Below are 56,265 nucleotides of genomic sequence, written 5' to 3'. Positions count from 1 at the left end.
GATGTGCGCGCATCACAGCGCGATGTTCCGCTTCGAGGACGGCATGTGCGTCGACGGTCCGTGTCTCGGCGCCGCGTTGACGCGCGTGCCCGTGCGCATCGAAGCGCGCATGGTCGTCGAGGAAGATGCGGACGACGGCGACGACGTTTGACAATCTAACGTCGATTCACCGCGCAACAGCGGCAGATTGAGCAGAGTAGCGGCGTTTCGCGGCGGCATCTGCTATCGTCGCGTCTATGCAGCCCATCATCTCGGTTTCGAATCTATCCAAGACATACGCATCGGGTTTTCAGGCCCTCAAGCGTATCGATCTCTCCATTCGCAAAGGCGAAATCTTTGCATTGCTCGGGCCGAACGGCGCGGGCAAGACCACGCTCATCAGCATCATCTGCGGGATCGTCAATGCGAGCGAGGGCAGCGTGACGGTCGACGGCCACGATATCCGCAGCGACTATCGCGCCGCGCGTTCGCTGATCGGCCTCGTGCCGCAAGAGCTGACCACGGATGCGTTCGAAACCGTCTGGGCAACCGTGTCGTTCAGCCGGGGCCTGTTCGGCAAGCCGAAGAACCCGGCGTACATCGAACGGGTCCTGCGCGATCTCTCGCTCTGGGAAAAGCGCAATAGCCGCATCATTCAACTGTCGGGTGGCATGAAGCGGCGCGTGCTGATCGCGAAGGCGCTGTCGCACGAGCCGCGCGTGCTGTTTCTCGACGAGCCGACGGCGGGCGTCGACGTCGAATTGCGCCGCGACATGTGGAAGCTCGTCCGGTCGCTGAGCGCAAGCGGCGTGACCATCATCCTGACCACGCACTATATCGACGAAGCCGAAGAGATGGCCGACCGCATCGGCGTGATCAACGGCGGACAGATCATGCTCGTCGAAGAAAAAGCGGAGCTGATGCGCAAGCTCGGCAAGAAGCAGCTGGCGCTGCAACTCGAAGCGCCGCTCGCGAGCGTGCCGGCCGCGCTCGCGCAGTACCAGCTGGAACTCGCGAACGACAACAGCGAGCTCATCTATACCTACGACGCCGAGCGCGAGAAGAGCAACAGCCTCGTCGCGCTGCTCAACGATCTCAGCGAAGCGGGCATCCGCTTCAAGGACCTGCACACGACGCAAAGCTCGCTCGAAGACATCTTCGTGAGTCTCGTGCACCGCAAACAGGAGGAGAACGCGTGATGAACCTCCATGCTATCCGCGCGATCTATCGCTTCGAAATGGCCCGCACGGGGCGCACGCTGATGCAGAGCGTGATCGCGCCCGTCATTTCCACGTCGCTCTATTTCATCGTGTTCGGCTCGGCGATCGGCTCGCGCATCCGCGAAGTAGAGGGCATCAGCTACGGCTCGTTCATCGTGCCGGGGCTCATCATGTTGTCGCTGCTGTCGCAGAGCATTTCGAATGCGTCGTTCGGCATCTATTTCCCGCGCTTTACAGGCACGATTTACGAATTGCTGTCGGCGCCCGTGTCGTATGTGGAGATCGTCATCAGCTACGTGGGCGCGGCCGCGACGAAGTCGATCGTGCTCGGCCTGATCATTCTCGCGACGGCGGGCCTCTTCGTGCCGCTACAGGTCCAGCATCCGTTCTGGATGGTTCTCTTTCTCGTGCTGACGGCCATCACGTTCAGTCTGCTCGGCTTCATCATCGGCATCTGGGCCGACAACTTCGAGAAGCTGCAACTCGTGCCGCTGCTCATCATCACGCCGCTGACGTTCCTCGGCGGCAGCTTCTATTCGGTCTCGATGCTGCCGCCCGGATGGAAAGTGGTGACGCTGCTGAACCCGATCGTCTATCTGGTGAGCGGCTTTCGTTGGAGCTTCTTCGGGCTTGCTGATGTGAGCGTCGGCATCAGCCTCGGCATGACGGCGATCTTTCTGTGCATCTTTCTTGTCGTGATCGCGTGGATCTTCAAAACGGGCTACCGGTTGAAGTCGTAGTACGATGACGGGCGTTGGCGTGAAGCCGACATGGGGGTTGCCCTGGCATCCGGTGGCATAGGGCGTGTGCCGGGCAGGCCGTTTGACATCGCATCACGATACTTTCGAGGCGCGACTGACACCCATGGCCACGACGCGATCACGACCGCTGCGTGCATTCGCCGATCACATCAGGCAAAACGAAGCCGTGCTCACCGAACGCTGGATGAACGCGGTGTTCACCGACGTCGAGCTGACGGAGTCCGATCGCCTGACTTACCAGCAGTTGTCGGACCAGATCCCCGACATGCTCGCGAGCATTTGCAGCGCGCTCGAAGCGCAGGATCTCGGCGAAGTCGAGCCGGAGATCGAGCGCAAGGCGAAGCTGCACGGCAAATTGCGCTGGAAACAGGGCTATCGGATCGACGAGCTCGTGCGCGAACTCGATCTGTTTCGCCAGGTGCTGATGGGCTCCGTCGTTCAGTACGCGGAATCGCATCCCATCTTCAGCCGGCGCTACGAAGAGCGCGCGCGCTATTTCATCGACGAGGCAGTGAGCTTCGTCACGCTCACGTCGATCCGCGAAGTCGTGACCGAGCGCGATCGCAAGATCGACGAATACACGGGGCGGCTCGAACGCGCGAATCACGAACTGGTGCTCAAGCAGCGGCTCGTCGGCCAGCTGTACGAGTCGCGCATGCAGATCACGCGCAGCGTCGTGCACGACCTGCGCAATTTCCTCAACGTGTTTGCGATGGCGCTGCAACTGGTCTCGCGCGCGCCGTCGAAAACGGAGGCGGCGCTCGCGCTCGCGAACCGGCAGGCCGCGGACATGAAAGTGCTCGTCGATGAACTGGTCGAGTACTCGGTCGTGCTCGGCGATACGACTCAACTGGTCATCGAGGACGTCGACCTGTGCGCACTGTTCGACGAACTCGTGGCGTCGTGCGATCCGGCCATTCGCGAGAAGGGGCTCAAGCTGAGCGCATCGATCGACGAGCAGCTGAAGTCCGTGCAGTCCAACCGGCTCAAGCTCAAGCAGATCGCGATCAACCTGCTGACGAACGCCGCGAAGTACACGAAAGTGGGCGAGGTCACGCTCGAACTGAGCGTGCGCGGCGCCGACACGTGGTGCATGCGGGTGTCGGATACGGGCGTGGGCATCGGCGCGTCGGATCGCGAGCGCGTGTTCAAGGAGTTCGAGCGCGCGAGCGACGCCGATGTGCCCGGCGCGGGACTGGGACTCGCGATCGTCAAGGAGCTGTGCCGCGTGCTCGACGGCGATCTGCGCTTCGATTCGCAGGAAGGCGTCGGGACGACCTTCGAGATCACGTTTCCATTGCTGCTGCGTCCGGGGGCGGCCTAGCTGATGCGCGGTGCGTGCATAGACGTTAAAAAGCCGGGCATTGCGTGTGCAATGCCCGGCTTTTCGTTTCGACCTGCGTGACAGGTGCGATCGGCTAAGGCGTCTAGCTGAAGAGCTTGATTGCCTGCAGCAACGTGTTCACCACGCCCCACGTCAGCGGAATCAGCACGTATAGCCAGAACACGGCGAGCAGCCCCTTGTTCGTCGGATGAGCGGTTTGCGTCGACATTGCGTTTCTCCGTTGTCTGGTTTCAGTTGCCGGCCGCGAGCTGCGCTTCCGTCATGTGATGCCTCTCGTTCACGTGCTTGACGAGGAGGTTGCAGATGAAGCCGATCACGAGCAGCACGGTCATGATGTGGACCGTCATCGTGTACGCATCTGCCTTCGCGACGCCATTCGCCACTTGATACGCGCGGATGTAGTTGACGAGCACGGGGCCCGCGACGCCAGCCGCCGCCCACGCCGTCAGCAGACGTCCGTGAATGCCGCCGACGAACGCCGTGCCGAACATGTCCGCGAGATACGCGGGCACCGTCGAGAAGCCGCCGCCGTACATCGACAGGATCACGCAGTAGCACAGCACGAAGAGGGCGATGTTGCCCGTCGATGCGAACGTCGGCACGAGCCAGTACAGCACGGCGCCCAGCGCGAAGAAGATGTAGTAGGTGTTCTTGCGGCCCACGTAATCCGATGCCGATGCCCACACGAAACGGCCGCCCATGTTGAAGAGCGACAGCAGGCCGACGAAGCCCGCGGCGGCGGCGGCGCTCACCGTGTTCTTGAAGCTCTCCTGGATCATCACCGACGCCTGGCCCAGAATGCCGATGCCCGCCGTCACGTTCAGGAACAGCACCAGCCAGATCAGATAGAACTGCGGCGTCTTCAGCGCCTGATCGATGTGCACGTGATTGCGCGTGATCATCTTCCGCTTCGTCTCGACGGGCGGGGTCCAGCCGGCCGGCTTCCAGTCGGCGGGCGGAATGCGGATCGCGAGCGCGCCGATCGACATCGAGATGAAGTACGCGATGCCGAGCACGACGAACGTTTCGGCCACGCCGACGCTCGTTGCGCTCTTGAAGTGGTTCATCAGCGCGACGGAGAGCGGGGCGGCGATCATCGCGCCGCCGCCGAAGCCCATGATCGCCATGCCCGTCGCCATGCCGCGGCGGTCGGGGAACCAGCGGATCAGCGTCGACACGGGCGACACGTAGCCAAGCCCCAGGCCAATCCCGCCGATCACGCCATAGCCGAGATAGAGCAGCACGATCTGGTGCGTCCACACGCCGATCGCCGACACGATGAAGCCGCCGCCGAAGCAGCACGCGGCCGTGAACATCGTGCGGCGCGGGCCCACTTTTTCGAGCCACTTGCCCGCGAAAGCCGCCGACAGGCCGAGAAACACGATCGCGAGCGAGAAGATCCAGCCGAGCGTGGTCAGCGACCAGTCATCGGGCGCGGACTGGCTGATGCCGATCACCTTGGTCAGCGGTCCGTTGAACACGGAGAACGCATAGGCCTGGCCGATGCACAGGTGCACGGCGAGGGCGGCAGGCGGCACCATCCAGCGGGAAAAGCCGGGTTGGGCGATCGTTGCCTGCTTTGAAAAGAAGGACGGCGAGCGGGCGTTGCCGCCCGGCTCAGTAATGCTGCTCATGGTCGGTCTCCGATCAGGCTGAACGTACGTAGTTATCGGTTGCAATTGCCGAAACTGGAGCGGTGCCCGTTCAAACGGATATGCTGGCCTGCAACATATTTGACAATGCGCCGCTTGTCAGGCGAGTTCGGCAATTGGCGAGACGATAGGCGGGCCGATGCGGCTTGGCAATATGAGAATTGAATGCATATAGAAATCGCTGGCGGCGTTGTGCGAAGCGGGATGCAGCGATTGAAAGCGGCATGAGGCCACAGGCGACAGCCTGACGCACCGGTTGCGTGCATCGGCCTTGCGGAAGATGAGGCGGCGACATGATTCTTGCTGCGATTGCACATGAAAGGCGAGGGCGCGTGGTTTTTCAAAGCGTCGTCGCGTGGCCGTTTTTATTTGAAGTACGCCTCCACAGGTACAGTTTGCCGATCTCGCGCGAAGCACAGTATTCGTCCCAAGCTTTATCCCATTTGGGTTTGCAGTTGCCATGCTACGTTTGGACTGTTGCGGCTTCTGAACAACAGTATTTGGTATATCACATACAAGATACTTGATTTTTGTCGCGACGCAGCATATAATTGAGTCATCCAATCACTCAATGACCGGAGCAACACATGGATTTCGTCTCGCTCGCTTTCTTTGCCGTCGCTGTCGTGGGCCTGGGTTCGGCCGCAACCGTCCTGCTGACTCGCTGGGTGCCGCAGCATGTGGCCGAGCTCGCGTCGAAGCACGGCCGTTATGTCGGTCTCGAGGCCGCTACCGTTCGCGAAGCCACGCCGTACCGTGCGCGCGTCGAAGCGGCGATGAACGCGGTCGGCTCGTCGAACTAAGCTGTGGCTACACCTGCACTGAACCTGCCCCTGGCGTTGCAGCCCATCGGCCACAACGCCAGCCTCCGCGATCAGGCCTACGCGATGTTGCGTCAGGCCATCGCGGATGCGGACATTTACGCGTCGCGCGAAGAGATCCGTCTCGACGAGCGCGTGCTGAGCGAGACGCTAGGCGTGAGCCGCACGCCCGTGCGCGAGGCGATGACGCTGCTGGAGCAGGAAGGTTTTCTGCGGATGGTGCCGCGCCGCGGCATCTACATCGTGCGCAAGAGCAAGCGCGAGATCGTCGAGATGATCCAGATGTGGGCCGCGCTTGAAAGCATGGCCGCGCGTCTCGCGACACTGCATGCGACGGACGAAGAGATCGCGCGGCTGCGTCACATGTTCGACCAGTTCCGCGATTCGACGCCCGCCGAACATATCGCCGAGTACTCGAATGCGAACATCGCGTTCCATCAGGCGATCGTCGAGCTGTCGAAGTCGCAGATCATTCTGGACACGATCAAGAACATCTTCATTCACGTGCGCGCGATTCGCAGGCTGACGATTTCGCAGAGCGACCGCGCGTCGCGCTCGATCGTCGATCATCTGCGCATTATCGAAGCACTCGAAAAACGCGACACCGAACTTGCTGAGCGCCTGGTGCGCGACCACTCGCTGGGGCTCGCGGCGTTTGTCGAAGCGAATTGCGATTTTCTCGACTGAGCTGAGCGCGGGTGAAATGCGTTGAGCCGGAAGGCCAGCGGACCTGAGAGTCCGCTGGCCTTTTTTCATGGCACGGCGCGTACTGTCAGCGCATCGCGTGCAGCATCGTCTCGCCGAGCGCCGCCGGCGATTGCGCGACATGAATCCCCGCCGAGCGCATCGCGTCGATCTTCGCGCCCGCCGTTCCCCTGCCGCCCGAAATGATCGCGCCCGCGTGACCCATTCGCCGTCCGGGCGGCGCGCTCGTTCCGGCGATGAATCCCACCACCGGCTTGCTCGTGCGCGCGTCCTTGAGGAATTGCGCCGCGTCTTCCTCGGCCGAGCCGCCGATTTCGCCGATCATGATGATGCCTTCCGTGTCGTCGTCGGCGAGAAACATTTCCAGGCAGTCGATGAAGTTCGTCCCGTTGACGGGGTCGCCGCCGATGCCGATGCACGTCGTCTGGCCGAGGCCCGCCGCCGTGGTCTGCGCGACGGCTTCATACGTCAGCGTGCCCGAGCGCGACACGACGCCGATCTTGCCCGGACGGTGAATGTGCCCCGGCATGATGCCGATCTTGCATTGCCCCGGCGTGATGACGCCCGGGCAGTTCGGCCCGATCAGGCGCGTCGCCGAGCCGGCCAGCGCGCGCTTGACGCGCACCATGTCGATGACGGGAATGCCCTCGGTGATGCAGACAACCAGCGGAATTTCCGCATCGACGGCTTCGAGAATCGCGTCGGCGGCCATCGGCGGCGGCACGTAGATCACGGACGCGTTCGCGCCCGTCGCATCGACGGCATCGGCGACGGTATCGAAGACGGGCAGTCCCAGATGCGTCGCACCGCCTTTGCCGGGCGTCACGCCGCCCACCATCTGCGTGCCGTAGGCGAGCGCCTGCTCGGAGTGAAACGTGCCTTGCGATCCCGTGAAGCCCTGGCAGATCAGCTTGGTATTGCGATCGATCAGAACGGCCATGTCAGTTCGCCTCCGATGTTGCAGCCACTTTGGCCTTGTTGTTGACTGCCGCGACGACCTTGCTGGCCGCATCGGCGAGATGATCGGCGGAGACGATGGGCAGTCCCGAATCGCGCAGAATCTGCTTGCCGAGTTCGACGTTCGTGCCTTCGAGCCGCACGACGAGCGGCACGCGCAAGTCCACTTCGCGCGCGGCGCTCACGACGCCTTCCGCAATCACGTCGCAGCGCATGATGCCGCCGAAGATGTTGACCAGAATCCCTTCGACTTTCGGATCGCGCAGGATCAGCCGGAATGCGGTCGCGACGCGCTCCTTGGTCGCGCCGCCGCCGACGTCCAGAAAGTTCGCCGGCTCGCCGCCATAGAGCTTGATGATGTCCATCGTCGCCATCGCGAGACCCGCGCCGTTCACCATGCAGCCGATGTTGCCGTCGAGCGTCACGTAGTTCAGGCCGTGCTTCGCGGCTTCGAGCTCGGCGGCGTCCTCTTCGGCTTCGTCGCGCAGCGCCTCGATCGCGGGATGGCGGAAGAGGGCGTTGTCGTCGAAGTTGATCTTCGCGTCGAGCGCGATCACGTCGCCTTGCTGCGTGACGACGAGCGGATTGATCTCGACGATCGACGCATCCAGTTCGACGAATGCGCGATACGCATTCGCGATGAACTGCGTCGCCGACTTGATCTGCTTGCCCGTCAGCCCGAGGCCGAACGCGATCTGGCGCGCGTGAAACGGCTGCAGGCCCGTCGCGGGATCGATCGCGACCTTGAGGATTTTCTCCGGCGTGCGCGCGGCCACTTCTTCGATCTCCATGCCGCCTTCCGTCGACGCCATCACCGTGATGCGCGACGTGCTGCGATCGATCAGCATGCCCAGATACAGCTCGCGTTCGATCGCGCAGCCTTCCTCGACATAGACGCGCTTCACTTCGCGGCCCGCCGGCCCCGTCTGCTTCGTGACGAGCACATGCGACAGCATCTGCGAAGCGTGCAGGCCGACATCGCCGACCGTCCTGACGACGCGCACGCCGCCCTTGCCGTCCGGATCGCTCGCGAAGCGGCCCGCGCCGCGCCCGCCGGCGTGAATCTGCGACTTGACGACCCACACCGCGCCGCCGAGCGCAAGCGCCGCGTCTTCCGCCTCCTGCGGCGTGAACGCGACGCGCCCGTTCGGCACGGCGACACCGTAGTCCCTCAGCAGTTCTTTCGCCTGATATTCGTGAATGTTCACCTGTCTCCTCGCTGGTTGAATTCGGCGCCTGACGGCGCAAAAGTGGGCGGTCGGCTCAGGGTTGAAATATGGTATGTGATATATCATAGATTCTCAAGCGGGCAAACTGATCGGGGTTTTCCCTTTATGAAACGTGCGCCGTTTTCGTCGTTCGCTCCGTAAGCCTTGTTTTTAAAGGCTTACAGCGTGTCTTCGGGATTATCCTTACGCGGCTGAAAGCGCTTGCGGCGTTTTGATATATCACATACCGTATTGAGCACGGACGAACAAAACCGGCCTTACAAGAGATAGTCAGGCGAATTGCTCGGAGGGGACGACATGGGCAAAGCACTCGACGGTGTGCGCATTCTCGATTTCACGCATGTGCAGTCGGGGCCGACGTGCACGCAGCTGCTGGCGTGGTTCGGCGCGGATGTGATCAAGGTGGAGCGTGCGGGCGCGGGCGACATCACGCGCGAGCAGCTGCGCGATGTGCCGGGCGCCGACAGCCTGTACTTCACGATGCTCAACCACAACAAGCGCTCGGTGACGATCGACACGAAGAATCCCGAAGGCAAGCTCGTGCTCGAAGCGCTGATCCAGAAGTGCGACGTGCTGGTGGAGAACTTCGCGCCGGGCGCGCTCGATCGCATGGGCTTCACGTGGGAGCGCATCCAGGAACTCAATCCGCGGATGATCGTCGCGTCGGTGAAGGGCTTCGGTCCGGGGCCGTACGAGGACTGCAAGGTCTACGAGAACGTCGCGCAGTGCGTGGGCGGCGCGGCGTCGACCACCGGCTTCGACGACGGCCCGCCCGTGGTGACGGGCGCGCAGATCGGCGACAGCGGCACGGGCCTGCATCTGGCGCTGGGCATCGTCACGGCGCTCTATCAGCGCACGATGACGGGCCGTGGCCAGAAGGTGCTCGCGGCGATGCAGGACGGCGTGCTGAACCTGTGCCGCGTGAAGCTGCGCGACCAGCAGCGTCTGGAGCGCACGGGCGTGATGAAGGAGTACCCGCAGTATCCGAACGGCACGTTCGGCGAGGCGGTGCCGCGCGCGGGCAATGCATCGGGCGGCGGCCAGCCGGGCTGGATTCTCAAGTGCAAGGGCTGGGAGCACGATCCGAACGCGTACATCTACTTCATTACCCAGGCGCCGGTGTGGGTAAAGATCTGCAACGTGATCGGCAGGGAAGAGTGGGCGACGCATCCGGACTATGCGACGCCGGACGCGCGCCTGCCGCGCCTGAAGGAAATCTTCGCGGAAGTCGAACGCTGGACGATGACGAAGACCAAGTTCGAGGCGATGGAAGTCCTCAACGAGCATGACATCCCGTGCGGCCCGATCCTGTCGATGAAAGAGATCGCCGAAGACGAGTCGCTGCGCAAGACGGGCACGGTCGTTGAAGTCGATCACCCGGTGCGCGGCAAGTATCTGACCGTGGGCAACCCGATCAAGCTGTCCGACAGCCCGACGGACGTCAAACGTTCACCCTTGCTCGGCGAGCACACGGACGAAGTGATGGCCGAGCTCGGCTATTCACGCGAGCAGATCGACGCGCTCAGAACGGCTGGTGCCATTTGAGCCAGGCCGTCCGAGCGGTTCGACAGGGTGACGGAACCAACGTCCGCGAATGTAACGAGCAGCAAAGAGCGCGGCAACGAGCGGCAACGAGCGGCAAAGAACGAGGAGATGACATGCCGGATTGTGCGAGCTTCATCGCGTGGTCGGGGCTGGAGCGCCTGGAACTGTATGTGTTCGCATTCTCGGGCGGGTTGCTCTTCGCGATAGCCGCGATGATGCTCGCCAACCGGATGATGCATGGCAGGCGAAGCATGCGGCAAGGCGCGGCGGGCGACAAGCTCGTCGATATGCTAGCGCTCGGATTGTGTATCTGGCTTGGTTACGCTTTTGTCAGCGAGCCTGCGCAGATGCCGGGAATCGCGGCGCTGTTTGCCGTCAGCCTGCTGGCCGCGGCGCTCGGCGCACACGTGATGCTGACGACGCACGAGCATCACGCGCGCACGCCCGCGCATTGCGGCTTCTCATCGCGGCGCGGCACGTCGTTGCGCTTCGCGTGGGACGGCGATCCTTCGCACGTGCAGCCCGCAGACGATTTCACGCAACGCTGGACCTGGGCGAGCAATCCGCGCCGCACGCAGGCGCGCTGCGCGTCGTCGGCGCGAAACATGCATCTGACGCACGCGGTGGTGCGCGTGCGCAGCCGGCAGCGCTACAAGGCGACGCGTCACTGACGAAAACACATGACGTCCGCCGCTTCGCCGAGTCGTGCAGAAAGCGTGCAACTTGCGAAGCGCGGACGTCAAAGAGAGTCACGATGAACTGCAACCCTGCGTCATTGAACGACGGACTCGCGATAGAACCGGTTCTTCCGGTCGAAGATCAGTTGCGCGAGAAAGTCGGCGTCGTACGCATTGAGCAGATGCGAATGAAAACGCTCGATGTACGCGGTGATGCGCGCAAGTTCATTGCTGACATCGTCGAAGAAATCCAGCGTGGCCTGGCTCCAGCGAAAGCGCAGGCCGAGTTCGCTGAACGCGGCGTTATAGGCGCTCAGCAGCGCTTCATTGTGCGGATCGGCAGGCTGATTCATTGCAATGCTCCCAGGCAGTCGAGTGATAAGAATCGACACAAGCATAGGAGCCGCAACGAATCCGCAATAGTTAAAGTTTTATTGGCAATCCATAGCGGCTCATTTATGGACCGCCAATTGATTCACACGCGTGATCTGTTCAATGAGATTCGCGCCTTCTTCCATCAGAAAGCGCTTGAACGCGACGGCAACGGGCGGCAGCCGCTTGTTCTTGCGATGCACGACATACCAGTTGAGCATCACCGGAAAGCCTTCGACGTCGAGCACAACGAGATGCCCGACCTGCAATTCGAGGCTGATCGTATGCGCGGACAGGAACGCGATGCCCATGCCCGCGATCACGGCCTGCTTGATCGTCTCCGTGCTCTTGATCTCCATCGCGATCTTGAGGTTCGTCAGACGTCCCGCAAAGCCTTCTTCCATCGAATTCCACGTATCCGAACCGCGCTCGCGCACGACGAATGCTTCGCTGGCAAGCTGGCTCATCTTGATGTTGCGCTTGCTGGCAAGGGGATGCGTCGGCGCGGCCACGATCACATACGGATGCGGCGCAAACGCTTCGTTGATCGCATCCAGTTCTTGCGGCGGACGCACCATCACCGCGAGATCGGTCTGGTTGGTCTGCAGTTGATGCAGCAGTTCTTCACGGTTGTGTACCGCAAGATTCAGTTCGACACCCGCATAGCGGCGCGTGAATTCCGCGAGCAGACGCGGGAAGAAGTAGTCGCCCGCGCTGATCACGGCGACGTTCAGCTTGCCTCCCGATACGCCCTTCAGCTGGCCCATCGCTTCATCGACTTCATGAAACTGCTGAATGATTGCGCGGCTGTAGTGAAGCATTTCGGTGCCCGCCGGCGTGAGGTAGATCTTCTTGCCGAGCTGTTCGAAAAGCGGCAAGCCGGCGTGCTCCTCGAGTTGCCTGACCTGGGTGGAAACGGCGGGCTGCGTGAGGTGCAGCTCTTCCGCCGCGCGGGAGAAGCTGAGATGCCGCGCCACCGTTTCGAATACTTTCAGCTGGCGCAGGGTCGCGTTACGCATTGTCATGGCAGATGTATAAGCGAAGATGAATCTTCATGGTAACAAACTTTAATTATCAGTAATTCAGCAATGACCCTAGCATGGATTCTGTAATGGATGATTCGAAGCTCAAACATCGGGTTAACGCCTAGAAACAAGGCCCGAAGCGACAAAGACAGGTATCAACGACCGGCTTCCCTCTAAAAGATCACATAAAGGAAGTGGTAAAGCGATTTAAAGGTTTTGATAGAAGAAGTACTGGAATTTGCATCAGGAAATACCCGAAACCGTTTTGGTCGGGACACAACTATAAGGCGGCATGGATAGAGACCGGCGCTTTAGCCGGTTGCCCTAAATAGATAGCGGAGACAGGCACATGAACAGCATTTCGCAGCAAGCTCCGGTTGCGTTTTGGCGCAACCGCTGGTGGCAACTGGCATTCGGCATTTTGTGCATGGCGCTCGTCGCCAACCTGCAATACGCATGGACGTTGTTCGTCGCACCGATGAGCGCAAAGCATCATTGGGGACGTGCCGAAGTTCAGCTCGCGTTCTCGATCTTCATTCTCACTGAAACATGGCTCGTGCCCATCGAAGGGTGGCTCGTCGACCGCTTCGGTCCGCGTCCCGTCGTGGCAGGCGGCGCGCTCTGCGCGGGCCTTGCATGGGTGCTGAATTCGTTCGCGACGTCGCTGCCGGAGCTGTACTTTGCGTCCGTCGTCGCCGGCATTGGCGCGGGCGGCGTGTACGGCACGTGCGTCGGCAATGCGCTCAAGTGGTTCCCGGACAAGCGCGGCCTCGCTGCGGGTCTGACGGCAGCCGGCTTCGGCGCGGGCGCGGCCGTCACGGTGATTCCCATCGCGAACATGATCACGGCCAAGGGCTACGAACAGACGTTCCTGTTCTTCGGCATCCTGCAAGGCGTGTGCATCTTCGTGCTCGCGATGCTGCTGCGCAAGCCCGACACTGCGAAGGCGCCGCCTGCGAAGCGCAAGTTCGCCGTGACCAAGGCCGATTACACGCCGGGTCAGATGATCAAGGCGCCCGTGTTCTGGGTGATCTATCTGTGTTTCGTCGCGGTTGCGGCGGGCGGCCTGATGGCGACCGCTCAGCTCGGTCCGATCGCGAAAGACTGGGGCCTCGCGAAGCTGCCGATGACGCTCTTCGGCGCCACGCTGCCGCTGCTCACGATGACGTTGTCGATCGACAACATCTGCAACGGCTTCACGCGTCCGCTGTGCGGCTTCATCTCCGACAAGATCGGCCGCGAGAACACGATGTTCGCGATCTTCATCGGCGAGGGTCTCGCGCTGCTCGGCCTGATGGAATACGGCCAGAACCCGTATGCGTTCATGACGTTCGCGGCGCTGATCTTCCTGTTCTGGGGCGAGATCTTCTCGATCTTCCCGGCGATCTGCGCGGATACGTTCGGCAGCAAGTACGCTGCGGCCAATGCCGGTACGCTCTACACGGCGAAGGGCACCGCGTCGCTGATCGTGCCGATCGCATCGGTGCTCGCGGCGACGGGCGGCTGGAACCTGGTGTTCATCGTATCGGCGGTGGTGACAATCGCGGCGGGCGTGTCGGCGAAATTCATCCTCGCACCGATGCGCGCGCGCTGGATCGCTTCATCGAACGAAACGTCGCGCGAACTCGAGCCTGAACTCGCGGCAAACGGACCGGGCCTGCGTCACTGGCCGGAACAGACGGGCGAATAACGTCCGGATCACTCCCTCTCTGGCGACTTGAACACATGAACGTATCGTTGCAGCAATTGAAGGTGTTCGTCGCCGTCGCGCGTCAGCGGAGCTTCACCCGCGCGGCGCGCGAGTTCGACCTGACACAATCGGCCGTGAGCCGGTGCGTGCGCGAACTCGAAGACGCGATCGCTCTGCGTCTCTTCGATCGCACGACGCGTCAGGTCGAGCTGACGACAGCGGGCTCGCGCCTCGAACGGCGCATCGCCCGTCTGATCGAAGAGATCGAGCTGACGCTGCGCGAAGAGCGCGCCGCGCACGAGGAGCACACGGGGATCGTGGTCGTCGCGTGCGATCCCGTGCTGTCGTCGGGCTGGTTGCCCGAGCGGCTCGCGCGCTGCGCTTCGGCCTTTCCCGATCTGATCGTCACTGCGAAGGAACAGCCTCAACATGCGGTGCTCGCCGCCATCGAGCAGGGCGAAGTCGATTTCGGCGTGCTGTGCGATGCGAACATCTCGGGCGCCGACGTCTTTCACGCACAACCGCTCGTCTCGTCGCCGCTGTGCGCGGTGCTGCCGCGCGCGCATCCGCTCGCATGCGGCGCCGCGCTGCGCTGGGAGGCGTTGCGCAATACAGAGCACGTCATGCAGCTCGTCACGCTCAACGCCGAGGCGGGCACGCGCAACGCGACGGAGCGCGCGCTCAACACGCATCGCATCGACACGCAGCGCGCGAACCAGTGCGGGCATGTGGCGGCTGCGCTGCGCATGGTCGAGCTGGGCCTCGGCGTCGGCGTGCTGCCCATCGACGCGCACGCGGCGACGCTGCCCGTCTCGCTCGTCGCGCGTCCGCTCGTGCCGGAAGTGTCGGTGACGACGATGCTCGTGCGCCGGCGCAATCGCTCGCTGCGTCCGAACGCCGACGCGGTGTGGTCGCTCTTTGCCGGCGCAGATTCGCCGACAACGAACGCCACGGCGCGCGCGAATCCACGCGTGAACACGCATGCAAGCCCAGGCGCAATATCTGCAACTCACACAACAATACAAGGAGCAACGGACGAACCGATACCGCTCGTCCCTGATGGCGAGGCGCTGATGAGAGCGTCGTAGTCGAAGGGAGGGGCGGTTCAGCCGACGGTTCGCGAATAGGCCATATCGCTAATCGCAAGGAGTACGAGATGGACACTGAAACCGACCTCAGACGCCATGACCTTCTCATTGATGGAAAACGGCTGCCACCCGGCACCGGCGAATATTCGACGAGTATCAACCCCGCGACGGAAGAGCCGATAGCGCTCGTCGCGCAAGGCAGCGCGCAGGACGTCGACACGGCCGTGAAGGCCGCGCGCGCCGCGCTCAAGATATGGAACGGCATGCGCGCCGCAGAGCGCGGCCGCATCCTGATGCGCTTCTCCGAACTCCTGCGCGAGCATGCGGACGAACTCGTCGCGCTCGAAAGCCTCGACGCGGGCAAACCGCTCGCGGCCGTCAAACGCCAGGACGTGCCCGCCGCAATCGACACGCTCGCGTACTACGCGGGCTGGTGCGACAAGATCAACGGACAGGTCGTGCCCGTGCGCCCCGACGCGCTGACGTACACGGTGCGCGAGCCCGTCGGCGTGGTCGGCGCAATCGTGCCGTGGAATTTCCCGCTGATGATCGGCATGTGGAAGATCGCGCCCGCGCTCGCGTGCGGCTGCACGATGATCGTGAAGCCCGCCGAAATCACGCCGCTGTCCGCGCTGCGCGTCGGCGAGCTTGCGCTCGAGGCGGGCGTGCCGCCCGGCGTGCTGAACATCGTGACGGGCAAGGGGCGCGTGGTCGGCGATGCGATCGTCGCGCATCCCGGCATCGACAAGGTGACGTTCACGGGCTCGCCATCGGTGGGGCGCGGCATTCTGCAAGGCGCGGCGGGCAACTTCAAGCGCGTGACGCTGGAGTTGGGCGGAAAGTCGGCGAACGTGATTTTCGCCGACGCGAATATCGACAACGCCGTGCGCGCGGCGGCATCCGGCGTCTTCTTCAACACGGGCCAGGTGTGCTCGGCGGGCTCGCGCATTCTCGCGCATCGCGACATCTACGACGACGTGGTCGAGCGGCTCGCGGCGCGCGCGCAGGCGATCAAGGTCGGCGATCCCGCCGAACGCGAGACGACGATGGGCCCGCTCGTGTCCGCTGCGCAGATGAAGACCGTGCTCGATTACGTCGACATCGGCAGGAACGAAGGCGCGTCGATCGTGACGGGCGGCGCGCGGATCGGGCAAAAAGGCTTCTTCGTCGAGCCGACGGTGTTCGCGAACGTCGAGCACGAAATGCGCATTTCGCAGGAGGAAATCTTCGGGCCTGTCGCGAGCGTCGTTCCGTTCGACGACGAAGAGGACGCCGTGCGCATCGCGAACGGCACCGCGTATAGCCTCGCGGCGGGCGTCTGGAGCGCGGATATCGGCCGCGTGCATCGGGTTGCGCATGCGCTGAAGGCGGGCACCGTGTGGATCAACACCTACGGCTATACGGACGTGCGCCTGCCGTGGGGCGGCGCCGGCGATTCGGGCTTCGGCCGCGAGCACGGCGATGTCGCGATCGAGAACTTCACGGAACCGAAGGCGATCTGGCTCGCGATCGAGCATTGACGTATCGACGTATCCACGCATCGACAGGGACGACGCTGCAAATGAAAAAGGACCGGGCGCACTATGCCCGGTCCTCCGCGTGCATCACGCCACATGCAGCTGATTCACTCTCCCTGTAGCGCCATCTTCTCGCGCAGCTTGATGAGCGCGAGCACGATATCGATCGCGGGCGTCTCTTCGCCGACGAGCCGGCCCATCTCCTGCACGACCGTCAAGAGCGGATCGATTTCCATCGGCCGGCGATGTTCGAGATCGACGAGCGTCGAGGTCTTGTGCGCGCCGACAGCGCCCGCGCCGTCGATGCGCTTCTCCACGTCGACGCGAGAATGCACGCCGAAATGATCGGCGATCCGCTTCGCTTCGAGCATCATCGTGCGCGAGACGGCGCGCGTGCCGGGGTCGCTCGTCAGCACGTCGAGCGTCGCGTGCGTGAGCGCGCTGATCGGGTTGAAGCACAGATTGCCCCACAGCTTCAGCCAGATTTCATCGCGGATGTTGTCGCGGATCGGCGCCTCGAAACCGGCCGCCTGCATCACGTCGTGAAACTGCTGGATGCGCGGCGTGCGTTCGCCATCCGGCTCGCCGATCGGGAATTTCTTGCCGTACACATGCTTGATGACACCCGGCTCGACGATTTCGGCGGCGGGATACAGCACGCAGCCGATCGCGCGCTCGGGGCCGAGCTTCGCCCATTGCGAGCCGTCGGGGTCGATGCTCGCGAGGCGCGTGCCCTCGAACCTGCCGCCGTGCTTGTAGAAATACCAGTAGGGGATGCCGTTGGTGCCCGTGACGATGGCCGTGTGCTTGCCGAGCAGCGGCTGCATCGAATCGACGACGCCCGGCAGCGAATGCGCCTTCAGCGTGACGATGACGATGTCCTGCACGCCGAGTTCGTTCGGGTCGGACGTGCAGCGCACGCGCGCCGACACCTCTTCGCCGTCGATGATGAGGCGCGCGCCGTGTTCGCGCATCGCCGCCAGATGCGGGCCACGCGCGATAAAGCCGACGTCCGCGCCCGCGCGCGCAAGCTGCACGCCCATCAAACCGCCGATCGCACCCGCGCCGAAGATACAGATCTTCATGGTTGTCGCCTCCTGACATTGGAATCGTTTTGCGCGCGCGTGCATGCGGGCGCCGCTTCCTGCCGGAAGTGCACGGCGAGCGTCCATAGGCTGCGCGGTGATGGCCTCAGCATACGGGCGCGCAACGATCAGCGGCAGTTAAAGTTTCTCTCCAACAGCATTCGCGATCGCTTATGGCCTTGCTTCGGCTGCTTTCTCCACAACGCAAAAAGCAGGCCATAAATTCACACCGTTCGCGTCACGCCGAGCGCCGCACCAGCAAAAAGCTCACGCCGATCGCGCCGAGAAACATCCCGCAGCAGCGGTTGAACCAGCGGCGCACTTTGGCACGCGTCAGCCACTTGCCGAGATGCATGCCCGCCCACGAATAAAGCGCGATCGCGAACCATTCGAGCACGAGGAAGCTCCCGCCGAGCACGGCGAACTGCGGCAGCATCGGCTTTGCGATATCGACGAATTGCGGCAGGAACGCGGTGAACACGAGAATCGCCTTCGGATTGCCCGCGGCCACGAAGCATTCCTGGCGCGCGATGCGCCACAGCGACGCGTCGTCCTGCTTGAGCGCGTCCATCGGGCCGGCGTCGCTGCGCCACAGCTGGATCGCGAGCCAGATCAGGTAGGCGGCGCCCGTCAGCTTGATCGCAAGGAAGAACAGCTCGGACGCGTGCAGCACGACGGCGAGGCCCGTCGCGGCCAGCACGATCATGCCCGCGAACGCGACGAGGCGCCCGCAGCCGGCGACGAACGCGGTCATGAAACCATGCCGCGCCGCGACGTTGATCGACAGAAGATTGTTGGGGCCCGGCGCCATGTTGATCGCGAAGCACGCGGGGAGAAAAAACAGCCAGGCGGTAAGAGACATGACGGCACGCTCGCGACGGGCCGCCGCGCTGCGCCCATCGGCATGGTGCGGCGCGGCAGCGAAATCAGGAAAGGAATGTTCGATTGTAGCGAAATGCCGGCGCGGCGCCGCCGTTAACGCAACGCCGACGTAGAGGGGAGGGCGCTTACTGGACCGGCTGCAGCGCGTCGCGAAACAACGGGTCTCTGACGAGCGCATCGACGCTGAGCTTCACGATGTCGTCGAGCGCGAAGGCGGGATTGGTGAACTTCTGCCGGTACATATGGACTGTCGTCGTCTTCACGTAGACGGTTTCTTTCGTCGATGCGTTGGTGACGCAGTAGCGCACGGCGATCGTCCAGATGGCGGGCGAGCGCACATCGTCCACGGACAGGGCTTCGATTCCGCCGCTCAGCACCAGCCTGTCGTGCGTTGTCACGGTGATACCCGACTTGCGCCACGCGGCGGCGACGGCCTCGCGCACAGTCGTTTCGACGCCTTTCTTCAGCAGGACGGCTGTGGTCGCCGTGTTGGCAATGCGGTCGGGCGTGATGCGGCCGCCGCGCGCGGGCATATACGGGAACTCGCGCGCGGCGGCGATGACGAGTGCGTTGTCGGCGTGCGTGACTTGCGACGAAGGCGCGCGAGGGACGAAGAATGAGCAGGCGGCCGTGAGGAGCGCGAAGCAGGCAATGCCGGATCGTTTGAGCAATAGCGGGTTCACGTCGATGACGCAGCAAGCGTGACGCTGCGGGAAGAAGTCGAAAGGCGACGAGTTTGTCGCCGGGGTGCATCGAAGGAAATGAGACCCGTCCTAAATTTGGACGTCGGTTATAGCATTAGGACCGTTTCCACAATGCTCAGATATTCAGCGATACTCATCGATTTTCTTTCGCCATCCCGTTTGCCGATTTCGGCGCTCGTCCGCAGGCGAAGCCCGGCGGATGGCTGACTCCGCACACGCACACTTCCATATGGAACGTCCAATGCTCGATACAACCGCGCTCAAATCGATGAAGCCTCTTTTCATGACCCCATGCTATGGCGGCAACGTCGCGGCGAACTTTGCGAACAGTCTGCTCGCGCTGAACAACGGCTTATGGCAAACGGGCATGCAGGGTGCGGTGCGAATCCGGTCGGGCGAGAGCCTGATCACCCGTGCGCGCAACGAGGCGGTCGCCGAGTTCCTGCTCGATCCGGGCTTCACGCACCTGTTCTGGATCGACGCGGACATTGGTTTTTCTATCGATCAGGTGTTCCGCCTGTTGCTTGCCGATCGCGATGTCGTGGCGGGCGTCTATCCGCTCAAGCGCTTCGACTGGCCAGCCGAGCTGCCCACGGGTCTCACGCAGCAAGGTTTTGCCGCGCGGTATCTGCGCTACCCGGTGAACGCGCACGAGGGCGTTTCATCCGAAGTCGATGACGACGGTTTTCTCGAAGTCAGCGAAGCGCCGACGGGTTTCATGTGCATCCGGCGCAACGTCATCGAGACGATGATCGCGCGCCTGCCCGAACTCAGCTATGTGCCGGACGGCCCGCCGGATTCGCCGTTTCGCAACCTGTGCTACCGCTTCTTCGACGTGATGGTCGAGCCGTCGACGCGACGCTACCTGTCGGAGGACTATGCGTTCTGCCGTCGCTGGCGCGACATCGGCGGGCGCGTATTCGTCGATACGCAATCGAAGCTGTCGCATCAGGGCATCTACACGTATCACGGCGACTTCGGCGCGTCGCTCGCCGCCAGTCCACATACGGCTGTCGGCGGCGCGTAGACTTGCGCGCCCGTGCGCCGCGAGATTTAATACAGTCCAGCGATGGACGTTTACGATCTGGCGGGGCAGCCGGTATCGACGGGAAGCCGCAGCGAGCGGAAACCAGCGGCACATGCCGGCCGCGCGCCGGCGCGTCGAACCAAACCGCACGAAACCGCACGAAACCGGACATAAACCGAACGTAAGTGAACGCATCAGAACAGAGCACAGCGCCGCTCGCCGCTGCTGTGCGGCGCAACAAGGAACGAGCGAACCACGGAGCGATTCACGCCAGCCCGAAGCGATCAAAAGTCACGATGCATCGTCGCAGCAAGCCGTTGCCGTGCGGCCTGATGCAGGCTGATTCACAAGAACGGAGAAAAGCATGAAGGCGAGCACCATCGCGGAACGGGAAGCCAGCGGGCGCGCGGCCCGCGAGCACGCAAAGCGCTCCAGCCACCGCGCGATCGGCCATATGCACCGCAATCCGATCGATCTGCTGCGTCAAAGCAGCGAAGGCCGCGTCGAGCGGCTCGTGCCGCTGCGCTATGGCCGCATGACGGTGTCGCCGTTCGCGTTCTTTCGTGGCAGCGCAATCGTGCAGGCGCACGACCTCAGCATGACGCCGCATACGACACTCACGCTGCCTGTCTGTGGCGATGCGCATCTGCTGAACTTCGGCGGCTTCGCGACGCCCGAGCGCCAGCTGATCTTCGATCTGAACGACTTCGACGAGGTGTCCGCCGCGCCTTTCGAATGGGACCTGAAGCGGCTTGCGGCGAGCTTCGTCGTCGCGGCGCGGCACATGCGGTTCAGCCGTGGCGCGGCCTATGACCTCGTGATGACGGCCGTCAACCAGTACCGCGACCGCATCGCGCAGTACGCGCAAAGCGGCGCGCTGGAACTGTGGTACGAGCGCATTACGTTCGATCGCATGGTGGACATGGCCGTGAACGCGGAGAATCGCCGGCTCATCCGGCGCGCGATGGAAAGGGCGAGCGGCCGCACGCACGAAAGCATGCTCGAAAAGATGGCGGAGCGCGACGGCGAGCGCTACGTGATCCGCGACGCGCCGCCCAGTCTCTTTCACGTGCACGGTTCGAACACGCTGTTCGATTCCGCGGACGACTGGTTCACGCTCGGCGACTGGCGCAAGCTGATTCACGGCATGTACGAAAACTACCTGAAGACGCTCTCCGACGACCGGCGCGAACTGCTCGGCAACTTCGCGCTGCACGATCTCGTGTTCAAGGTGGTGGGCGTCGGCAGCGTGGGCACGCGCTGCCTCGTGCTGCTCACGGGCGATCCGCACGGCAAGCCGCTGTTCCTGCAAGTCAAGGAGGCGCGGCGCTCGGTGATCGCGCAGCATTTCAAGCCGGGCTCGCGCAAGTCCGAGCCCAGGCATGAAGGCGAGCGCATCGTGCAGGGGCAGCGGATGCTGCAGGCGGCAAGCGATATTTTTCTGGGCTGGTCGACGGGGCCGACGGGCGGGCACTTTTACGTGCGTCAACTGCGCGACATGAAGCTGACGCCGAACGTCGACCTGCTCGATGCCGACCAGATGAACGGCTACGCGCGTCTGTGCGGCTGGGCGCTGGCGCGCGCGCACGCGAAGGCGAGCGGCAAGGCGATCGAGATCGGCGCGTATATTGGCCGCAGCGATCAGTTCGCGGAAGCGCTCGCCGAGTACGCGTCGGCGTATGCGGACCAGGCCGAGCGTGACTATGACGTGTTCATGAAGGCGTGCCGAAGCGGCGAGATCGAGGCGCGCACCGACGACGATATGTCCGCGGATTTCCGCATCTGATCGCCGCGTCAGGCGCTGTTCGCGCCGTGAGGCGAGCCATGTTGCGGTCGCGCCGCGATGGCGGCGCGCGCTACGCGGCATCGCGGCCCGATCCGTGTAATCCGCGTAATGCACGCGATGCCGTCATACAGAAGTGCAGGGCAGTCTGGCAGTATCGAGCAGTAGCAGTGCACCGTGGTGCCCACTTTCATCGGAGGTTCGCATGCTTTCTCTCATCGGTACGATAGTCGTCGGCTTGATCGTCGGTTTGATTGCGCGCGCGCTCAAGCCGGGCGACGACAGCATGGGTCTCATCATGACGATCATCATCGGCATTGCCGGCTCGCTGCTGGCGGGCTATGTCGGGCGCGCGCTCGGGTGGTATCAGCCTGGGCAGGCGGCGGGCTGGATCGCGTCGATCATCGGCGCGATCGTGCTGCTCGTGATCTACCATCTCGTCCGGCGCCGCGCCGCGTAGGGGCCGCTGCACAGGCGCCGCCGCATGGGCGCTCAGCCTGGCGCGATGCGGTGCGCGCCGCGCCGGGTCCGACACGCAAACATTCGCAAACACACGCAAGCCCACGCGAGGACACGCCGCGTGACGGCCCGCGTCACGCGCGCTCGTCGCGTAGTCACGCGACGCCACGCCTCACGCGCGCGCGTCGGCGGTCACGCGCCGCGCGCCTCGCGCAGCGTCACGAAACGCAAGCCGCGCGCGCGGACCGTTTCGATCAGGCGCGGCAGCACGTCCAGCACGACGGGCTCGCCCGACGCGTCGAGTGCCGCCGTCGCATCGTGCACGAGCAGGATGTCGCGTGCCGCGAGCCCGTCGACGAGCCGCTCCATCACGCGCTGCGGATTGCGCTCGCGGGTATCGAAGCCGCGGCGCGTCCACGCGGCGAGCCGCAAGTCGAGCTTTTGCAGCACTGGCTCGAGAAACACGTTGCGCAGGCCGGCGGGTGCGCGGAAGAACATCGGGCGCTCGCCCGTCAGCGATTCGAGCGTGCGCTGCGCGGCGTCGATTTCCCGCGTCAACCCGCGCGGCAGCGTGACCGAGAACGTATGCACGTGAACCTGCGAGTGGTTTTCGACGGCATGTCCGCGCGCGACGATCTCGCGCATCAGCGCCGGATGACGCTGCGCACGCGCGCCGATGCAGAAGAACGTCGCGCGCACGCCGTGCGCGTCGAGCAGGTCGAGCACCATGGGCGTGACGACGGGATCGGGGCCGTCGTCGATCGTGAGCGCGACGGCGTCCGCGTTGCGCGGCGTGTCGGGCAGGCGCGTCCAGTTGGCGCCGAGCAGCGACGAGCGCGGCCATAGCCCGATCGTCACGACGACCAGATGGCTCGCGAAGATGCCCGCGACCCACCAGGGCCAGGCGGACGGCGCGACTATCCAGCCGGCGAACATCAGCACATGCCACGCGATCGTGGCGTTGAACATCGGCGGATTGCCGGTGCGCGGCCAGCGGCGGACGGACTCTGCCGACCCGGCGGCGTGCGGCAGTGGCGGATTCGGTTGATTCATGAGGCGTTGCGCCTGCCGGCCTTTCGTTTCGCGAGGCCGACAGGCATCTCGTGATGCACGTCAAACGCGAACGATACCATTCGCGCGTGTCCTGTCATGATTTGGCGGGCCGTCGAAAGACAGTATGCTTGACCCCTTTCCACTCATCCGCTGACCTCCATCCCGCGCCATGCGTCTGCGCCACATCGAAGTCTTCCACGCCATCATGCGCACCGGCTCGCTGTCGAAGGCGGCCGAATTGCTGTGCGTTTCGCAGCCCGCCGTGAGCAAGGTGCTCGCGCATGCGGAGCGCAGCGCCGGCCTGACGCTCTTCAACCGCGTGCACGGCCGCCTGCAGCCGACGCGCGAAGCCGAACTGCTGTTCTCCGAAACGCAGAAGCTGCAGACGAGCCTCGACAGCATCCGCGATCTCGCGCGCAATCTGGCGCTGCAACCGGAAGGGCATCTGCGCATCGGCTGTCTGCCAAGTCTCGGCTTGAGCCTGATTCCGTCGACCGTCGAAGCGTTTCGGGCCGCGTATCCGCGCGTGTCGCTGAAGATCCAGACGCGGCACACGGAAGAGCTGCTGAACGCGCTGCTCACGCGCGATCTCGATCTCGCCGTCGCGCTGAATCCGCCGGCGCGGCCGGGCATCGCGTCAGTCGAGCTGGGGCGCACGCCCGTCGTATGCGTCGGCCCGCGCGACGACAACCCGGCAGCCGGGCCGCTGACACTGCAAACGTTCGTCGAAGGCGACTGGATCAGCATCGGCAACGTCGATCCGCTCGGCGAGCTGATCGGCAATGCGCTGCATGCGCTCGGCCTCCACGGGCATGTGCCGACCGTCGAGGCGCACACGTGGCACGTCGCGCGTGCGCTGGCCGCGCGCGGCATCGGCTATGCGCTGCTCGACGAACTGACCGCGAAGAGCGGCGCAGAAGCCGTGACCGTGCGACCGATCGCGCCGCCGTTGTCGGTCGGCGTGTACGCGCTGTGGCGCGACGGCGGCATCGCCTCGCAGGCGGGCAACGCATTCGTCGACGTGCTGCGCGCGCGCTTCGCGTAGGCGCGCCTAACTGACGCGATACCCTCTTACGCGACGTGAGGCGCTCCCGCAACGACTTAACCTCAGGTTATGCAACCGCGCTTTCCGTCATTTGATGCGGCAATTTCGGCGCGCGACACTCGCCTGCAATGAAAACGCAAGGGTAGTGAGCATTCATGCATGTGTGTGTCCTCGGAGCGGGCGTCGTCGGTCTGACGACGGCCTGGAGTCTGGCCCGCGACGGCCACGACGTGACGATCGTCGAAGCGCGCGACGGCGCGGCGCTCGAAGCGAGCTTCGCCAACGGCGGGCAATTGAGCTACAGCTATGTCGCGCCGCTCGCCGATCCCGCCGTGCTGCCGAAGCTGCCCGCGTGGCTCCTGAAGCGCGACTCGGCGCTGCGTTTCATTCCGCGTTTCGACGTCGATCAATGGCGCTGGTGTGTCGCGTTCCTGCTCGCGTGCCGAAGCCATCGCGCGCGGCAGACGGCGCTCGAACTGCTGAGCCTCGGCGCGCTCAGCAAGGCTGCGCTGCATGAGATCGTCGGGAGCGAGCCGCTCGTGTCCGGCTCGTTCGACTACGTGCGCAACGGCAAGCTCGTTGTCTATCGCGATGCGCACGAGTTCGAACGCGCGCGGCACAAGATGGAACTGCTCGTCGAGGCGGGCTCCGATCAGCGCGCGCTCGACGCGCGCCAATGCGCGGCGCTCGAACCGGCGCTCGCGCAAGCGCAGCCGCTGCTCGCGGGCGGCATCCATACGCCGTCGGAAGAGGCGGGCGACTGTCAGCGCTTCACCTCGGCGCTCGCGGATGTACTGCAACGGCGCAACGGCGTGACGATCCGCTACGAGACGCGCGTGCGAGAACTCGTGAGCGACGGCTCGCGCATCGTCGCGGCGCGGACGGACGACGGCGATATCGAAGCGGACGCATTCGTCGTCGCGCTCGGACTCGGCAGCGTGCCGTTGCTCGGCGCGCTCGGCGTGCGTCTGCCCGTCTATCCGCTGACGGGCTACAGCCTCACGATTCATGATGCCGATCCGCGCAACACGCCGGGCGTCAGCGTGACGGACCTGCATCGCAAGGTGGTGTATGCGCCGCTGGGCGGGCGTTTGCGGATTGCGGGCATGGTCGAGATCGCAGGCCTGAAGGACGCGCAGCGAGCGGGGCGCATTGCGCTGCTGAAACGCCACGCGCAGGAGATCTTTCCCGCTGCCGGCGATTATGCGAGCGCGCAGACCTGGTGCGGCCACCGTCCCGCGACGCCCGATTCGAAACCGTTGATCGGCAGGACGCCGTATCGCAACTTGTGGCTCAATACGGGCCACGGCGCGCTGGGCTTCACGCTCGCATGCGGCAGCGCTCGCGTGATCGCCGATGCGATCGCGGGACGCGAGCCATCCATCGACATTGCGGCCTATGCATACGACCGCTGAACCCGTTGCATCAACAACCGCCACATAACGACAGTCACATAACAACCGCTACACCACAGGAGATGACATGAAAACGACGACGATGACGAAAGCCGCGCTTGCCGCGCTGATGACGACGGCCTTCGCGTGCAGCCACGCGCAGGCGCAAGACGAGAGCGCGACGCTGAAGAAGATCCGCGAAACAGGGGCGATTTCGCTGGGCGTGCGCGAGTCGTCGGTGCCGTTCTCGTACTACGACGAGCAGCAGCACGTGATCGGCTATTCGCAGGCAATCGCGCTGAAGATCGTCGACGAGGTGAAGAAGGAACTCAACCTGCCCGATCTCAAGGTTCGCGAGATTCCCATCACGTCGCAGAACCGCATTCCGCTCGTGCAGAACGGCACGATCGACATCGAATGCGGCTCGACCACGCACACGAAGGAACGCGACAACCAGGTCGCGTTTTCGAACAGCTTCTTCCAGTACGGCGTGCGCATGATCGTGAAGAAGGAGTCGGGCGTGAAGGACTTCGGCGATCTCGCGAACAAGACGGTCGTGACGACGGCGGGCACGTCCGAAGAGCGTCTGCTGCGCCAGATGAACGCGGAGAAGTCGATGAACATGCGCCTCATCAGCGCGAAAGATCACGCCGAATCGTTCCTCAACGTGAAGACGGGGCGCGCCGTCGCGTTCGTGATGGACGATCCGCTGCTGTACGGCGCAAAGGCGAAAGAGGCGAACGCGGACGAGTATTTGATCACGGGCACGTCGCCGATGTCGGAAGTGTATGGCTGCATGTTCCGCAAGGACGACCCCGGCTTCAAGAAACTCGCCGACGGCGTGATCGCGCGCTTGCAAACTTCCGGCGAAGCGGCGAATCTCTATCAGAAGTGGTTCACGCAACCGATTCCGCCGAAGGGCATCAACCTGAAATATCCGTTGTCGGCGGAGATGAAGCAGCTGTTCGCGAAGCCGAACGACCGCGCGCTCGATTGATGCGCATGCGTCGCGGCGTGTCGCGGGCAGATCAACCTGGAGACATGTCGTGACGCAACAGTCGGAAGCACAATCGCAATCGCAAGCACAAGGACAGGCGGCGAAGAAAGTCGCGCTCGTGACGGGCGCGGGCAGCGGCATCGGCAAGGCGACGGCGCGCAAGCTGCTCGCGAACGGCTACAGCGTCGTGCTGACGGGACGCAGGCAGGCGCCGCTCGATGCGCTCGCCGACGAAGCCCGCGAGCGCGGCGAGGACGCGTTCGCGGTTGCATGTGACGTGACGGACGCGGCGAGCGTCGCGTCGCTCTTCGATGCGATCCGGCTGCGCTATGGCCGGCTCGACGTGCTGTTCAACAATGCGGGCCGCAATGCGCCGCCCGTCGAGATCGACCAGATCGAACTCGACGACTGGCGCTCCGTCGTCGATACGAATCTGACGGGCGTGTTTCTCTGCACGCGCGCGGCGTTCGCGATGATGAAGGCGCAGACGCCGCAGGGCGGCCGCATCATCAATAACGGCTCGATCTCCGCGCATGCGCCGCGGCCGTTGAGCATCGCCTATACGGCGACCAAGCACGCGGTCACGGGGCTCACGAAGTCGGTGTCGCTCGACGGCCGGCCTTACGACATCGTCTGCGGACAGATCGACATCGGCAATGCCGCGACGGAGATGGCCGAGCGGATGGCGCGCGGCGTGCCGCAGGCGAATGGCACGATCGCCGTCGAGCCGCTGATGGACGTCGAATATGTCGCCGATGCCGTGCTGCATATGGCGAATTTGCCGCTGTCGGCGAACGTGCAGTTCATGACGATCATGGCGAGCAAGATGCCGTTCGTCGGGCGCGGATGACGCACGCTTACGGCAAGTCGGCGCATGACACGGCGCGTGTGCACCACGTAACGATATCGACGTGACACAGCGCCGTCGCGTCGCCCGACTTATACTGGACGCTCTCCCAAACGCTGGAAGTGGATGTGACTGCAGACAAGGCCGCGCGCCAGCCGGCCGACGACGATCCGCGCCCCACGCCACCGACGCGGCCCGATCCCGACGAGTGCTGTCATAGCGGCTGCGATACGTGCATTTTCGATCTGTACGAAGACGAGTTCACGCGGTATCGCGCGGCACTGGACGCGTGGGAGGCGCGGCATGCGCAGCCTTCCGCGCCCGAGTCGGTGTCTTCGCCCACGAACAAGCCGCGCAAGCCGCAAAAGTCGCGTGCAAAGCGTTGAGCCTGCCGCACGTCCACATCAGAACATCGTCCCGCCCAACTTCATGACCGACTCATGGAAGACCCGCCGCCTCCGCTGATCGAACCCCAGGCGCTCGCCGCGCTGCAAGATTTCGTCGAACGCCATCCACGGCTTTTCGTGCTGACGGGCGCGGGCATCAGCATCGATTCCGGCATCCCCGGCTATCGCGACGAAAACGGCGAATGGAAGCGTTCGCCGCCCATCACACTGCAGGAATTTCTCGGCTCGGTCGCGTCGCGTCAGCGGTACTGGGCGCGCAGCACGGTCGGCTGGCCCGTCGTCGCGCAGGCCCAGCCGAACGCCGCGCATCGCGCGCTCGCGCGGCTCGAAGCCGCGAGGCACGTGCGCGCGCTCGTCACGCAGAACGTCGACGGCCTGCATCAGCGCGCGGGCAGCAGCGAGGTGATCGAGCTGCACGGCAGCATCGGCGCCGTGGCGTGTCTCGATTGCGGCGCGCAGCATACGCGCGCGTCGATCCAGCAGAGGCTCATCGACGAGAATCCCGCGCTGCTCGATGTGATCGCCGAACCTGCCGCCGATGGCGACGCGCATCTCGAATGGCATGACCTCGGCGCGTTTCGCGTGCCCACGTGCCCCGATTGCGGCGGCCTGTTGAAGCCGGCCGTCGTGTTCTTCGGCGAGAGCGTGCCCAAGCCGCGCGTCGAAGCCGCGACGCATGCGCTGGAGGCCGCCGATGCCGTGCTCGTCGTCGGCTCGTCGTTGATGGTGTATTCGGGCTATCGTTTCTGCGTGTGGGCGCAGAAGATGGGCAAGCCGATCGCCGCGATCAATCTCGGGCGCACGCGTGCCGATCCGTTGCTGTCGCTGAAAGTGCAGGCGCCGTGCGGCGATGCGCTCGCGGCGCTGTCGGCGAGTCTTGCAGCGGGCCGACGAACCGGAACCGGCGTGGACGATTTCCGATGAGACTTTCGATGCGCTCGCGTATGATCGCGGCCTCGCGTAACGAATGCATACCTGTCCGTAACGGCTCACGATGGACTGAACCACGATGACCACGCCTGATCTCAACGCGCGTCAACACGCGCCCGCCGCCGAGCACAACCGCGAGCCGATCCTCGCCGTGCTCGAACGCGTGCTGCCCGCTGCGGGCACCGTGCTCGAAATCGCGAGCGGCACGGGCCAGCATGCGATCCACTTCGCCGCGGCGCTGCCGCAACTCGTCTGGCAGCCTAGCGATCCCGACGACGGCGCGCGCGCATCGATTGCCGCGTGGACGGCGGCGAGCGGTCTGTCCAACGTGCGCGCGCCGCTCGCGCTCGATGTGCGCGATGCCCAATGGGGCATCGATGCCGCCGACGCGATCGTCTGCATCAACATGATCCATATTTCGCCGTGGGCATCGGCGCAGGCGCTGATCGACGGCGCTGGGCGGCTCATCGGCCCAGGCGGCGTGCTCTATCTGTACGGGCCGTACCGGCGCGGCGGCGCGCATACGGCGCCGAGCAACGCGGCATTCGACGAGCAGTTGAGGAGCCGCGATCCGGCATGGGGTGTGCGCAACATGGAGGACGTCGTCGCGCTCGCGGACGCGGCGGGCTTCGCGTGCGACGAACCGATCGCGATGCCCGCGAACAACTTCAGTCTCGTGTTCCGGAAACGTCGGCCGTCGGCGAAAGTCTGACCATGCAGCCGATGCGCTCCGCCGCGACGCGTTTCGCGGACTAAGCTTGAAACGCGTGCCGCGTGCCGCGTGCCGCGTGCCGCGTGCCAGTGCGCCAGTGCGCCAGTGCGCCAGTGCGCCAGTGCGCCAGTGCGCCAGTGCGCCAGTGCGCCAGTGCGCATCGTGATGACGCGAAGGGAACGACGTCGCCGCGAATACGAGCGCCCTGAACCTTCGAGCAAGCAGCAAGCGGCGGACAGCATCCGGTGAACGGCCATGCGCGCCGTCGATGCGAAAGCGCGTCGAAAGGCGCACGCATCGTCGATGCCGGACAGGGACGAACGCCGGCGGGCGGGGAGCACGCGAGCGTCATCCGGGCATTTCTTTTATCCTTTCATCCTCGACGCCGCGCCTCCTCGATGGCTGGCGCGGCTTCACGACTTACTGGAATCTGGAGAATTCACATGGGCAAACAGGCAATCGGCGTAGTGGGGCTGGCGGTGATGGGCCGGAATCTGGCTCTGAACATCGAAAGCCGCGGTCACGCGGTGTCGGTGTTCAACCGCACCCGCGAGAAAACCGACGAACTGATCGCGGAGTTTCCCGACCGTAAGCTGGTTCCGACCTATACGCTGGAAGAATTCGTCGATTCACTGGAAAAGCCGCGCCGCATCCTGATGATGGTGAAGGCGGGCGAAGGCACCGATGCGACGATTGCCGCGCTGCGTCCGCTGCTGGAAAAGGGCGACATTCTGATCGACGGCGGCAACACGCATTTCACCGACACGATCCGCCGCAACCAGGACCTCGCGAAGTCGGGCCTGCATTTCATCGGCACGGGCGTGTCGGGTGGCGAGGAAGGCGCGCTCAAAGGCCCGTCGATCATGCCGGGCGGGCAGCGCGACGCATACGATCTCGTCGCGCCGATTCTCACCGAAATCGCGGCCAAGGCACCCGACGGCGAGCCGTGCGTCGCGTACATGGGGCCGGACGGCGCGGGCCACTTCGTGAAGATGGTGCACAACGGCATCGAATACGGCGACATGCAGCTGATCGCCGAAAGCTACTCGGTGCTCAAGCAGGTGGCCGGCCTGTCGAACGAAGAGCTGGGCGCCGTCTACACCGAGTGGAACAGCGGCGAGCTGGACAGCTACCTGATCGAAATCACGTCGAAGATTTTCAGCAAGAAGGACGACGAGACGGGCAAGGATCTCGTCGACGTGATCCTCGACCGTGCCGCGCAGAAGGGCACGGGCAAGTGGACGAGCCAGAATGCGCTCGACCTCGGCGCGCCGCTGCCGCTGATCACGGAAGCCGTGTTCGCGCGCGTGTTGTCGTCGCTGAAGGATCAGCGCGTCGCGGCAAGCAAGGTGCTCGAAGGGCCGGCGGCGAAGCCATTCTCCGGCGACCGCGCCGCGTTCATCGAGTCCGTGCGCCGCGCGCTGTATTTCAGCAAGGTGATCTCGTACGCACAGGGCTTCGCGCAACTGCGCGCGGCATCGGAAGAATACAAATGGGATCTGGACTACGGCACGATCGCGAAGATCTTCCGCGCCGGGTGCATCATCCGCGCGCGCTTCCTGCAGAAGATCACGGATGCCTACGCGAAGGACAAGGCGCTCGCGAACCTGCTGCTCGATCCGTATTTCCGCGACATCGCCGCGAACTACCAGAGCGCGCTGCGCGACGTCGTTATCGCCGCGACGACGGCGGGCGTGCCCGTGCCGGCGTTCTCGTCGGCGATCGCGTACTTCGACGGCTACCGCTCGGCGCGTCTGCCCGCGAACCTGGTCCAGGCGCAGCGCGATTTCTTCGGCGCGCATACGTTCGAGCGCGTCGACAAGCCGGGCAGCTTCCACGCGAACTGGTCCTGACGGAACGGCCAGCCGCTTTGCGGCTCGTTTCCGCTTCGCAGACCGGCTGTTTTTGCAACGCCCCGGCGCCCGCGCGGTGTCGGGGCGTTTCTCTTTCTTGCGGCGCGCATGGACCTTCCGGGCGCACGATGCACGATTTTTGAAACACAGTGTTGCGATTCGATGATCTAAAAAACGCATTTCATGCGGATTTCGTCGAATTGTTGCAATTCCGACAATAGAGTTTCGTTAAATAAGGGATTTCCCTAAGTCGTTTGCCTCCTTAAACTTGTCTCAACGCTGAACGAACACGGTGTTCGAAGCGAATCAAAAAACAAGTTCTCGGAGGTTGTCCATGAAAGCCCTGATTTCCGCAGCCGTTCTCGCTGCCGCTGTTGCCGCTCCCGTCGCATCGTTTGCCCAATCGAACCAGCAGCCGCTGACGCGCGCTGAAGTTCGCGCCGATCTGGTCCGTCTGGAAAAGGCCGGCTACGATCCGCTGGCCGATCGCACGGAATACCCGAAGAACATCCAGGCCGCCGAAGCACGCGTCCATGCACAAGACGCCGTCGCGCAAGCCGACACGACCGGCTACGGCGTGCAGACGAACGGCACGTCGCAAGCGTCGACCCGTTCGCTGGCCGATGAAAAAGGTCCGCGCTCGGTGTTCTTCGGCAACTAAGCCAGACTGAACGCTTCAACCGTCGCAAGGCGGTAAAAGAAACGCCGGCCAGGATAGTCCTGGCCGGCGTTGTCGCGTCTGGTGCCCTAAGACAAGAGCACGAAGAAAGCACAAAGAGCCGCCGCTCAACGCGGCATATGCGGTATCGCCTCGTTGCTCGCGACGTTCAGCTGATGCACCTGGCGATGCATCTTGTTCAACTGCGCCTGCGCGGCCGTGCGCTGCGCTTCGAGTTGCGCGACGTCCTTGCGCAACTGATGCTGACGGCTCGTGACGGTCTGATCCTGCGCGGACGTGCGTTGCAGGCTCTGGCGCAGACGCTCGGCCTGCGTCTCGTGTTCGGCGATCAGGCGCTTTAGCTGTTCGTTCTGCGCTTCGAGCTGCAAGCGGCGCGTCTGGCCGTCGGCGAGACGCGTCGCCTGTTCCTGCATGTGGTGAAAGAGCTGCTTCGCCGTGTTCATGTCGCTCGTGGTCAGCACGCGCCACAACTGATCGTCCTGCAACAGCGCGACGAAGTATTTCAATTCCCTTGGATAGAACAGCAGGTTCACCGAATAGTCAAAAGTGCGAAATACGTGAAACACGGTGAGCTCTTCGTTGTCGAGCATGCGCTCGACTTCGGTTGCGTCCGCCAGTTGCACGGCGCGTCCGTTCGGCTGCGTAGGCGCGAGCTGTACGGCATGCAGCGGCGTCACAGGGCGCAACGGCGGATTGACGGACGATGGGCGCGGAGTCGCGGACGGCGTGCTGTCGCTCATCGGTTCCTCGTCGACCTGGGCAGATTGGCTGTGCGGGACGTCGGGCGCTTCGAAGTGAAACTGATGCGCGGCGCCATTGCTGGCCGGCGCGCGACGCATGTGCAGAAGACTTTTCACGATGAATCCTCGATAGGCGGGCGAATTGCCGGACCTCGTCAGGGTTGCGGGCGCATCAATGCAGCGTGCGTTGCGGACGCGCGAGATCGTCGAATAGCGCATGGTCCGGTTCCAGCGCGAAGAGCCACGACTGGTCGTATTCGCTGAGGGTTTCGAGCGCTTGCCGCAACTGCTCGACGGCGACGGCGGGAATCTCGACGCTCGCCTCGACGCCGCTCGACAGCTTGCGCACGCTCGCCAGTTGCACGAGGGCATCGGCGGCTTCGGCGACATCGACGGCGAACACGAGATGCGCATTGAGCAATTCGACCAGCGCGGGCGACGCCGTCATCTCGTCGACGTTCAGTTGCACGGCAAGAAACAAAGCTTTGTTCATCGGACCTCCTCGCTGGCATCGAACCACTGATGGTGGACCGACCGTCTCGCGTATCGCCATGCGCACGCACATTCGTCTGACAGGACACCAGGTTCAGTATAGACGAGCACTTCAGCTATGCAATGGCTTGCGAACCGCATGAAACGGTCGTCTGCGGGATGCGAGCAAGCGGCGTGCACGATGGGGGACGGCCACTATAATGACCCTCCCGACACCGACATCGCGCGAGCAGGTCATGAAAATCGTCCGCAGCAGAACCTTTACCGCTGAGCGTGCGTGGGGCGCGCTCGATATCGCGAACATGAACGGCATCACGACGCGCCTGCACTGGACCGATCAGCCGTACAAGTGGCACGTCAACGATGGCGAAGAAGTGTTCGCGGTGCTCGATGGCCGCGTGGAGATGCGCTATCGCGAAGCGGGCGTCGAGCACTCGACGGTACTGGAGACGGGCGACGTGTTCCATGCATCGATCGGCACCGAGCACGTTGCGCATCCGATCGGCGAGGCGCGCATTCTGGTGATCGAGTCGGAAGGCAGCGTGTGACTGCTCGCCGAACGGCGAAATTGATTGGGATTGCGAACGGACTCAATGCGGACCCGATGCGTCGAGTCGGGCGATCCCGACACGTCGACGTCGGCGGCCGTCATTTTGCAGACCGATGAGCGAGGCATAATACTTGCGCTGCAGATTGCATTTTCGATCCCGCTACACGTTCAAACGACGGCAGGCTTTCGAGAGCCGCTGTCTCACACCGCGTCGAGGGCCACAAAAATGACAGTGAAACGGCAACACGTCGTCACGCAGCTTCTGGTTTCGCTCGCGGCCGCGAGCATGCTCGGCGCGTGCACGACGTATCCGTGGGAAACGACACAGGCGCCGGCGCCCACTTACCGGACGCAGGGCGGCGCAGCGGCCAATGGCGTGCCCGCCGGTTTCTATCGCGTGAATCCCGGCGATACGCTGCAAAGCGTCGCGGGCGCGTTCGGCCAGCATCCGCAGGACGTGGCCACGTGGAACGGGCTGACGCCGTCATCGCCCGTCGCGCCCGGCCAGGTGCTGCGCGTGGGGCCGCCGTCCTTCCCGCAGACCACGCCGGTGCCGACGCCCACGCCATCGACGACACCCGTTCCGCCTCCTGCCGCCGCGCCTGCCGGGCCCGTGCAGGGCGTGCTCGCGTGGCCGTTGCGCGGGCCGATTCTCAAGCCGTTCGTGCAGGGCAGGACCAAGGGCATCGTGATCGGCGGACGTCCGGGCGATCAGGTGAGAGCGGCCGCCGCGGGGCGCGTCGTCTACGCGGGCACGGGCATCGAGGCGTATGGGCCGCTCGTCATCATCAAGCACGACGACACGCTGATCACCGCCTATGGTCAGAACAGCCGGCTGCTCGTGCAGGAAGGCGATGCCGTCGCGCAAGGCCAGCCGATCGGCGAAGTGGGCACGGACAACAACGGCGTGCCGTCGATCCAGTTCGAAGTGCGCAAGGACGGCAAGCCCGTCGATCCGCTCGGGTGGCTGCCGCGATGAGCGCGCGAAAAAACCACGCCGCGCTCATCCAGCGGGCGCGTCTTTATCGGCATCACATCGGATGAATGAACCCATGCGGCGGCGCGCCCGCATCCATCCGCCAGACAACACATCGACAACCGACAGTTGGTCCGCAGCCATCACCCCAGCATGATGAAGTCGGCGCAAGCCCCTTCGCATAAGGCTTCGCGGCGTTATGGCATGGTGCGTGCAGCAAGTGAGCCGAGCACGGTGCCGCTCGCGCTCACCATTCCACATACCGTTGCCGGAGACACATCATGAACACTTTGCTTGTGAAAGATCTGCCCAGGGTCGATGAACTCGATCGCGAAACCGCCAGGAGCGTGCGTGGCGGCATGCTCACGATAAAAGCGCCGGAACCGCCGTCATGGCTCAAGCTCCCTGACGTGACGCTGCCCGCTCACGTGACGCTGCCCTTGCATCCCGTCGTCATGCCGTACGATGGTCCGATGCCGCAGGACCCGCGTCTGCAATGACGCAGGGTTGTCGACGGAGTTGATCCGCAAAATGCAACGAGGCGAGTCCGCAGCGCGGCTCGCCTCGTTGTCGTACGCGTCGTCGAATTCGTTCAAGCGCTCGGGGCCGGTCCACGTCCCATCAACCGCGATGCGAAGCTCATGCTTTGCACAGTCGCTTCGCATCGCGCCGGCAGTGACCTGCACCATGGACCGGCGGCCGATACTGTGTCACAACCGCCTGTCAGCGAACATCAGGATTCTTCGAAAATAACGCGCGAAGTTTCCTGCTCAAGCGATCGCGAGCTGCACGACCTTCACGATGACGAGCGCAACGGCCACCACCAGATAGCCGCGCAACGCGCCCATCCAGATGCGCCGCGACAGCGTCAACACGGGCTTCGGCAGATCGGCGAGCGGCGGCGTGCGCCACGCGTCGCGCTCCGCCTTGCCGACGATGCGAGCGGTCGTAGCGCCCGTCTGCAAGCCGCGTACGCGGCGCAGCGTGGTCGTCGCCGCGAGCACGATCACGGCGAGCAGCGTACCGCCGACGAGAATGTCGATGATCGCGTGTCCGCTGATGTCCGGATACACGACTGACGCCGTCAGCACGATCGACAGCAGCACCAGCGCCCACACCACGGAACCCGTGAACAGGTTCAGCCGCTTCGAGTTGACCCACGGCCCGAGCACGTCGCGATCGTTGCACAGCAGGAGCAGGAACACGGTCGCGCTCGGCAGCAGCACGCCCGCGAGCGTCTGCACGGCTTCCGTCAGCAGGCCGAGCGGGCTGCCCGGAATCAGCACGAGTCCCGCAGCCGCGGCCACGATGCCGAAGTACACGAGATAGAAGCCCTTCGCGTCGCCGACGCCTCGATGCAGCGAGTGACGGATCTTGAACACGTCGCCGATCGCATAGGCCGTCGACAGCGACACAGCCGCCGCGCCGATGATGCACGCGTCGAGCAGCGCAACCGCGAACAGCACGGCGGGCGTGCGGCCCGCATACTTTTCGAGGCCCGCGATGATGCCGCCCGCATCGGAGAACTGACCCAGCTCAGGCTTGCCGCCGAACAGCGCCGCGCTGAACGAGATCATCGCGATTGCGCCGATCAGCACGAACACGATGCCGATCCACAAGTCGGCCTTCTCGTACTTCATGAAGCGCGGCGTGATGCGCTTGTCGATCACGTAGCTCTGCTGGAAGAACAGTTGCCACGGCGCAATCGTGGTGCCGACGATGCCGATCACGAGCAGCATCACATCGGAGAGCTTCGCGTGCGCAGGCCATGCGGGCACGAAGAGGTGATGCGCCATCTGCGAGACGGGCGGATGGATCGTCACGAGCACGGGCACGAGCAGCAGGCTCATCACGCACAGCACGATCGCGAAGCGTTCGAAGCGCTTGAAGTCGCCGGTGCTGACGGCTGCCATCGTCAAGGCCGCCGCGATGCACACGCCCGCAATCTTCGACACGCCGAAGAAGTCGAGCACGAACGTGATGCCGATGAACTCGGTGACGATCGTCAGCGCGTTGAGAATGAACAGATCGATCACGCTGAACGCACCCCAGAACTTGCCGAAGCGCTCGAAGATCAGCCGCGCGTGACCGACGCCCGTGACGGCGCCCAGACGCAGCACCATCTCCTGGTTGACGTACAGCACGGGCACGAGCAGCAGCAGCGTCCACAGCAGCGTGGTGCCGTAGTTCTGTCCGGCTTGCGTGTAGGTGCCGAAGGCGCCCGCGTCGTTATCGCCGACCATCACGATGAGGCCGGGCCCGACGATCGCGAGCAGCGTGCGCAGACGCGCGCCCCAGCTGTTGCGCGGGGCGGTGTCGTGATGCGCGATCGTGCCGAACGCGCCGCGGATGTCGCCGATGTGCGCGTCGTCGAGAACTGCGGTGCGCGTCGGCAGGGCTTGTGGTGGAGTAGCCATTTTTATTCTCCCTTGAACGGATATTGGTCGAATGATTTCCGTTTAAACCGCCGACCGCTTGCTCAGGCGGCCAACGATCTCGTCAAACGCGCGAACAGCCGTCGCGAACACGCGGCGCCGTCGATCTTTCAGCGAAAGGAACGCGTCGTAGTGCGCGCGTGCTTCGCGGGTTTGCGGCAATGTCGAAAGAAGCAGGAAGTGCATGTCGGTTCTCCAGCACGAAGGCTCGTGCATGCGAGGCGGCGAGGGCCGGAGAATCGAAGTGATCGAATGCGCTCGGCTTGCCTGCCTCAGGTCGGTAAAGGCGTATCTGGGTTCGTCGGCTGACTGTCACTGTCGGGCATGGCGGCTCCATTTTCGTTGATGATGCGTTGGCGGCGTCGCGCGACGCCGTGTCATGCGCGGCACATCGGACATACAGGGCACACGATTTCGAACGGCTCGCGGCGAAGTGCGCCGGTTGCGTCGGGACAGGCGCATGCATGCCTGTCCCCGCGCATCGGCACGCGACGCATACGGCGCGGCGGGCATGCAGGGCCAAAGCGGGTGCATGGTCGCCAAACGCCGTTAAACGCCGCGAATCGCCGGCGTACGCGCACATGAGCGCAAGCGCCGCCACGCGAACGCGAGGCCGCAACGGGCGACCGCGATCGTGCGCGAATGCGCTACGCGCCAATGGCGCTAAACAGGATGCACGAGGGATGAAACTGCGACGCGCACCGTCTACCTGCTGGCAAGACGGCGGCTAGATGAGGGAAGCGCGGACGTCTCGCCGGTCAGGCGGCGAATCTGTTCGAAAACGTACTACTGCAACTGTCCAAGGCAACGCCCCTCAAATTGAGATAAGAGAATTTTATGCCCGCTCGGGAAGTCAAGTCAATCTGCTTCCTTAAGCAGAACCGAAATATGTGGGGCAGCGCGCATTCCGAACGGGCCTTGCTGCATGACGGCCGCGCCCGTCTGGCTCCCGTCTGCGCCCGCTTGCGTCGGTTTGCATTCGCCGCTTTGCCCGACCATACTGATTCGGTGTCGCATTCTTCAGGCGGAGCAGATGAGCCACGACGCCACGCAGGATCACGACGATCACCATCACGCGCACGAAGGCAGCGCGCTGCCCGAGATGGATCTGCGCGTGCGCGCGCTCGAATCGTTGCTGGTCGAGAAGGGCTACGTCGATCCGAAAGCGCTCGACGTGCTGATCGAAACGTATGAGACGAAGGTCGGTCCGCGCAACGGCGCGCGCGTGGTCGCGAAGGCATGGCGCGATGCGGACTTCCGCCGCTGGCTGCTCGACGATGCGACGGCGGCCATCGCGTCGCTCGGCTATACGGGGCGGCAGGGCGAGCACATGGTCGCGCTGGAGAATACGCCGCGCGTGCACAACATGGTCGTCTGCACACTGTGCTCGTGCTATCCGTGGCCTGTGCTCGGCTTGCCGCCTGTCTGGTACAAGTCGGCGCCTTACCGCTCGCGCGCCGTGATCGATCCGCGCGGCGTGCTCGAAGAATTCGGCGTCGCGCTGCCGGACGAGACGGAAATCCGCGTGTGGGACTCGACGGCCGAAGTGCGCTATCTCGTGCTGCCGATGTGCCCGCCCGGCACGCAAGCGCTGAGCGACGATGAACTCGCGGATCTCGTCACGCGCGACTCGATGATCGGCACGGGCTTGCCGCGCTCGCCGCACGAAGCCGCAGCGCGCAGCGGAGGACGATCATGAACGGCGCACAGGATCTGGGCGGAATGCAGTCGTTCGGGCCCGTCGTGTCCGAAGCCGACGAGCCGTATTTCCACGCGGACTGGGAACGGCACGTCCTCGCGCTGACGATCGCGATGGGCGCAACGGGCAAATGGAACATCGACATGTCGCGTGCCGCGCGCGAGAGCCTGCCGCCCGCGCAGTATCTGTCGAGCAGCTACTACCAGATCTGGTTCGCCGGCTTGCGCAAGCTGCTGACCAACACGGGCCTCGCGACGCCCGACGAAATCGACAGTGGGCAGTCCCGGCATCCCGCTGCGCCGTTGCCGCGCGTGCTCGCCGCCGATCAGGTCGAGCCGATGCTGTTTCGCGGCAGCCCCGCGTCCCGGCCCACGCCCCAGGCGGCGCGCTTTGCCGTCGGCGACACGGTGCGCACGCGGCTCGTCAACCCATCGACGCATACGCGCCTGCCGCGCTACTGCCGTGGCAAGCGCGGCCAGATCGTCGCCGTGCACGGCGCGCATGTGTTTCCCGATTCGAATGCGCTCGGGCGCGGCGAAGATCCGCAGTGGTTGTACACGGTACGGTTCGACGCCGCCGAACTCTGGGGCCGCGATACGACGGCGGCTTCCGTGTGCGTCGATTGCTGGGAGCCGTATCTGGAAGCGCAGAGCCCGGCATGAGCGCACCGGCTTTCACGTCGACGCCTCGCGCGTTGCTCGACGCGTTGCCCGGCTTGCCGCGCGACGACGCCGGCCCCGTCTTCGCCGCGCCGTGGCAAGCGGCGGCGTTCGCGATGACGCTCGCGCTGCATGAGCGCGGCGTATTCACGTGGACCGAATGGGCCGCGCAACTGGCGGACGCGATCCGCGACGCCCAGGCGCTCGGCGACCCCGATCACGGCGACACGTACTACGCGCACTGGCTCACGGCGCTCGAGCGCATCGCGATGGCAAAGGGCTGCGTGACACGCGACGGGCTGATCGAGCGAAAGAACGCATGGGACGCGGCGGCGCGCCGCACGCCACACGGCCAGCCGATCGAACTCGACTGAACGCCCGCGGCGTACGCACGGCCGACGACGCTCGCGCTTTGGCGAGCGCGAGCCGCCGTCACTGCACGGTCACGTCGTGACGGGGTCCTTGTCGGGGGGGCCTTCGGGACGCTGCGGCTCGTCGTTGTGATGGCCAGGCGACGGCGGCGTGAGGGGATCGCCCTCGGGGTCGCGCGTGGGATCGGCGTGCGGGTCGGGAATCGGACTCGTGTGCATGGCATGACCTCGTGGCAGAAGGTGGCGGACCCTTTCGGTGGCGGACCCCGCGGTGGCGGACCTTGCGGTGGCGGACCACTCGATAGCGGCCTCTTTCGATCGCGGACCCTTTCGTCGGCCCGACTGCCCGTCGGCCCGGTGCGAAGCGTCCTGCTTACATTAGCGTAGGCGATGACGCGCGAGCGTGCTGGCTCGATGGGCGCGGCGCGTGTCCGCGTGTTGCCCGCTGGATCAGTGCCTGTGCCTGCGTTGCCGGTCGACGGTCAGACGCCAGTAGCGCTCGGCAGCGAACACGTCGTCGCAGCCGTGCGGCCCGAACGCGCGCAACTGGCTCTCGTACGCACAGACGGCTTCGCGCTTGAGCAGCGTCTGACGCTCGTGGTCGGGCGCATGATCGGTCGATGGAGTGGCAGGCGTCGCGACGATTCCGCGTTCCGCGAGATCGACGAGCCTTTGCTGCACGAGCCCCGGAATCTGCCGATAGATGGCTTCTTCGTAAGCGAACCACTCGAGATGCGACATGCGCGGCAGGATTTCGCAGCACGCTTCGAACACGAGGCAATGGTCGTCGTGAAAGAGGCCGAGCGGCATCAGCAGCGTGTTCGCCGTCGAGCCGTAGATCGTTTCTTCCAGCGTTGCCGCGAGCTTCGACACGGACGGCGAGTCGTGATACTGCGCGTCGCGAAACGGCAGCCGCACGGGAATCGTCTCGAGCACGGCGAGCGCGTGGTTGTCCTCGATCGTGCGCGCGCGCATCGACTCGTGCGCGCTGGCGAAGCCGGCTTTCCCGTCCCATTCGGTGTGCATGTCCTGTTCGGGCGGCGCGGCGAACACGGTGCAGACGGCGGCGTCGGGATGCGACGCGAGCAGCGCGCCGCATCCGAAGACGGCGTCGTCGAAATGCGGCGACACGATGAACAGACGCGGGCTGGTTTCGCTCATGAGGTCCTGACAGAAGAGTGCGGCGGGTTCGTGGCTGATGCGGCTGGCGCGGTCGGCGGCGTGCCGCGTTGGCTGCGCGGCATGGCGAGAGCTGACGTCATCGTGGACAGCTTAGACCAACGATGCGAAGCCTGCTCGCCCGTTTCGCGGCGCAGCAGCGATTCGCAAGTGGCGTGCCTGGTCGGCGCATGCCTGGGCCGGTTTGCGCCTGTTTGCCCCCGTTCGTGATGGCGGTTCGATGCACGTTCAATGCTCGCTTGTGCCGGCCTGGTGCCCGCTTGCGCTCACACGCGGGCGTCGAAAGCCGGTGATGGGTTGCCTTCCCGTATCCGCTCACCGTGAAGCGCTTGCGGTCCCGAATCTTCTCACCTGAACGCGGGCGGCGCGCGTTCGACAGAAGCGGGCGGACAGGTGGAGCGCGCTACAGGTTGCGCAAGTCTTCGGGGGTATCGATATCGCTCAGCACGCCCGGATCGTCGACGTCGATGCGCGTCACTTCGTGCGTCGCGAAGAGCGCGCGGGCGCCCGTGTCGCCATCGAGCGCGAGCAGCGCGTCGCGATGTTGGACGCCGAAGCCGACGGGGTGCCCGCGTTGTCCGCGATAGTACGGCGCGACGATCGACGCGCCTGTGTCGGCCGCGCGCGCGACGGCTTCGATCGTCGATGCGGCGATGCGCGGCATATCGGCGAGCGCGACGATCCAGCCGTCCGAGTCTTCGCTCGCTTCGACGCCTGCCGCGAGCGTCGCGCCCATGCCGCGCTCGGCGTCTACGGAAAAGATCACGTGACAGCCGGCGTCGTTGAGGGCGCGCGCGAGCATTTCGGAGCCGGGACGCACGACCGCGATCACATGCGGGACGACAAGCAGGAGCCGGTGCGCGGACTCATAGGCGATGGGCGTGCCGTCGGGCAATCGGGCGAGCAGTTTGTTGTGGACGCCTTCCGGATCGAAACGCGATCCATATCCTGCGGCGAGCAGCACGCCGGTGGCGAGCGAAGCATAAGCCATGGGCGGCACCAGAAGGGGGAGTGAACACAGATTGTGCGGCGCAACGGGATGGCAGGCAAGGATTCATTTTTTTGTCGGCGACGGTGGTTGCTCTTTTTTGTGTCTGCAACGCGGGTTGCTTTTGACTTTTTTCGCGGTCATCCGCGATGTGGTTTGCGTCTGCGACGGTTTTTTATTGCGGTGTTTTCGTCTTCGCGTTGGCATCCGCGAGGTGCCTCGCGGCGCGGGCGTTGCCCCTGTGCGGGCCGCGCTCACTTTGTTCGCCGCCGCGCTGCCCGTTTCGGGCGATGTCGAAATGCCAGGCGTTACGGACAGCGCTCTCCGACCCGCATTGAGCTATGCTGTTTTGCCAGAGGTAGAGACAAAACGTACCTCGGGGAACCTGCGATGGGCGGAATCAAAATCGAGGCAAGCGATTACCTTGTTCTGGCGAGCGTGCTTCGCAGACGGACCGTAGAGAGTCTGTCCACGACGCGCGGGGGGGGGGGGGCGATCGAAGTGCACTGCTTTCTGAAATCACGCAACTCATCAAACTGATCGAGCCGGTTGCGTCACACGACATGTATTTCCACACGCATACCGAGCTGGCTCGCATGATGATTTCGGCGGACGATCCCATGTCCGCCCTGGACCACATTGTCGCGTTGCTTGCAAGGTGCGGCGACGTTCCGACGAAACCTCCGCCCCTGAGTCCTTGCGTCGGTTCCGACTCGGAATAGATACCTTCCTTCGTACCTTAGGGCTGGTCAGGCGAGCCAGCGTGCAGTGCAAACCTCAACCCGCGCAGCCCTAAACCCAAATCACCTTATCCAGCGTAATCGGCAAATCCCGCACCCGCACGCCCGTCGCGTGATACACCGCATTGCCGATCGCAGCCACGACGCCAGTAATCCCGATCTCGCCGATCCCACGCGAGCCGAGCGAGTTGATATGCGGATCGGGCTCGTCGAGCACGACCACATCGAGCGCGCCGACATCCGCGTTCACGGGCACATGGTATTCGGCGAGATTCGCGTTGATGAAGCGGCCGTACTGCCTGTCGAGCGTCGTCTCTTCTTCGAGCGCCGCGCCCATGCCCCACACCAGCCCGCCCATCAACTGGCTGCGCGCGGTCTTCACGTTCAGCATCCGCCCGACGTTGTAGACGGCCGTGATCTTCGCCACGCGAATCGTGCCCAGGTCCGCATCGACATGCACTTCCGCGAAAATCGCACCCCACGAATGAAACGAGTAGCGCTGCTTCTCGTCGCCGGGCTTCGTATCGGAGCTCGCTTCGATCGGCTGGCCGCCCGCGCGCGCAAGTATCGCCGCGATGGGGTCGCGCTTAGTCTGGTCCGACTTGCTCATCGCCCAGCCGCCTTGCACCGTCACGTCGCTTGCGGGCAGGCCGTACAGCGGCGAGCCGCGATCCGCGAGCGCCATTGAAACGAGCTTCGCGCGCGCCTGCTCGCACGCGTCGCGCACAGCCGGCGACACGCTCGCGACCGACTGCGAGCCGCCCGACACAGGCGCCTTCGGCAGCGACGAATCGCCCAAGCCGAAGCGGACGTTCTCCGGCGCGATGCCGAGCGCGTCGGATGCCACCTGCGTCATCACCGTGTACGTGCCCGTGCCGATGTCCTGCGTGCCGGAGACGACCGTCGCCGTGCCGTCGGGCAAAATGCGCGCGAGCGCCGACGCCTCGCTGCGGTTCGCGGGATAAGTCGCCGTCCCCATGCCGAGGCCGATCAGCGTATTGCCGTCGCGCATCGAGCGCGGCTGCGGCTTGCGCCGCGACCAGCCGAAACGCTGCGCGCCGATGCTGTAGCACTCGCGCAAGACCTTGCTCGACCACGGCTTGTTTTCCTGCGGATCGACCTCCGCATAGTTCTTCAGACGCAGGGCGACCGGGTCCATCTTCAACTGATACGACAGTTCGTCCATCGCCGTTTCGAGCGCCCACGAACCCGTCGTCTCGCCCGGCGCGCGCATGAAGGTCGGCGTGCCGACGTTCAGCGGCACGAGGCGATGCGTCGTCACCTGGTTCGGCACCGCGTACATCATCCGCGAGACCATGCAGCAGGTCTCCGTCCAGTCTTCGATCATCGACGTGTTCGAAAAGCTGTCGTGCCGCATCGCGGTCAGCGTGCCGTCGTGCTTCGCCGCGATCACCATGCGCTGCTCGGTGTACGGCCTTCCGCCGACGGGGCCGAACATCTGCGGCCGCTCGAGCGCGAGGCGAACGGGACGCCCCGTCTGCTTCGCGGCCATCGCGCACAGCACCACGTGCGACCATGCAGAGCCCTTGCAGCCGAAGCCGCCGCCGACGAACGGCGAGATCACGCGCACATCGTCGGGCTTCATGCCGAGCGTCTTTGCGACGGCCGTCTTTGTGCCCGTGACGCCTTGCGTCGAATCGTAGAGCGTCAGTTGCGGGCCGTCCCACACGGCCATCGTCGCGTGCGGCTCCATCGGGTTGTGATGCTCCATCGGCGTCGTGTAGACGGCGTCGACGCGCACCACGCCCGCCGCGAGCCCCGCGTCGTAGTCGCCGCGCGAGGTGTCCGTCTGACGGCCCTGCGGCTTGTCGGGCGCGTGCCCGTTAGGTTTCGCCTGCGAGAAATCGAGCGTCGCCGGCTGCGCGGCGTATGTGACCTGCAACTGGCGCGCGGCATCCGTCGCATGTTCGAGCGTATCGGCGACGACGACTGCGACCGGCTCGTTGCTGTAGTGGACCTGGTTGTCCTGCAGCAGCGACAGATGGCGTCCCGCAGGCGGCGCGAGCGCGGGGCGCCCGCCATTCGGCAGACGCGGCGCGTTCTGATACGTCATCACGAGCAGCACGCCGGGCAGCGATGCCGCGCGCCCCGTATCGATCGCCTGGATCGTGCCGCGCGGAATCGTGCTCGTGACGAGCACACCATGCGCGAGACGCGCTTCGGGAAACTCGGCCGCATAGCGCGCTTCGCCCGTGACTTTCAGCAGACCGTCGGTGCGGTCCAGTGGATGACCGATCATCGTGCTCATGCAAAACCTCCCACGCGTCCCGCAGCCTGATTCACCGCGCGCACGATCGCGTTTTGCGCGAGCCGCACCTTGAACGCGTTGTCGCGCTGCGGCCTCGCTTCGCTCATCGCGGCGGCTGCCGCGTGCCTGAGCGTTGCATCGGAGAGCGGGTGGCCTGTGATCATCTGCTCGGCGGCATTCGCGCGCCACGGCTTGTGCGCGACGCCGCCCAATGCGATGCGCGCGCTGCGCACCGTGTGGCCGTCCATCTGCAACGCAGCGGCGACCGACACCAGCGCGAACGCGTAGCTCGCGCGGTCGCGCACCTTCAGGTAATGCGCGTGCTCGCTATAGACGGAAGGCGGCAAATCGACGGCCGTGATCAGCTCGCCGGGACGCAGCGTCGTGTCGAGATCGGGGCGTTCGCCCGGCAGCCGGTGAAACTCGCTGAACGGAATCACGCGCTCGCCTTGCGGGCCGCTCACGCGCACGTTCGCATCGAGCGCCGCGAGCGCGACGCTCATGTCCGACGGATTCACGGCGATGCATTGCGCGCTCGCGCCGAGAATCGCATGCATGCGGTTATGGCCGCCGATTGCCGCACAGCCGCTGCCCGGATCGCGCTTATTGCAGGCGGTGAACGCGGTGTCGTAGAAGTACGGGCAGCGCGTGCGCTGCATCAGGTTGCCGCCGACGGTCGCCATATTGCGCAACTGCGCCGATGCGCCCGCGAGCAACGCTTGCGACAGCAACGGATAACGCTCGCGCACCAGCGCATGATTCGCGGCGTCGCTGTTGCGCACGAGCGCGCCGATGCGCAGGCTGCCGTCGGGCAGCGTCGAGATCGTATCGAGCCCTTGTATGCGCGTGATGTCGACGAGCTTCACGGGGCGCGTGACGCCGCCCTTCATCAGGTCGAGCAGATTGGTGCCGCCGCCGATGAACATCGTGCCCGGCTGCTGCGCGGCGCGCACGGCGCCCGCGACGTCGGCGGCGCGTTCGTAGGAGATCGCATCCATCGTGTTCTCCTTTACGCGACTTCGCTCGTCTTGATGACGAACGTGGTGTAGGTATCGCCCGTGCCGCTGCCGACCGTGCCGCGATGCGCGGACTGCACGGCCGCGACGATGTTCACGTAAGCGCCGCAGCGGCAGATGTTGCCGCTCATGCGCTCGCGGATCTCTTCGTCTGTCAGCTGGGACGGGCGGCGCCGTACGTCGGCCGTGACCGTGCTCGCGGCGCCGGCATCGAACTCCGACAGCAGCGCCGTCGCCGAGCAGATTTGCCCCGGCGTGCAGTAGCCGCACTGGAACGCGTCCTGTTCGATGAACGCCCGTTGCACGGGGCTCAGCTTGCCGTTGCTCGCGAGCCCTTCGACCGTCGTGATCGTTTCGCCTTCGTGCATCACGGCCAGCGTGAGGCAGGAGTTGATGCGCCGTCCGTTCGCGAGCACCGTGCATGCGCCGCATTGTCCACGGTCGCAGCCTTTCTTCGTGCCTGTGAGCCCCGCGTATTCGCGCAGCGCGTCGAGCAGCGTCACGCGCGGCTCGAGTTGCATCGTGTAGTCGCGTCCGTTGATGTTGAGCGTCACGGCGCGCGGCGGCACCGTTGCACGCGCAACGGGCTCGGCGGCGGGTGGTGTCTGCGTCTGCGCCTGGGCATAGGGCGCGCCGCCGACTGCGGCGGCGGCCGCCGCCGATTGCAGGAAGCGGCGGCGTGACGAGCTGGAAGGCGCAGCGTCGTGCTCGTCACGATGGGGCGCGTGCGCGTCGTGATGCGAGCACGAACCCGGACAGTCAGTGTGTCTGGACATGATGTTCTGCTTGCTCCAAATAATGTCGGCGCGAAGGGCCGACGCAGAGGTCGATGCAGGCTTGCGCCGCAGCGAAGCCGTTATGGCATTCGACGCAGGCAAAGCCCTTTCAATGAGCAATTTCGATGCCGCGGGCGCGCGGAACACGAAACGACGCGCGACTGCGGCCCGTTCCTCTCACAAACGATGACCTGAGACGCGCTATTCCGCTGCGAAAGAGAAGCGCTGCAAGAGCGGTATGCCCGCGCGTCACGACTTCACGTTGCACTTAACGGCGAACAAAGTAAATGGGTGAGGCGTCTTTCTTGCAGGCTTGAAAGCGAATCTTCATCGATGCATGTCATGCGTGTCGTCGACATGGCGTGCAGATGGCGCGAACATGGCGCGGCCATGGCGATCTTGCCTCGATGGCCTGCTCCTCTCGATCGCCGGTTGAAGCCGGTTGAATTGCTTGCGCGCCCATCTTTTCGCATTGCATCAACTCGCGTGTTCGAAGCAATCCACGCCGCTTCGTTTCTGAAAAGCCAATCCCGCCGTCCGGCATTCGAACGCCGACGCTGATCGAAAGCCGTTCGTTCGCCGCTTCGCGAGCCCGCATCCGATGCATGTCAACGATCTCGCTGTTTCGTCCGCAGCCTTGCTGCGCGGACTTGTGCGCGTGCTTGCTGCACGAATGGCATAGCCATTGCGATGTTGGGCGCGGACCGTCGTCCACGACGATGCGGCGCACCCGGCCTCGCGGCCCTATTCCGGCCGTATCTCGGTCCGCACTACTTCGACTACAGGAGACAAAGACATGGAAGGGCATTCGCAAGTCCAGGTGTTGGGCATCGATGCGGGCGGCACGATGACCGATACCTTCTTCGTGCGCGACGACGGTCGGTTCGTGGTCGGCAAGGCACAGAGCAATCCCGAGGACGAGTCGCTCGCGATCTTCAATTCGTCGCAGGACGCGCTCGCTCACTGGAAGCGCGACGTCGATCAGGTCTACCCCGAGCTGGTCACGTGCGTGTACTCGGGCACGGCGATGCTCAATCGCGTCGTGCAGCGCAAGGGCCTCGAGGTCGGGCTGATGGTGAACAAGGGCTTCGAGCACGTTCACTCGATGGGCCGCGCGATCCAGAGCTACTTGGGCTACGCGCTCGAAGAGCGGATTCACCTGAACACGCACCGCTACGACGAACCGCTCGTGCCGCTGTCGCGCACGCGCGGCGTCACCGAACGCACCGACGTGCAGGGCGAAATCGTCATCCCGCTGCGCGAGGGCGAAGTGCGGCAGGCAACGCGCGAGCTCGTCGAAGCGGGCGCGAAGGCGATCGTGATCTGTCTGCTGCAATCGCACAAGAACGGCGCGAGCGAGCAGCAGGCGCGCGACATCGCGCGCGACGAGCTGAAGGCATTGCGCGCTGAGATCCCCGTGTTCGCATCCGTCGACTACTATCCGCAGCGCAAGGAAAGCCACCGGATGAACACGACGGTGCTCGAAGCCTATGCCGCCGAGCCGTCGCGTCAGACGCTGAAGAAGGTCAGCGACCGCTTCCGCAAGCACGGCGCGAAGTTCGACCTGCGCGTGATGGCTACGCACGGCGGCACGATCAGCTGGAAAGCGAAAGAGCTTGCGCGGACCATCGTGTCGGGACCCATCGGCGGCGTGATCGGCTCGAAGCTGCTCGGCGAGGCGCTCGGCTACGACAACATCGCGTGCTCGGATATCGGCGGCACGTCGTTCGACATGGCGCTGATCACGAAGGGTAAGTTCGCGATCGCCTCCGACCCGGACATGGCGCGCCTCGTCCTGTCGCTGCCGCTCGTCACGATGGATTCGGTCGGTGCGGGCGCGGGCAGCTTCGTGCGGCTGGACCCTTATTCCGGAGCGATCAAGCTCGGGCCGGACAGCGCCGGCTATCGCGTCGGTACCTGCTGGCCGGACAGCGGACTCACGACGGTATCGGTGTCCGACTGTCACGTGGTGCTCGGCTATCTGAACCCGGACAACTTCCTCGGCGGCCAGATCAAGCTCGACGTGAACCGCGCGCGCGAGCACATCAAGGCGCAGGTCGCCGACCCGCTCGGGCTTTCCGTCGAAGACGCGGCGGCCGGCGTGATCGAACTGCTCGACCTTCAGTTGCGTGAGTACCTGCGCTCGAATGTGAGCGCGAAGGGCTACAACCCGACGGAGTTCGTGTGCTTCTCATACGGCGGCGCAGGGCCTGTGCATACGTATGGCTACACGGAAGGCCTCGGCTTCAAGGACGTCGTGGTGCCCGCGTGGGCCGCCGGCTTCTCGGCGTTCGGCTGCGCGTGCGCGGACTTCGAATATCGCTACGACAAGAGCGTCGATCTCGCGCTGCCCCAGCTCGCGTCCGACGACGACAAGACGCAAGCCGCGCAGACGATCCAGAAGGCGTGGGGCGAACTGGCCGCGAAGGTGATCGAGGAATTTCGCATCAACGGATTCGACGAGAAGGACGTGATCTTGCGCCCGGGTTTTCGCATGCAGTACATGGGCCAGCTCAACGACCTCGAAATCGAATCGCCGATTGCGGGCGCATCGACCGCGCAGGACTGGGACCGCATCGTCGAAGCGTTCGAAGACACATACGGGCGTGTGTATGCGAGCGCGGCGCGGTCTCCGGAGCTGGGCTTTTCGGTGACGGGCGCGATCATGCGCGGCATGGTGGTCACGCAAAAGCCCGTGCTGCCCGAAGACCCCGAAGGCGGCCGCACGCCGCCGAAGGAAGCGCGCATCGGCACGCGGCGGCTTTACCGGCACAAGCAATGGCACGACGCCGCGCTGTGGAAGATGGAGTCGCTCAAGCCCGGCAACGAGATCGCGGGGCCCGCGATCATCGAGTCCGATGCGACGACGTTCGTGGTGCCGAAGGGATTCGCGACCACGCTCGACAAGCACCGCCTCTTCCATCTCAGGGAAGTAAGGACGACACAAGGAGACATGCGATGAACATGATGTCCAGCAAGGAAGTCGGCTTTGCCGATCTGCTGAAGAACGGCCAGACGCTCAAGCAGTTCCGCGACGCAATCCTCGCGCGCACCGAACAGACGGGCCACTACAACGGTCTCGAGCGGCTCGAATTGCGCGAGAGCGACCCGATCCGCTACGAGAAGATGTTCTCGAAGCTGCGCGGCGGCCTCGTTCACGCGCGCGAAACCGCGAAGAAAATCGCCGCGAGTCCGATCGTCGAGCAGGAAGGCGAACTGTGCTTCACGCTCTACAACGCGGCGGGCGACTGCGTGCTGACGTCGACGGGGATCATCATTCACGTCGGCACGATGGGCGCGGCGATCAAATACATGATCGAGAACAACTGGGAAGCCAATCCCGGCATCAATCCCGGTGACATGTTCACCAACAACGACTGCTCGATCGGCAACGTGCACCCGTGCGACATCGCGACGATCGTCCCCATCTTCGCGCACGGCAAGCTGGTCGGCTGGGTCGGCGGCGTGACGCACGTGATCGACACGGGCGCCGTGACGCCGGGCTCGATGTCGACGGGCCAGGTGCAGCGTTTCGGCGACGGCTACATGATCACCTGCCGCAAGACGGGCGTGAACGACACGCCGCTGCGCGACTGGCTGCACGAAAGCCAGCGCTCGGTGCGCACGCCGAAGTACTGGATTCTCGACGAGCGCACGCGCATTGCCGGCTGCCACATGATTCGCGGCCTGATCGAAGAAGTGATCGAGGACGAAGGGCTCGACGCGTACGAGAAGTTCGCCTACGAGGTGATCGAGGAAGGGCGCCGTGGCCTGCAGACCCGCATCAAGGCGATGACGCTGCCCGGCAAGTATCGCAAGGTCGCGTTCGTCGATGTGCCGTACAACCATCCCGATGTGCAGACGTCGTCGGCGTTCGCAAAGCTCGACTCGATCATGCACTCGCCCGTCGAAATGGAAATCCGCAAGGACGGCTCGTGGCGTCTCGACTTCGACGGCGCGAGCCGTTGGGGCTGGCACTCGTATAACGCGCATCAGGTCGCGTTCACGAGCGGCATCTGGGTGATGATGACGCAGACGCTGGTGCCCACGCAGCGCATCAACGACGGCGCGTATTACGGCACGGAATTCCATCTGCCCAAGGGCGCATGGATGAACCCCGACGATCGCCGCACGGGACACGCGTACGCATGGCACTTCCTGGTGTCGGGATGGAGCGCGATGTGGCGCGGTCTGTCGCAGGCGTACTTCAGCCGCGGCTATCTCGAGGAAGTGAATGCGGGCAACGCGAATACGTCGAACTGGCTGCAGGGCGGCGGCATCAATCAGGATGGCGACATCCATGCTGTCAACAGCTTTGAGGCGTCGTCGTGCGGAACGGGCGCGTGCGCGATCAAGGACGGCCTTAATCATGCTGCCGCGATCTGGAATCCCGAAGGCGACATGGGCGACATCGAGATCTGGGAAATGGCCGAGCCGTTGCTGTACCTCGGACGCAACGTGAAGGCGAACTCGGGCGGCTACGGCAAGTATCGCGGCGGCTGCGGCTTCGAAACGCTGCGGATGGTCTGGAAGGCGCAGGACTGGACGATGTTCTTCATGGGCAACGGCTACATGAACAGCGACTGGGGGCTGATGGGCGGCTATCCGCCCGCGACCGGCTATCGCTTCGAGGCGCATCGCACGGGACTCAAGGAACGCATCGCACTGAACGAGAGCCTGCCGCTCGGCGGCGATACGAACCCCGAGTTCCCCGACTACGAGAATCACCTGAACGCGGGCGCTGTCATCAAGCGCGACCAGCAGTGCATGACCACGGAGGACTGCTACAGCAACTATGACCTGTATCTGAACTATCTGCGCGGCGGTCCCGGCTTCGGCGATCCGCTCGACCGCGAGATCGAAGCGATCGAGCGCGACCTGAACAACGTGCTGCTGCTGCCGGAATACGCGCAGAAGGTGTACGGCGCGGTCGCGACGAAGGACGCGCACGGCGTATGGAAGGTCGATGCGAAGCAGACGGCGCTGCTGCGCATCGAGATCCGCAACCAGCGCCTTGCGCGCTCGCAGCCCACGCAGGAATGGATGAAGGGCGAACGCGAGCGGATTCTGCTCAAGCATGCGTCGACGCAGGTGCAGCACATGTTCGCGACGAGCTTCGGTCTGTCGAAAAAGTTCGAGCAGCACTTCCGCGCGTTCTGGGAGCTGCCCGATTCGTGGACGCTGACCGAAGACGAACTGGATGTGCCGACCTATGGCTCGAAGTTCCGCATGGACCTGTCGAAGATGCCGGATGTCTGCACCGTCGTGCTCGTCGACGAATGAGCCACGCGATCCAACCGTAACCATCAGAGAGGCTGGAGATGTCTACTTACACCAAGGAACAGATCAGGAACATGGTCGACGGCAAGCTCGACTGGGACACGACGCTGCGCATGCTGTCGATGCCCAAGGACAGCGAGCGCTTTCAGATGTACGTCGAGTCATTGCAGCAGAAGCTCGGCTGGAAAGACCGCATCGTGCTGCCGCTCGGACCGCATCTGTACATCGTGCAGCAGTCGGCGACGAAGAAGTGGGTCACGCAGTGCGACTGCGGCCACGTGTTCTGCGACTACCGCGAGAACTGGAAGCTGCACGCGAACATCTTCGTGCGCGAGTCGGAAGAGGCAATGGACGAGGTCTATCCGCGCCTGATGTCGCCCGACACGCAATGGCAGGTGTATCGCGAGTACTACTGCCCCACGTGCGGCGCGATGCACGATGTCGAAGCCCCGACGCCGTGGTATCCCGTGATCCACGACTTCGAGCCCGACATCGACGCGTTCTACTCGGAATGGGTCAAGCTGCCCGTGCCCGAGCGCGTCGATTAGTCTGCTGTTTGACGCGTCGTAGCGGCTGTGTCCGCTTTTGACACAGGGTGTGAAGCAGCGTGTTCGATTTCCGGCCGTTCGATTTTCGGACGGCCGGTTTGTTTTCGGGCGCCGTAAATGCGCGCCGCCGACGCATCGCGCAACGGCACACCGGCCGCTCGCATGCATGGACCGGCTGGCGCGGCCATTGCTTTTGCAGACTGCGCCGCCGCGCCCGGAGGCGGCCGCTATCGGAGTAGGATATGCAGAGCGAAGGTCTGCTCGACGCGCTCGACGATAGCCGGGCAACCTCACAATTCGACGAAAAGGCCGATCACACGGCCTCGCGGCGCGCATTCTTGCGGGCCGTCAGGAGACACGCATGCAACAGACAGGAACGCCGATGGACTGGTTTTCCAGTCCGCAGCACGATGCCAGCATCATGGCCGCGTGGGAGCATCTGGTGGGCGGAGACGAATGGCATTCCACCGACGTGCGCAGCGTCGTCGATCATTCGTGGCAGCGTTGCCTCGTGAGCCGCGTCGATCCCGCCGCCGATCACGCGCCGCCGCCCGTCGGCGAAGACCAGTTGATGCAGTTGCGCGAGACGAACGTGCGCCTTCTCAACGCGAGCGTGCCGCTGATGCAGCAAACGCGCGAACTGCTGTCGCAGACGGGCACCGTGATGCTGCTCGCCAACCCCGATGGTGCGATTCTTCAGCAGGAAGGCGAGATGCGCATCGTCGAGCCCGCGCGCGAAGTCGGGCTGATACCCGGCTGCAACTGGACCGAGCTGAACTGCGGCACCAATGCGATCGGCACTGCGCTCGCACTGAAGCAAGCCGTGCAGATACACGGCGCCGAACACTTTTGCGCGGGGATCAAGCGCTGGACCTGTTCGGCGACGGTGATACGCGATCCCATCGACGGCCATGTACTCGGTGTGATCGACGTGTCGGGTCTCGCCGATACGTATAGCCGCTACAGTCTCGCGCTCGCCGTGTCGCTCGCTGGGCGCATCGAAAGCCGTCTCGCGAAGGACGCGATGGAGCGGCGTTTGCGTCTGCTGGATCGCTGCACGTCGGGCTTCGCTTCGCATGCATCGGATGCGATTCTCGTCATCGACGACGAAGGGCGGCTCGTCAAGGCGAACGCGCAAGTCGTGCCCGCGCTGCGCCGCCTCGGCTTCGACGTGCAACTCGATGCGGGCTTCGTGCTGCCCGGAATCGATTCGAAGGCCCATCATCCCGTGACGGCGAACGCGCCCGCGTGGCTGCGCTACGCGCGCGTCGAGACGCTCCGCGAAGGTGCCGTCGTGCTGGGGTTCATGATCGTGATACCGGGGACGGCGCACGTGCGCGGCGCAATCACGTCCGCGACGTCCGTGCGCGGACGGGACAGGCCGCGTGATGCGTCGAGTGCGTTCGGGCGCATCGTCGGCGACAGCAGCACGTTGCGCGCGGCCGTCGACAAGGCGCGCCAGCTTGCGCCGTCGAAGGTGCCCGTGCTGCTGCTCGGCGATACGGGCGTCGGCAAGGAACTGTTCGCGCAGGGCATCCATCAGGCGAGCGAACGCGCCGATGGGCCGTTCGTCGCGCTCAACTGCGGCGGGCTGTCGAGAGACCTGCTCGCGAGCGAGCTGTTCGGTTACGCGGAGGGCGCGTTCACGGGCGCGCGCAAGTCGGGTGCGGCGGGCAAGATCGAGGCGGCCGATGGCGGCACGCTGTTTCTCGACGAAATCGGCGAGATGCCGCTCGACATTCAGCCGCATCTGCTGCGCGTGCTCGAAGAGAACGAGATTTACCGGCTCGGCGAGAACACGCCGCGCAAGGTGAACTTCCGGCTCGTCGCCGCGACGCACCGCGATCTCAAGGACGCGATCGCGAAGGGCGCGTTCCGCATGGACCTGTTCTACCGGATCGCGGTGACGACGGTGTCGATACCGAGTTTGCGCGAGCGCGGAGAGGATCTGCCCGCGCTGATCGCGTACTGGCTCCGTCACCTGTGCGAGTGTTACGGCCTGCCGCCCAGGTCATTCGACGACGAAGCGTACGCGTGCCTGCTGAACTATGCGTGGCCCGGCAACGTGCGCGAGTTGCGCAATGCGATCGAGGGCGCGCTGCTGCTCGCCGATGGTCCCGCGATCACAGCGGACAAACTGCCCGCCGAAGTGGGCGCGGCGCGTCCGCCTGTCGCGCAGATCGCGCAACCCGAGTTGCACGAAGCGGTTGCGGCGACGGGCGAATCGCTGAAGATGGCGGAGGCCGAATACATTCGCCAGGCGTTGGCGCGGCATCGCGGCAATCTCACGCAAGCGGCCGCGCAACTGGGCATTGCGAAGAGCACGCTGTATGAGAAATTGCGCCGATACGATCTGCTCGCAGCAGTGAGCGATGTGCGGCGGCGCGGGACGTAAGGTTCATCTTCTTCTGACCTTTGACGATGTCGTGGCCGCTCACGCAACGCGCGAAACGGCATTCAATGTCGGGCGCGTTGCCGTGGGTGGGTAGACGCGCCACGATTTGTCGCCGTGCCGAAAGAAGACGATCGCATACGACCCGGACGTCTGCGATACGCTGACGCATTTGCAACCCGACATCGCATGCAGCTGGCCCTGTGCGCGCGAGATGCGGACCGAGATCGGCTGCGCGGAGCCGAACCATTTCTCGATCTGTCCGCGCAGTGAATGCGTATCGCCTTTCATGGCCGTCTCCTTGCCGCTTTGTCTCTGATCCATCGGCGCGCAGTCGAAATCAGGGGCGCCTGTTCCAGATAAAGCAACGGCCATGCCGAAGCGATGCGCGCGCATCGTCGACACGGCATCATCGACACGGCCAGATCAGAGAAGGTGAAGACGGTCAGTGCGTGCCGCGATGGCCCGACCGGACCGTACGGTTTTCGGTCGTGCTCGCGTCAGCCGGTACGAATCCCGTCCGCACGAGGCTCTTCATCGGTTCGAAGAGCGGCTCCGGAAGGTCCGTCCAGCGAAACCACGTCCATACCGAGCACTTGTCCGGCTCCATGAGTTGCGGCTGCGCGTCGGTCGAGACCGTGGCCTCGACAAAGCAGGTGACATAGTGTTTCCGAACATCGGGCATCACGTCATTGGTGTAGGGCGCCGGATAGAC

General features: G+C 64.4%; 56 protein-coding genes (2 of these 56 running past the window's edge). 33 read left to right on the top strand and 23 right to left on the bottom strand.

Annotation, left to right across the window (positions count from 1 at the left end):
- The 4 genes from VSR68_RS15455 to VSR68_RS15440 form a co-directional block, all read left to right on the top strand.
- Positions 1-151 carry the final stretch of a Rieske (2Fe-2S) protein gene (locus tag VSR68_RS15455; protein ID WP_342940831.1) on the top strand. The gene continues 215 nt to the left of window position 1, outside the view, so 151 of the gene's 366 nt are visible here — the last part of the coding sequence; the start codon falls outside the window, past its left edge; its stop codon occupies positions 149-151.
- Between the two features lie 85 nt (positions 152-236).
- The gene (locus tag VSR68_RS15450) at positions 237-1,178 is read left to right on the top strand and encodes an ABC transporter ATP-binding protein (RefSeq protein ID WP_342940679.1); all 942 of its coding nucleotides are present in this window, start codon (positions 237-239) and stop codon (positions 1,176-1,178) included.
- Entirely contained in the window at positions 1,178-1,939 is a 762-nt protein-coding gene (locus tag VSR68_RS15445; protein ID WP_342940678.1) for an ABC transporter permease, read from the top strand. Before VSR68_RS15450 ends, VSR68_RS15445 begins: the two co-directional genes overlap by 1 nt.
- 124 nt (positions 1,940-2,063) lie before the next feature.
- Positions 2,064-3,284 (top strand): sensor histidine kinase, encoded by a 1,221-nt coding sequence (locus VSR68_RS15440; RefSeq protein WP_342940677.1) that lies wholly within the window; start codon positions 2,064-2,066, stop codon positions 3,282-3,284.
- A 103-nt stretch (positions 3,285-3,387) separates the two neighbouring features.
- On the opposite strand, the gene VSR68_RS15435 is transcribed toward VSR68_RS15440, so the two are convergent.
- Both VSR68_RS15435 and VSR68_RS15430 read right to left on the bottom strand, forming a co-directional pair.
- Positions 3,388-3,513, bottom strand: a complete 126-nt coding sequence (locus VSR68_RS15435; protein WP_087739906.1) for an MFS transporter small subunit — start codon at positions 3,511-3,513, stop codon at positions 3,388-3,390.
- Positions 3,514-3,535: 22 nt separating this feature from the next.
- Positions 3,536-4,939, bottom strand: a complete 1,404-nt coding sequence (locus VSR68_RS15430) for an L-lactate MFS transporter (protein ID WP_342940676.1) — start codon at positions 4,937-4,939, stop codon at positions 3,536-3,538.
- Between the two features lie 605 nt (positions 4,940-5,544).
- On the opposite strand from VSR68_RS15430, the gene VSR68_RS15425 reads away from it, so the two are divergent.
- Positions 5,545-5,760 carry a hypothetical protein gene (locus tag VSR68_RS15425; protein WP_342940675.1) on the top strand — a complete coding sequence of 72 codons (216 nt, stop codon included), beginning with the start codon at positions 5,545-5,547 and terminating at the stop codon, positions 5,758-5,760.
- A gap of 3 nt (positions 5,761-5,763) precedes the next feature.
- The gene (locus tag VSR68_RS15420) at positions 5,764-6,465 is read left to right on the top strand and encodes a GntR family transcriptional regulator (RefSeq protein ID WP_428983513.1); all 702 of its coding nucleotides are present in this window, start codon (positions 5,764-5,766) and stop codon (positions 6,463-6,465) included.
- Between the two features lie 85 nt (positions 6,466-6,550).
- On the opposite strand, the gene sucD is transcribed toward VSR68_RS15420, so the two are convergent.
- Both sucD and sucC read right to left on the bottom strand, forming a co-directional pair.
- Positions 6,551-7,423 carry a succinate--CoA ligase subunit alpha gene (gene sucD / locus VSR68_RS15415; RefSeq protein ID WP_342940674.1) on the bottom strand — a complete coding sequence of 291 codons (873 nt, stop codon included), beginning with the start codon at positions 7,421-7,423 and terminating at the stop codon, positions 6,551-6,553.
- A gap of 1 nt (position 7,424) precedes the next feature.
- A complete protein-coding gene (gene sucC / locus VSR68_RS15410) occupies positions 7,425-8,648 on the bottom strand; it encodes an ADP-forming succinate--CoA ligase subunit beta (RefSeq protein ID WP_342940673.1) in 1,224 nt (407 codons plus the stop codon).
- A 318-nt stretch (positions 8,649-8,966) separates the two neighbouring features.
- Between sucC and frc the strand changes: the two genes are divergently transcribed.
- Together frc and VSR68_RS15400 are read left to right on the top strand one after the other, a co-directional pair.
- Entirely contained in the window at positions 8,967-10,214 is a 1,248-nt protein-coding gene (gene frc / locus VSR68_RS15405) for a formyl-CoA transferase (RefSeq protein WP_342940672.1), read from the top strand.
- Between the two features lie 113 nt (positions 10,215-10,327).
- Positions 10,328-10,885, top strand: a complete 558-nt coding sequence (locus tag VSR68_RS15400) for an NADP transhydrogenase subunit beta (protein WP_342940671.1) — start codon at positions 10,328-10,330, stop codon at positions 10,883-10,885.
- Between the two features lie 101 nt (positions 10,886-10,986).
- Here the strand turns inward: VSR68_RS15400 and VSR68_RS15395 are convergent, their stop codons facing one another.
- Positions 10,987-11,244 carry a hypothetical protein gene (locus tag VSR68_RS15395; protein WP_342940670.1) on the bottom strand — a complete coding sequence of 86 codons (258 nt, stop codon included), beginning with the start codon at positions 11,242-11,244 and terminating at the stop codon, positions 10,987-10,989.
- Between the two features lie 99 nt (positions 11,245-11,343).
- Positions 11,344-12,288, bottom strand: coding sequence for a LysR family transcriptional regulator (locus VSR68_RS15390; protein ID WP_342940669.1), 945 nt, complete (start codon positions 12,286-12,288; stop codon positions 11,344-11,346).
- 349 nt (positions 12,289-12,637) lie between these two features.
- Here VSR68_RS15390 and oxlT point away from each other — a divergent pair, with 349 nt between their 5' ends.
- The 3 genes from oxlT to VSR68_RS15375 all read left to right on the top strand — a co-directional run bounded on the left by oxlT (position 12,638) and on the right by VSR68_RS15375 (position 16,586).
- Positions 12,638-13,978, top strand: coding sequence for an oxalate/formate MFS antiporter (gene oxlT / locus VSR68_RS15385; protein WP_342940668.1), 1,341 nt, complete (start codon positions 12,638-12,640; stop codon positions 13,976-13,978).
- Between the two features lie 35 nt (positions 13,979-14,013).
- Complete coding sequence (locus VSR68_RS15380; RefSeq protein ID WP_342940667.1) at positions 14,014-15,066, top strand: LysR family transcriptional regulator; 1,053 nt, start codon at positions 14,014-14,016, stop codon at positions 15,064-15,066.
- A gap of 68 nt (positions 15,067-15,134) precedes the next feature.
- Entirely contained in the window at positions 15,135-16,586 is a 1,452-nt protein-coding gene (locus tag VSR68_RS15375) for an aldehyde dehydrogenase family protein (protein ID WP_342940666.1), read from the top strand.
- Positions 16,587-16,690: 104 nt separating this feature from the next.
- On the opposite strand, the gene VSR68_RS15370 is transcribed toward VSR68_RS15375, so the two are convergent.
- The 3 genes from VSR68_RS15370 to VSR68_RS15360 form a co-directional block, all read right to left on the bottom strand.
- Positions 16,691-17,668 (bottom strand): 2-dehydropantoate 2-reductase, encoded by a 978-nt coding sequence (locus VSR68_RS15370; protein ID WP_342940665.1) that lies wholly within the window; start codon positions 17,666-17,668, stop codon positions 16,691-16,693.
- 238 nt (positions 17,669-17,906) lie between these two features.
- On the bottom strand, positions 17,907-18,530 hold the full coding sequence (locus VSR68_RS15365) for a LysE family translocator (protein WP_087737401.1): 624 nt from the start codon (positions 18,528-18,530) through the stop codon (positions 17,907-17,909).
- A gap of 145 nt (positions 18,531-18,675) precedes the next feature.
- Complete coding sequence (locus tag VSR68_RS15360) at positions 18,676-19,221, bottom strand: hypothetical protein (protein WP_342940664.1); 546 nt, start codon at positions 19,219-19,221, stop codon at positions 18,676-18,678.
- 274 nt (positions 19,222-19,495) lie between these two features.
- On the opposite strand from VSR68_RS15360, the gene VSR68_RS15355 reads away from it, so the two are divergent.
- The 3 genes from VSR68_RS15355 to VSR68_RS15345 all read left to right on the top strand — a co-directional run bounded on the left by VSR68_RS15355 (position 19,496) and on the right by VSR68_RS15345 (position 22,524).
- Positions 19,496-20,281 carry a hypothetical protein gene (locus VSR68_RS15355; protein WP_342940663.1) on the top strand — a complete coding sequence of 262 codons (786 nt, stop codon included), beginning with the start codon at positions 19,496-19,498 and terminating at the stop codon, positions 20,279-20,281.
- A 364-nt stretch (positions 20,282-20,645) separates the two neighbouring features.
- The gene (locus VSR68_RS15350; protein ID WP_342940662.1) at positions 20,646-22,067 is read left to right on the top strand and encodes a DUF2252 domain-containing protein; all 1,422 of its coding nucleotides are present in this window, start codon (positions 20,646-20,648) and stop codon (positions 22,065-22,067) included.
- Positions 22,068-22,269: 202 nt separating this feature from the next.
- On the top strand, positions 22,270-22,524 hold the full coding sequence (locus VSR68_RS15345; RefSeq protein ID WP_342932083.1) for a GlsB/YeaQ/YmgE family stress response membrane protein: 255 nt from the start codon (positions 22,270-22,272) through the stop codon (positions 22,522-22,524).
- Between the two features lie 191 nt (positions 22,525-22,715).
- Here VSR68_RS15345 and VSR68_RS15340 read toward each other — a convergent pair whose 3' ends face one another.
- Positions 22,716-23,576 carry a polysaccharide deacetylase family protein gene (locus VSR68_RS15340; protein ID WP_342940661.1) on the bottom strand — a complete coding sequence of 287 codons (861 nt, stop codon included), beginning with the start codon at positions 23,574-23,576 and terminating at the stop codon, positions 22,716-22,718.
- A 169-nt stretch (positions 23,577-23,745) separates the two neighbouring features.
- Between VSR68_RS15340 and VSR68_RS15335 the strand changes: the two genes are divergently transcribed.
- From VSR68_RS15335 to VSR68_RS15295, 9 genes are all read left to right on the top strand, one after another.
- Positions 23,746-24,621, top strand: coding sequence for a LysR family transcriptional regulator (locus VSR68_RS15335; protein ID WP_342940660.1), 876 nt, complete (start codon positions 23,746-23,748; stop codon positions 24,619-24,621).
- 155 nt (positions 24,622-24,776) lie between these two features.
- Positions 24,777-26,036 (top strand): D-amino acid dehydrogenase, encoded by a 1,260-nt coding sequence (locus VSR68_RS15330; RefSeq protein WP_342940659.1) that lies wholly within the window; start codon positions 24,777-24,779, stop codon positions 26,034-26,036.
- A gap of 67 nt (positions 26,037-26,103) precedes the next feature.
- On the top strand, positions 26,104-27,012 hold the full coding sequence (locus VSR68_RS15325; protein WP_428983512.1) for a glutamate/aspartate ABC transporter substrate-binding protein: 909 nt from the start codon (positions 26,104-26,106) through the stop codon (positions 27,010-27,012).
- Positions 27,013-27,061: 49 nt separating this feature from the next.
- A complete protein-coding gene (locus tag VSR68_RS15320; RefSeq protein WP_342940658.1) occupies positions 27,062-27,862 on the top strand; it encodes an SDR family oxidoreductase in 801 nt (266 codons plus the stop codon).
- 125 nt (positions 27,863-27,987) lie between these two features.
- Complete coding sequence (locus VSR68_RS15315; protein ID WP_342940657.1) at positions 27,988-28,245, top strand: oxidoreductase-like domain-containing protein; 258 nt, start codon at positions 27,988-27,990, stop codon at positions 28,243-28,245.
- Positions 28,246-28,299: 54 nt separating this feature from the next.
- Complete coding sequence (locus VSR68_RS15310) at positions 28,300-29,190, top strand: NAD-dependent protein deacetylase (RefSeq protein WP_342940656.1); 891 nt, start codon at positions 28,300-28,302, stop codon at positions 29,188-29,190.
- A gap of 85 nt (positions 29,191-29,275) precedes the next feature.
- Positions 29,276-29,908, top strand: a complete 633-nt coding sequence (locus tag VSR68_RS15305) for a DUF938 domain-containing protein (protein ID WP_342940655.1) — start codon at positions 29,276-29,278, stop codon at positions 29,906-29,908.
- Between the two features lie 443 nt (positions 29,909-30,351).
- The gene (gene gndA / locus VSR68_RS15300) at positions 30,352-31,761 is read left to right on the top strand and encodes an NADP-dependent phosphogluconate dehydrogenase (RefSeq protein WP_342940654.1); all 1,410 of its coding nucleotides are present in this window, start codon (positions 30,352-30,354) and stop codon (positions 31,759-31,761) included.
- 334 nt (positions 31,762-32,095) lie between these two features.
- The gene (locus VSR68_RS15295; RefSeq protein ID WP_342940653.1) at positions 32,096-32,422 is read left to right on the top strand and encodes a DUF4148 domain-containing protein; all 327 of its coding nucleotides are present in this window, start codon (positions 32,096-32,098) and stop codon (positions 32,420-32,422) included.
- A 125-nt stretch (positions 32,423-32,547) separates the two neighbouring features.
- Here VSR68_RS15295 and VSR68_RS15290 read toward each other — a convergent pair whose 3' ends face one another.
- Positions 32,548-33,297, bottom strand: coding sequence for a DUF2968 domain-containing protein (locus VSR68_RS15290; RefSeq protein WP_342940652.1), 750 nt, complete (start codon positions 33,295-33,297; stop codon positions 32,548-32,550).
- A gap of 55 nt (positions 33,298-33,352) precedes the next feature.
- The gene (locus VSR68_RS15285; protein ID WP_090868059.1) at positions 33,353-33,673 is read right to left on the bottom strand and encodes a hypothetical protein; all 321 of its coding nucleotides are present in this window, start codon (positions 33,671-33,673) and stop codon (positions 33,353-33,355) included.
- Positions 33,674-33,908: 235 nt separating this feature from the next.
- Here VSR68_RS15285 and VSR68_RS15280 point away from each other — a divergent pair, with 235 nt between their 5' ends.
- The 3 genes from VSR68_RS15280 (at position 33,909) to VSR68_RS15270 (ending at position 35,698) form a co-directional block, all read left to right on the top strand.
- Entirely contained in the window at positions 33,909-34,220 is a 312-nt protein-coding gene (locus VSR68_RS15280; RefSeq protein ID WP_087737378.1) for a cupin domain-containing protein, read from the top strand.
- A gap of 228 nt (positions 34,221-34,448) precedes the next feature.
- A complete protein-coding gene (locus VSR68_RS15275; protein WP_342940651.1) occupies positions 34,449-35,201 on the top strand; it encodes a peptidoglycan DD-metalloendopeptidase family protein in 753 nt (250 codons plus the stop codon).
- A 278-nt stretch (positions 35,202-35,479) separates the two neighbouring features.
- Positions 35,480-35,698, top strand: a complete 219-nt coding sequence (locus VSR68_RS15270; protein ID WP_342940650.1) for a hypothetical protein — start codon at positions 35,480-35,482, stop codon at positions 35,696-35,698.
- A gap of 270 nt (positions 35,699-35,968) precedes the next feature.
- Here the strand turns inward: VSR68_RS15270 and VSR68_RS15265 are convergent, their stop codons facing one another.
- Positions 35,969-37,615 carry an NRAMP family divalent metal transporter gene (locus tag VSR68_RS15265; RefSeq protein ID WP_342940649.1) on the bottom strand — a complete coding sequence of 549 codons (1,647 nt, stop codon included), beginning with the start codon at positions 37,613-37,615 and terminating at the stop codon, positions 35,969-35,971.
- Positions 37,616-37,657: 42 nt separating this feature from the next.
- Entirely contained in the window at positions 37,658-37,819 is a 162-nt protein-coding gene (locus tag VSR68_RS15260) for a hypothetical protein (protein ID WP_342940648.1), read from the bottom strand.
- 847 nt (positions 37,820-38,666) lie between these two features.
- Here VSR68_RS15260 and nthA point away from each other — a divergent pair.
- Genes nthA through VSR68_RS15245 form a run of 3 tightly spaced genes read left to right on the top strand, consistent with a single transcriptional unit; the run spans position 38,667 to position 40,365 of the window.
- The gene (gene nthA / locus VSR68_RS15255; protein WP_342940647.1) at positions 38,667-39,332 is read left to right on the top strand and encodes a nitrile hydratase subunit alpha; all 666 of its coding nucleotides are present in this window, start codon (positions 38,667-38,669) and stop codon (positions 39,330-39,332) included.
- Positions 39,329-39,994: a nitrile hydratase subunit beta gene (nthB, locus tag VSR68_RS15250; protein ID WP_342940646.1), complete on the top strand. Its 666-nt coding sequence runs from the start codon at positions 39,329-39,331 to the stop codon at positions 39,992-39,994. The genes nthA and nthB overlap by 4 nt, the downstream gene beginning before the upstream one ends.
- Complete coding sequence (locus tag VSR68_RS15245; protein WP_342940645.1) at positions 39,991-40,365, top strand: nitrile hydratase accessory protein; 375 nt, start codon at positions 39,991-39,993, stop codon at positions 40,363-40,365. The genes nthB and VSR68_RS15245 overlap by 4 nt, the downstream gene beginning before the upstream one ends.
- Before the next feature lie 69 nt (positions 40,366-40,434).
- Here the strand turns inward: VSR68_RS15245 and VSR68_RS15240 are convergent, their stop codons facing one another.
- The 7 genes from VSR68_RS15240 to VSR68_RS15210 all read right to left on the bottom strand — a co-directional run bounded on the left by VSR68_RS15240 (position 40,435) and on the right by VSR68_RS15210 (position 48,060).
- Positions 40,435-40,581, bottom strand: coding sequence for a hypothetical protein (locus VSR68_RS15240; RefSeq protein WP_162849268.1), 147 nt, complete (start codon positions 40,579-40,581; stop codon positions 40,435-40,437).
- 231 nt (positions 40,582-40,812) lie between these two features.
- Positions 40,813-41,523: a PIG-L family deacetylase gene (locus VSR68_RS15235; protein WP_342940644.1), complete on the bottom strand. Its 711-nt coding sequence runs from the start codon at positions 41,521-41,523 to the stop codon at positions 40,813-40,815.
- A 421-nt stretch (positions 41,524-41,944) separates the two neighbouring features.
- Positions 41,945-42,532, bottom strand: a complete 588-nt coding sequence (locus VSR68_RS15230) for a nucleotidyltransferase family protein (protein ID WP_342940643.1) — start codon at positions 42,530-42,532, stop codon at positions 41,945-41,947.
- 789 nt (positions 42,533-43,321) lie between these two features.
- Positions 43,322-45,538: a xanthine dehydrogenase family protein molybdopterin-binding subunit gene (locus VSR68_RS15225; protein ID WP_342940642.1), complete on the bottom strand. Its 2,217-nt coding sequence runs from the start codon at positions 45,536-45,538 to the stop codon at positions 43,322-43,324.
- Positions 45,535-46,536, bottom strand: coding sequence for a xanthine dehydrogenase family protein subunit M (locus VSR68_RS15220; RefSeq protein ID WP_342940641.1), 1,002 nt, complete (start codon positions 46,534-46,536; stop codon positions 45,535-45,537). The genes VSR68_RS15225 and VSR68_RS15220 overlap by 4 nt, the downstream gene beginning before the upstream one ends.
- An 11-nt stretch (positions 46,537-46,547) precedes the next feature.
- Positions 46,548-47,330 (bottom strand): (2Fe-2S)-binding protein, encoded by a 783-nt coding sequence (locus VSR68_RS15215; RefSeq protein ID WP_342940640.1) that lies wholly within the window; start codon positions 47,328-47,330, stop codon positions 46,548-46,550.
- Between the two features lie 340 nt (positions 47,331-47,670).
- Positions 47,671-48,060, bottom strand: a complete 390-nt coding sequence (locus VSR68_RS15210; RefSeq protein ID WP_342940639.1) for a hypothetical protein — start codon at positions 48,058-48,060, stop codon at positions 47,671-47,673.
- 66 nt (positions 48,061-48,126) lie between these two features.
- Here VSR68_RS15210 and VSR68_RS15205 point away from each other — a divergent pair, with 66 nt between their 5' ends.
- The 4 genes from VSR68_RS15205 to VSR68_RS15190 all read left to right on the top strand — a co-directional run bounded on the left by VSR68_RS15205 (position 48,127) and on the right by VSR68_RS15190 (position 55,553).
- Positions 48,127-50,292 carry a hydantoinase/oxoprolinase family protein gene (locus VSR68_RS15205; RefSeq protein ID WP_342940638.1) on the top strand — a complete coding sequence of 722 codons (2,166 nt, stop codon included), beginning with the start codon at positions 48,127-48,129 and terminating at the stop codon, positions 50,290-50,292.
- Positions 50,289-52,613 carry a hydantoinase B/oxoprolinase family protein gene (locus VSR68_RS15200; RefSeq protein WP_342940637.1) on the top strand — a complete coding sequence of 775 codons (2,325 nt, stop codon included), beginning with the start codon at positions 50,289-50,291 and terminating at the stop codon, positions 52,611-52,613. The genes VSR68_RS15205 and VSR68_RS15200 overlap by 4 nt, the downstream gene beginning before the upstream one ends.
- Positions 52,614-52,651: 38 nt before the next feature.
- On the top strand, positions 52,652-53,158 hold the full coding sequence (locus VSR68_RS15195; RefSeq protein ID WP_342940636.1) for an acetone carboxylase subunit gamma: 507 nt from the start codon (positions 52,652-52,654) through the stop codon (positions 53,156-53,158).
- Between the two features lie 361 nt (positions 53,159-53,519).
- A complete protein-coding gene (locus tag VSR68_RS15190) occupies positions 53,520-55,553 on the top strand; it encodes a sigma-54-dependent Fis family transcriptional regulator (RefSeq protein ID WP_342940635.1) in 2,034 nt (677 codons plus the stop codon).
- A 39-nt stretch (positions 55,554-55,592) separates the two neighbouring features.
- Here VSR68_RS15190 and VSR68_RS15185 read toward each other — a convergent pair whose 3' ends face one another.
- Positions 55,593-55,841: a hypothetical protein gene (locus tag VSR68_RS15185; RefSeq protein WP_342940634.1), complete on the bottom strand. Its 249-nt coding sequence runs from the start codon at positions 55,839-55,841 to the stop codon at positions 55,593-55,595.
- Positions 55,842-55,995: 154 nt separating this feature from the next.
- A protein-coding gene (locus tag VSR68_RS15180; RefSeq protein WP_342940633.1) for an NUDIX hydrolase crosses the window boundary here: on the bottom strand, positions 55,996-56,265 show its 3' portion. It continues 198 nt past the right edge of the window; 270 of the gene's 468 nt are visible here — the last part of the coding sequence; the start codon falls outside the window, past its right edge; the stop codon is at positions 55,996-55,998.

The organism is Paraburkholderia phymatum (genome assembly GCF_038900715.1).
Taxonomy (GTDB): domain Bacteria; phylum Pseudomonadota; class Gammaproteobacteria; order Burkholderiales; family Burkholderiaceae; genus Paraburkholderia; species Paraburkholderia phymatum_A.
Note: the sequence above shows the minus strand (reverse complement) of the source record. Positions and strands in the feature narration are given on the sequence as shown.

Coding starts and splice junctions, on each gene's coding strand:
- VSR68_RS15450 (WP_342940679.1), top strand. CDS start 237: ATGCAGCCCATCATCTCGGTTTCGAATCTATCCAAGACATACGCATCG.
- VSR68_RS15445 (WP_342940678.1), top strand. CDS start 1,178: ATGAACCTCCATGCTATCCGCGCGATCTATCGCTTCGAAATGGCCCGC.
- VSR68_RS15440 (WP_342940677.1), top strand. CDS start 2,064: ATGGCCACGACGCGATCACGACCGCTGCGTGCATTCGCCGATCACATC.
- VSR68_RS15435 (WP_087739906.1), bottom strand. CDS start 3,513: ATGTCGACGCAAACCGCTCATCCGACGAACAAGGGGCTGCTCGCCGTG.
- VSR68_RS15430 (WP_342940676.1), bottom strand. CDS start 4,939: ATGAGCAGCATTACTGAGCCGGGCGGCAACGCCCGCTCGCCGTCCTTC.
- VSR68_RS15425 (WP_342940675.1), top strand. CDS start 5,545: ATGGATTTCGTCTCGCTCGCTTTCTTTGCCGTCGCTGTCGTGGGCCTG.
- sucD (WP_342940674.1), bottom strand. CDS start 7,423: ATGGCCGTTCTGATCGATCGCAATACCAAGCTGATCTGCCAGGGCTTC.
- frc (WP_342940672.1), top strand. CDS start 8,967: ATGGGCAAAGCACTCGACGGTGTGCGCATTCTCGATTTCACGCATGTG.
- VSR68_RS15400 (WP_342940671.1), top strand. CDS start 10,328: ATGCCGGATTGTGCGAGCTTCATCGCGTGGTCGGGGCTGGAGCGCCTG.
- VSR68_RS15395 (WP_342940670.1), bottom strand. CDS start 11,244: ATGAATCAGCCTGCCGATCCGCACAATGAAGCGCTGCTGAGCGCCTAT.
- VSR68_RS15390 (WP_342940669.1), bottom strand. CDS start 12,288: ATGACAATGCGTAACGCGACCCTGCGCCAGCTGAAAGTATTCGAAACG.
- oxlT (WP_342940668.1), top strand. CDS start 12,638: ATGAACAGCATTTCGCAGCAAGCTCCGGTTGCGTTTTGGCGCAACCGC.
- VSR68_RS15380 (WP_342940667.1), top strand. CDS start 14,014: ATGAACGTATCGTTGCAGCAATTGAAGGTGTTCGTCGCCGTCGCGCGT.
- VSR68_RS15375 (WP_342940666.1), top strand. CDS start 15,135: ATGGACACTGAAACCGACCTCAGACGCCATGACCTTCTCATTGATGGA.
- VSR68_RS15370 (WP_342940665.1), bottom strand. CDS start 17,668: ATGAAGATCTGTATCTTCGGCGCGGGTGCGATCGGCGGTTTGATGGGC.
- VSR68_RS15365 (WP_087737401.1), bottom strand. CDS start 18,530: ATGTCTCTTACCGCCTGGCTGTTTTTTCTCCCCGCGTGCTTCGCGATC.
- VSR68_RS15355 (WP_342940663.1), top strand. CDS start 19,496: ATGCTCGATACAACCGCGCTCAAATCGATGAAGCCTCTTTTCATGACC.
- VSR68_RS15350 (WP_342940662.1), top strand. CDS start 20,646: ATGAAGGCGAGCACCATCGCGGAACGGGAAGCCAGCGGGCGCGCGGCC.
- VSR68_RS15345 (WP_342932083.1), top strand. CDS start 22,270: ATGCTTTCTCTCATCGGTACGATAGTCGTCGGCTTGATCGTCGGTTTG.
- VSR68_RS15340 (WP_342940661.1), bottom strand. CDS start 23,576: ATGAATCAACCGAATCCGCCACTGCCGCACGCCGCCGGGTCGGCAGAG.
- VSR68_RS15335 (WP_342940660.1), top strand. CDS start 23,746: ATGCGTCTGCGCCACATCGAAGTCTTCCACGCCATCATGCGCACCGGC.
- VSR68_RS15330 (WP_342940659.1), top strand. CDS start 24,777: ATGCATGTGTGTGTCCTCGGAGCGGGCGTCGTCGGTCTGACGACGGCC.
- VSR68_RS15325 (WP_428983512.1), top strand. CDS start 26,104: ATGAAAACGACGACGATGACGAAAGCCGCGCTTGCCGCGCTGATGACG.
- VSR68_RS15310 (WP_342940656.1), top strand. CDS start 28,300: ATGGAAGACCCGCCGCCTCCGCTGATCGAACCCCAGGCGCTCGCCGCG.
- VSR68_RS15305 (WP_342940655.1), top strand. CDS start 29,276: ATGACCACGCCTGATCTCAACGCGCGTCAACACGCGCCCGCCGCCGAG.
- gndA (WP_342940654.1), top strand. CDS start 30,352: ATGGGCAAACAGGCAATCGGCGTAGTGGGGCTGGCGGTGATGGGCCGG.
- VSR68_RS15295 (WP_342940653.1), top strand. CDS start 32,096: ATGAAAGCCCTGATTTCCGCAGCCGTTCTCGCTGCCGCTGTTGCCGCT.
- VSR68_RS15285 (WP_090868059.1), bottom strand. CDS start 33,673: ATGAACAAAGCTTTGTTTCTTGCCGTGCAACTGAACGTCGACGAGATG.
- VSR68_RS15280 (WP_087737378.1), top strand. CDS start 33,909: ATGAAAATCGTCCGCAGCAGAACCTTTACCGCTGAGCGTGCGTGGGGC.
- VSR68_RS15275 (WP_342940651.1), top strand. CDS start 34,449: ATGACAGTGAAACGGCAACACGTCGTCACGCAGCTTCTGGTTTCGCTC.
- VSR68_RS15270 (WP_342940650.1), top strand. CDS start 35,480: ATGAACACTTTGCTTGTGAAAGATCTGCCCAGGGTCGATGAACTCGAT.
- VSR68_RS15265 (WP_342940649.1), bottom strand. CDS start 37,615: ATGGCTACTCCACCACAAGCCCTGCCGACGCGCACCGCAGTTCTCGAC.
- VSR68_RS15260 (WP_342940648.1), bottom strand. CDS start 37,819: ATGCACTTCCTGCTTCTTTCGACATTGCCGCAAACCCGCGAAGCACGC.
- nthA (WP_342940647.1), top strand. CDS start 38,667: ATGAGCCACGACGCCACGCAGGATCACGACGATCACCATCACGCGCAC.
- nthB (WP_342940646.1), top strand. CDS start 39,329: ATGAACGGCGCACAGGATCTGGGCGGAATGCAGTCGTTCGGGCCCGTC.
- VSR68_RS15245 (WP_342940645.1), top strand. CDS start 39,991: ATGAGCGCACCGGCTTTCACGTCGACGCCTCGCGCGTTGCTCGACGCG.
- VSR68_RS15240 (WP_162849268.1), bottom strand. CDS start 40,581: ATGCACACGAGTCCGATTCCCGACCCGCACGCCGATCCCACGCGCGAC.
- VSR68_RS15235 (WP_342940644.1), bottom strand. CDS start 41,523: ATGAGCGAAACCAGCCCGCGTCTGTTCATCGTGTCGCCGCATTTCGAC.
- VSR68_RS15230 (WP_342940643.1), bottom strand. CDS start 42,532: ATGGCTTATGCTTCGCTCGCCACCGGCGTGCTGCTCGCCGCAGGATAT.
- VSR68_RS15225 (WP_342940642.1), bottom strand. CDS start 45,538: ATGAGCACGATGATCGGTCATCCACTGGACCGCACCGACGGTCTGCTG.
- VSR68_RS15220 (WP_342940641.1), bottom strand. CDS start 46,536: ATGGATGCGATCTCCTACGAACGCGCCGCCGACGTCGCGGGCGCCGTG.
- VSR68_RS15215 (WP_342940640.1), bottom strand. CDS start 47,330: ATGTCCAGACACACTGACTGTCCGGGTTCGTGCTCGCATCACGACGCG.
- VSR68_RS15205 (WP_342940638.1), top strand. CDS start 48,127: ATGGAAGGGCATTCGCAAGTCCAGGTGTTGGGCATCGATGCGGGCGGC.
- VSR68_RS15200 (WP_342940637.1), top strand. CDS start 50,289: ATGAACATGATGTCCAGCAAGGAAGTCGGCTTTGCCGATCTGCTGAAG.
- VSR68_RS15195 (WP_342940636.1), top strand. CDS start 52,652: ATGTCTACTTACACCAAGGAACAGATCAGGAACATGGTCGACGGCAAG.
- VSR68_RS15190 (WP_342940635.1), top strand. CDS start 53,520: ATGCAACAGACAGGAACGCCGATGGACTGGTTTTCCAGTCCGCAGCAC.
- VSR68_RS15185 (WP_342940634.1), bottom strand. CDS start 55,841: ATGAAAGGCGATACGCATTCACTGCGCGGACAGATCGAGAAATGGTTC.